This is a genomic window from Catenulispora subtropica (assembly GCF_039531675.1).
Classification (GTDB): domain Bacteria; phylum Actinomycetota; class Actinomycetes; order Streptomycetales; family Catenulisporaceae; genus Catenulispora; species Catenulispora subtropica.
In genome coordinates this window covers 1-57671 of the sequence record NZ_BAAAQM010000049.1, presented here as the reverse complement: position 1 = coordinate 57671, position 57671 = coordinate 1, and the positions used below count along the sequence as shown (strand labels likewise).

At 69.9% G+C, this 57671-nt stretch carries 48 protein-coding genes and 3 pseudogenes (1 of these 51 running past the window's edge); 27 read left to right on the top strand and 24 right to left on the bottom strand.

The genetic code is table 11. The annotated features are described in order from the left end of the window. From ABD466_RS32915 to ABD466_RS32880, 8 genes are all read left to right on the top strand, one after another. Positions 1–440, top strand: partial view of an alpha/beta hydrolase gene (locus ABD466_RS32915; RefSeq protein ID WP_344661131.1) — the 3' portion only. The gene continues 358 nt to the left of window position 1, outside the view; the window shows 440 of its 798 coding nt (coding positions 359–798); the start codon falls outside the window, past its left edge; its stop codon occupies positions 438–440. Positions 441–442: 2 nt separating this feature from the next. Further along, the gene (locus tag ABD466_RS32910; protein WP_344661130.1) at positions 443–1231 is read left to right on the top strand and encodes an SDR family NAD(P)-dependent oxidoreductase; all 789 of its coding nucleotides are present in this window, start codon (positions 443–445) and stop codon (positions 1229–1231) included. 29 nt (positions 1232–1260) lie between these two features. Continuing rightward, positions 1261–2271: an alpha/beta fold hydrolase gene (locus ABD466_RS32905; RefSeq protein ID WP_344661129.1), complete on the top strand. Its 1011-nt coding sequence runs from the start codon at positions 1261–1263 to the stop codon at positions 2269–2271. Continuing rightward, a complete protein-coding gene (locus tag ABD466_RS32900) occupies positions 2268–2747 on the top strand; it encodes a cupin domain-containing protein (protein WP_344661128.1) in 480 nt (159 codons plus the stop codon). The genes ABD466_RS32905 and ABD466_RS32900 overlap by 4 nt, the downstream gene beginning before the upstream one ends. Before the next feature lie 18 nt (positions 2748–2765). Continuing rightward, complete coding sequence (locus tag ABD466_RS32895; protein WP_344661127.1) at positions 2766–3641, top strand: alpha/beta fold hydrolase; 876 nt, start codon at positions 2766–2768, stop codon at positions 3639–3641. A gap of 92 nt (positions 3642–3733) precedes the next feature. Beyond that, positions 3734–4351: an NAD(P)H:quinone oxidoreductase gene (gene wrbA, locus ABD466_RS32890; RefSeq protein ID WP_344661126.1), complete on the top strand. Its 618-nt coding sequence runs from the start codon at positions 3734–3736 to the stop codon at positions 4349–4351. 21 nt (positions 4352–4372) lie between these two features. After that, the gene (locus tag ABD466_RS32885) at positions 4373–5059 is read left to right on the top strand and encodes a DUF1275 family protein (RefSeq protein ID WP_344661125.1); all 687 of its coding nucleotides are present in this window, start codon (positions 4373–4375) and stop codon (positions 5057–5059) included. 19 nt (positions 5060–5078) lie between these two features. Beyond that, complete coding sequence (locus ABD466_RS32880) at positions 5079–5354, top strand: WhiB family transcriptional regulator (protein WP_344661124.1); 276 nt, start codon at positions 5079–5081, stop codon at positions 5352–5354. Here ABD466_RS32880 and ABD466_RS32875 read toward each other — a convergent pair. Then, positions 5308–8112: a helix-turn-helix transcriptional regulator gene (locus ABD466_RS32875; protein ID WP_344661123.1), complete on the bottom strand. Its 2805-nt coding sequence runs from the start codon at positions 8110–8112 to the stop codon at positions 5308–5310. The genes ABD466_RS32880 and ABD466_RS32875 overlap by 47 nt on opposite strands. Before the next feature lie 242 nt (positions 8113–8354). On the opposite strand from ABD466_RS32875, the gene ABD466_RS32870 reads away from it, so the two are divergent. Further along, positions 8355–9188, top strand: a complete 834-nt coding sequence (locus ABD466_RS32870; protein WP_344661122.1) for an alpha/beta fold hydrolase — start codon at positions 8355–8357, stop codon at positions 9186–9188. A gap of 224 nt (positions 9189–9412) precedes the next feature. On the opposite strand, the gene ABD466_RS32865 is transcribed toward ABD466_RS32870, so the two are convergent. From ABD466_RS32865 to ABD466_RS32845, 5 genes are all read right to left on the bottom strand, one after another. Then, complete coding sequence (locus ABD466_RS32865; RefSeq protein ID WP_344661121.1) at positions 9413–12259, bottom strand: helix-turn-helix transcriptional regulator; 2847 nt, start codon at positions 12257–12259, stop codon at positions 9413–9415. A 49-nt stretch (positions 12260–12308) separates the two neighbouring features. Then, entirely contained in the window at positions 12309–12626 is a 318-nt protein-coding gene (locus ABD466_RS32860; protein ID WP_344661120.1) for a hypothetical protein, read from the bottom strand. 309 nt (positions 12627–12935) lie between these two features. Then, on the bottom strand, positions 12936–13073 hold the full coding sequence (locus ABD466_RS32855) for a hypothetical protein (RefSeq protein ID WP_344661119.1): 138 nt from the start codon (positions 13071–13073) through the stop codon (positions 12936–12938). 107 nt (positions 13074–13180) lie between these two features. Beyond that, a complete protein-coding gene (locus ABD466_RS32850) occupies positions 13181–16027 on the bottom strand; it encodes a helix-turn-helix transcriptional regulator (RefSeq protein WP_344661118.1) in 2847 nt (948 codons plus the stop codon). Positions 16028–16079: 52 nt separating this feature from the next. Then, positions 16080–22661 carry an RHS repeat-associated core domain-containing protein gene (locus ABD466_RS32845; protein WP_344661117.1) on the bottom strand — a complete coding sequence of 2194 codons (6582 nt, stop codon included), beginning with the start codon at positions 22659–22661 and terminating at the stop codon, positions 16080–16082. A 355-nt stretch (positions 22662–23016) separates the two neighbouring features. On the opposite strand from ABD466_RS32845, the gene ABD466_RS32840 reads away from it, so the two are divergent. After that, complete coding sequence (locus tag ABD466_RS32840; protein ID WP_344661116.1) at positions 23017–23514, top strand: class I SAM-dependent methyltransferase; 498 nt, start codon at positions 23017–23019, stop codon at positions 23512–23514. Between the two features lie 936 nt (positions 23515–24450). Here the strand turns inward: ABD466_RS32840 and ABD466_RS32835 are convergent. Further along, on the bottom strand, positions 24451–26343 hold the full coding sequence (locus ABD466_RS32835) for a sensor histidine kinase (RefSeq protein WP_344661115.1): 1893 nt from the start codon (positions 26341–26343) through the stop codon (positions 24451–24453). Positions 26344–26626: 283 nt separating this feature from the next. Here ABD466_RS32835 and ABD466_RS32830 point away from each other — a divergent pair, with 283 nt between their 5' ends. Then, on the top strand, positions 26627–26776 hold the full coding sequence (locus ABD466_RS32830; protein ID WP_344661114.1) for a hypothetical protein: 150 nt from the start codon (positions 26627–26629) through the stop codon (positions 26774–26776). Here the strand turns inward: ABD466_RS32830 and ABD466_RS32825 are convergent, their stop codons facing one another. Continuing rightward, complete coding sequence (locus ABD466_RS32825; protein ID WP_344661113.1) at positions 26777–27391, bottom strand: ABC transporter ATP-binding protein; 615 nt, start codon at positions 27389–27391, stop codon at positions 26777–26779. It lies immediately after the preceding gene. A 413-nt stretch (positions 27392–27804) separates the two neighbouring features. On the opposite strand from ABD466_RS32825, the gene ABD466_RS32820 reads away from it, so the two are divergent. Next, entirely contained in the window at positions 27805–28128 is a 324-nt protein-coding gene (locus tag ABD466_RS32820) for an ester cyclase (protein WP_344661112.1), read from the top strand. Positions 28129–28752: 624 nt separating this feature from the next. On the opposite strand, the pseudogene ABD466_RS44540 reads toward ABD466_RS32820, so the two are convergent. Further along, positions 28753–29071: pseudogene (locus tag ABD466_RS44540) on the bottom strand (transposase); the annotation flags it as partial. A 156-nt stretch (positions 29072–29227) separates the two neighbouring features. Further along, the gene (locus ABD466_RS32810; protein ID WP_344661110.1) at positions 29228–30163 is read right to left on the bottom strand and encodes a sensor histidine kinase; all 936 of its coding nucleotides are present in this window, start codon (positions 30161–30163) and stop codon (positions 29228–29230) included. Between the two features lie 259 nt (positions 30164–30422). On the opposite strand from ABD466_RS32810, the gene ABD466_RS32805 reads away from it, so the two are divergent. Further along, entirely contained in the window at positions 30423–30632 is a 210-nt protein-coding gene (locus ABD466_RS32805; RefSeq protein ID WP_344661109.1) for a hypothetical protein, read from the top strand. Positions 30633–30728: 96 nt separating this feature from the next. On the opposite strand, the gene ABD466_RS32800 is transcribed toward ABD466_RS32805, so the two are convergent. Both ABD466_RS32800 and ABD466_RS32795 read right to left on the bottom strand, forming a co-directional pair. Beyond that, positions 30729–31889, bottom strand: coding sequence for an alpha/beta hydrolase (locus tag ABD466_RS32800; RefSeq protein WP_344661108.1), 1161 nt, complete (start codon positions 31887–31889; stop codon positions 30729–30731). Between the two features lie 26 nt (positions 31890–31915). Continuing rightward, positions 31916–32536, bottom strand: a complete 621-nt coding sequence (locus ABD466_RS32795; protein WP_344661107.1) for an isochorismatase family protein — start codon at positions 32534–32536, stop codon at positions 31916–31918. A gap of 146 nt (positions 32537–32682) precedes the next feature. Here ABD466_RS32795 and ABD466_RS32790 point away from each other — a divergent pair, with 146 nt between their 5' ends. From ABD466_RS32790 to ABD466_RS32780, 3 genes are all read left to right on the top strand, one after another. After that, a complete protein-coding gene (locus ABD466_RS32790; RefSeq protein WP_344661106.1) occupies positions 32683–33291 on the top strand; it encodes a response regulator transcription factor in 609 nt (202 codons plus the stop codon). A 104-nt stretch (positions 33292–33395) separates the two neighbouring features. Next, positions 33396–33761 (top strand): hypothetical protein, encoded by a 366-nt coding sequence (locus tag ABD466_RS32785; RefSeq protein ID WP_344661105.1) that lies wholly within the window; start codon positions 33396–33398, stop codon positions 33759–33761. A gap of 122 nt (positions 33762–33883) precedes the next feature. Further along, a complete protein-coding gene (locus ABD466_RS32780) occupies positions 33884–34975 on the top strand; it encodes a helix-turn-helix domain-containing protein (protein WP_344661104.1) in 1092 nt (363 codons plus the stop codon). On the opposite strand, the gene ABD466_RS32775 is transcribed toward ABD466_RS32780, so the two are convergent. After that, positions 34960–35220 (bottom strand): putative antibiotic biosynthesis monooxygenase, encoded by a 261-nt coding sequence (locus ABD466_RS32775; RefSeq protein WP_344661103.1) that lies wholly within the window; start codon positions 35218–35220, stop codon positions 34960–34962. The genes ABD466_RS32780 and ABD466_RS32775 overlap by 16 nt on opposite strands. Positions 35221–35359: 139 nt before the next feature. Here ABD466_RS32775 and ABD466_RS32770 point away from each other — a divergent pair, with 139 nt between their 5' ends. Beyond that, positions 35360–35491, top strand: a complete 132-nt coding sequence (locus ABD466_RS32770) for a calcium-binding protein (protein WP_344661102.1) — start codon at positions 35360–35362, stop codon at positions 35489–35491. Between the two features lie 88 nt (positions 35492–35579). After that, complete coding sequence (locus ABD466_RS32765) at positions 35580–35864, top strand: hypothetical protein (RefSeq protein ID WP_344661101.1); 285 nt, start codon at positions 35580–35582, stop codon at positions 35862–35864. A 9-nt stretch (positions 35865–35873) separates the two neighbouring features. On the opposite strand, the pseudogene ABD466_RS32760 reads toward ABD466_RS32765, so the two are convergent. Next, a pseudogene (locus tag ABD466_RS32760) lies at positions 35874–36092 on the bottom strand (ISKra4 family transposase); the annotation flags it as partial. Between ABD466_RS32760 and ABD466_RS32755 the strand changes: the two are divergent. Continuing rightward, on the top strand, positions 36037–36585 hold the full coding sequence (locus ABD466_RS32755) for a reverse transcriptase domain-containing protein (protein WP_344661100.1): 549 nt from the start codon (positions 36037–36039) through the stop codon (positions 36583–36585). The pseudogene ABD466_RS32760 and the gene ABD466_RS32755 sit on opposite strands and share 56 nt — an antisense overlap. Positions 36586–36805: 220 nt before the next feature. Here the strand turns inward: ABD466_RS32755 and ABD466_RS32750 are convergent, their stop codons facing one another. Continuing rightward, the gene (locus tag ABD466_RS32750; protein ID WP_344661099.1) at positions 36806–37387 is read right to left on the bottom strand and encodes a DUF2269 domain-containing protein; all 582 of its coding nucleotides are present in this window, start codon (positions 37385–37387) and stop codon (positions 36806–36808) included. Further along, positions 37384–38115 (bottom strand): hypothetical protein, encoded by a 732-nt coding sequence (locus tag ABD466_RS32745; RefSeq protein ID WP_344661098.1) that lies wholly within the window; start codon positions 38113–38115, stop codon positions 37384–37386. The genes ABD466_RS32750 and ABD466_RS32745 overlap by 4 nt, the downstream gene beginning before the upstream one ends. A 330-nt stretch (positions 38116–38445) precedes the next feature. Here ABD466_RS32745 and ABD466_RS32740 point away from each other — a divergent pair, with 330 nt between their 5' ends. Continuing rightward, positions 38446–39138, top strand: coding sequence for a hypothetical protein (locus tag ABD466_RS32740; RefSeq protein WP_344661097.1), 693 nt, complete (start codon positions 38446–38448; stop codon positions 39136–39138). A 10-nt stretch (positions 39139–39148) separates the two neighbouring features. On the opposite strand, the gene ABD466_RS32735 is transcribed toward ABD466_RS32740, so the two are convergent. Further along, a complete protein-coding gene (locus tag ABD466_RS32735) occupies positions 39149–42496 on the bottom strand; it encodes an AfsR/SARP family transcriptional regulator (protein ID WP_344661096.1) in 3348 nt (1115 codons plus the stop codon). A gap of 182 nt (positions 42497–42678) precedes the next feature. Here ABD466_RS32735 and ABD466_RS32730 point away from each other — a divergent pair, with 182 nt between their 5' ends. Next, the gene (locus ABD466_RS32730; RefSeq protein WP_344661095.1) at positions 42679–43998 is read left to right on the top strand and encodes a S1 family peptidase; all 1320 of its coding nucleotides are present in this window, start codon (positions 42679–42681) and stop codon (positions 43996–43998) included. A gap of 712 nt (positions 43999–44710) precedes the next feature. Here the strand turns inward: ABD466_RS32730 and ABD466_RS32725 are convergent. After that, positions 44711–45164, bottom strand: a pseudogene (locus tag ABD466_RS32725) (IS630 family transposase); the annotation flags it as partial. Between the two features lie 222 nt (positions 45165–45386). Between ABD466_RS32725 and ABD466_RS32720 the strand changes: the two are divergent. Continuing rightward, positions 45387–46598, top strand: a complete 1212-nt coding sequence (locus ABD466_RS32720; protein ID WP_344661094.1) for a tyrosine-type recombinase/integrase — start codon at positions 45387–45389, stop codon at positions 46596–46598. On the opposite strand, the gene ABD466_RS32715 is transcribed toward ABD466_RS32720, so the two are convergent. Genes ABD466_RS32715 through ABD466_RS32705 form a run of 3 tightly spaced genes read right to left on the bottom strand, consistent with a single transcriptional unit; the run spans position 46523 to position 48613 of the window. Further along, positions 46523–47104, bottom strand: coding sequence for a DUF4240 domain-containing protein (locus tag ABD466_RS32715; RefSeq protein WP_344661093.1), 582 nt, complete (start codon positions 47102–47104; stop codon positions 46523–46525). The two genes, ABD466_RS32720 and ABD466_RS32715, sit on opposite strands and share 76 nt — an antisense overlap. Before the next feature lie 25 nt (positions 47105–47129). Then, a complete protein-coding gene (locus tag ABD466_RS32710) occupies positions 47130–47825 on the bottom strand; it encodes an SMI1/KNR4 family protein (protein WP_344661092.1) in 696 nt (231 codons plus the stop codon). Next, on the bottom strand, positions 47822–48613 hold the full coding sequence (locus tag ABD466_RS32705; protein ID WP_344661091.1) for a hypothetical protein: 792 nt from the start codon (positions 48611–48613) through the stop codon (positions 47822–47824). The genes ABD466_RS32710 and ABD466_RS32705 overlap by 4 nt, the downstream gene beginning before the upstream one ends. A gap of 73 nt (positions 48614–48686) precedes the next feature. Here ABD466_RS32705 and ABD466_RS32700 point away from each other — a divergent pair, with 73 nt between their 5' ends. Together ABD466_RS32700 and ABD466_RS32695 are read left to right on the top strand one after the other, a co-directional pair. Continuing rightward, entirely contained in the window at positions 48687–49616 is a 930-nt protein-coding gene (locus ABD466_RS32700; protein ID WP_344661090.1) for an ADP-ribosylglycohydrolase family protein, read from the top strand. Continuing rightward, a complete protein-coding gene (locus ABD466_RS32695; RefSeq protein WP_344661089.1) occupies positions 49613–50437 on the top strand; it encodes a hypothetical protein in 825 nt (274 codons plus the stop codon). The genes ABD466_RS32700 and ABD466_RS32695 overlap by 4 nt, the downstream gene beginning before the upstream one ends. A gap of 336 nt (positions 50438–50773) precedes the next feature. Here ABD466_RS32695 and ABD466_RS32690 read toward each other — a convergent pair whose 3' ends face one another. Beyond that, complete coding sequence (locus ABD466_RS32690) at positions 50774–52876, bottom strand: PBS lyase (RefSeq protein WP_344661088.1); 2103 nt, start codon at positions 52874–52876, stop codon at positions 50774–50776. A gap of 391 nt (positions 52877–53267) precedes the next feature. On the opposite strand from ABD466_RS32690, the gene ABD466_RS32685 reads away from it, so the two are divergent. Next, the gene (locus ABD466_RS32685; protein WP_344661087.1) at positions 53268–53552 is read left to right on the top strand and encodes a recombinase family protein; all 285 of its coding nucleotides are present in this window, start codon (positions 53268–53270) and stop codon (positions 53550–53552) included. 34 nt (positions 53553–53586) lie between these two features. After that, positions 53587–54288: a recombinase family protein gene (locus tag ABD466_RS32680; protein WP_344661086.1), complete on the top strand. Its 702-nt coding sequence runs from the start codon at positions 53587–53589 to the stop codon at positions 54286–54288. 297 nt (positions 54289–54585) lie between these two features. Here ABD466_RS32680 and ABD466_RS32675 read toward each other — a convergent pair whose 3' ends face one another. After that, entirely contained in the window at positions 54586–55938 is a 1353-nt protein-coding gene (locus ABD466_RS32675) for a PP2C family protein-serine/threonine phosphatase (RefSeq protein WP_344661085.1), read from the bottom strand. After that, positions 55938–56531, bottom strand: a complete 594-nt coding sequence (locus ABD466_RS32670) for a hypothetical protein (protein ID WP_344661084.1) — start codon at positions 56529–56531, stop codon at positions 55938–55940. The genes ABD466_RS32675 and ABD466_RS32670 overlap by 1 nt, the downstream gene beginning before the upstream one ends. Before the next feature lie 495 nt (positions 56532–57026). Between ABD466_RS32670 and ABD466_RS32665 the strand changes: the two genes are divergently transcribed. Then, positions 57027–57530: a DUF5994 family protein gene (locus tag ABD466_RS32665; RefSeq protein WP_344661153.1), complete on the top strand. Its 504-nt coding sequence runs from the start codon at positions 57027–57029 to the stop codon at positions 57528–57530. Positions 57531–57671: the final 141 nt, after the last annotated feature.

The window sequence follows — 57671 nt, the reverse complement described above, 5'->3', positions numbered from 1 at the left end:
CGGCGCTGCGCGCCACCTTGCCGGTCTTCAAGAACCCGGCGAACAAGCACCGTGCCGTGTCGCTGACCGCCGAGCAGTTCCGCTTCGCCTTCGGCAACGCGCTGACCGCTGAGGAATCCGACGCGCTGTACGAGCGCTGGACGATCCCCGCCCCGGGCAAGCCGCTGTTCGAGGCGGCCGCGGCCAACTTCAACCCGCACTCGCCGGCCAAGGTCGACACCGCCAACGCCTCGCGCGGGCCGCTGCTCCTCATGACCGGCGGCAAGGACCACACCGTCCCGGAGGCGGTCACCCGCGCGACGCTCAAGCAGTACCGGCATTCCGAAGCGGTCACCGACATCACCGACTTCCCCGACCGCGGGCACTCGCTGACCATCGACAGCGGTTGGCGCGAGGTGGCCGACACGGCTCTGAACTGGCTGCGGCAGCAGAGCCTGTGACCATGGACATGCACCTGACAGGCAAGACCGCGGTCGTCACCGGTGCGAGTCGTGGCATCGGACTGGCCGTCGCCCGCGCCTTCGTCGCGGAAGGCGCGCGGGTGGTGGCCGGGGCGCGGGAAGTCACCCCTGAAGTGAAGGCGCTCGCCGACGAGGGCGAGGTCCTCGCGGTCGAGGTGGACCTGACCGCGCCGGACGGTCCAGCCGAACTGATCGCGGCCACCGTCCTCGCCTTCGGCGGCCTGGACATCCTGGTCAACAACGTCGGGGCCGTCCGGCCGCGGGTCGACGGCTTCCTGGCCGTGACCGACGACGACTGGTCCGCGACGCTGGCGGTCAACTTCCTGGCCGCCGTGCGCACCACCCGGGCCGCGCTACCGCACCTGATGGAGCGGGGCACGGGGGCCGTCGTCACCGTCAGCTCCGTCAACGCCTTCCTGCCCGACCCGCTCGTCATCGACTACAGCGCCGCCAAGGCCGCGCTGTCCAACTTCTGCAAGTCGTTGTCCAAGCAGGTCGGCCCGCACGGTGTCCGCGTCAACACCGTCAGCCCCGGACCGGTCAGCACCGGTCTGTGGCTGGCCGACGAGGGCGTGGCGGCGACCGTCGCGCGAGCCACCGGCGCCACCGCCCGGGACATCGCGCAGCGAGCCGCCGGTGACGCCGTCACCGGCCGGTTCACCCGTCCCGAGGAGGTCGCCGACCTCGTCTTGTACTTGGCGAGCGATCGAGCCGCCAACATCACCGGGTCCGACGTCGTCATCGACGGCGGCCTGGTCAGCACCCTGTAAGGCACATCCCTCAACACCTGGAGACGCTTGTGAAGCACCTTCATGCCGTTTTCCGGCCGGGCGTGATGCTCGGCCTCGCCGTGGCCTCGGCGTTCGGGCTCGCGGCCAGCACGATCACGACCGGGACCGCGCAGGCCGCGACGACGTCATCCGCTGCCGCTTCGGCCGCCGAACAGCTGCCGTCCGGGTTCAGCGAACACAAGGTCGCGGTCGGCGGGATCGGCATCGACTACGTGATCGGCGGCCACGGCCCGACCCTCGTCCTGTTGCACGGATACCCGCAGACCTGGTACGAGTGGCGCGACATCCTCCCGACGCTCGCCCAGCACTACACCGTCATCGCGCCCGACCTGCCCGGCGCGGGCCGCAGCGACGCCCCGGCCACCGGCTACGACAAGAAGGACCTCGCGGCCGACATCCACGGGCTGCTCGCCGAGATCGGGCACGACAAGGACATCCGGCTGGTCGGCCACGACATCGGCACGATGGTGGCCTACTCCTACGCGGCCGCCTATCCGCGGGACGTCACCAAGCTGGTGCTCAGCGAGGCACCGATCCCCGACTCGAGCATCTACTCCTTCCCTTCGCTCACCGCCGACGGCCCGGGCGCCTGGCACTTCGGGTTCTTCGCCCTCACCAACAACCTCCCCGAGAACCTCATCACGGGGCGGGAATCGCTGTGGGTGGACAAGTTCATCGACGACCTCGAAGTCGTCAAGGGCGCCGTCACACCGGACGACGTCGCGGTGTTCGCCGGCTACCTGAAGGACCCCGCGCACCTGGAGGCGAGCTTCCAGTGGTTCCGGACCCTGCCGCAGGACATGGCGAACGACGCCGAGTACCAGAAGACCAAGCTCACCATGCCGGTGCTCGCGATCGGAGCCTCCGGCAGCCTCGGCAGCTTCGTGCCCGACCAGGTCAGCCAGTACGCGACCGACGTCACCGGCGTCGTCGTCCCGAACTGCGGCCACTGGATGTACGAAGAACGCCCCGCAGAGATGGCCCACATCCTTCTCACCTTCCTGAAGGGAAACAAATGATTCCGCCCTTCCCCAAAGACACGGCTCCGCAAAGCGACTCCGAACCCTTCTGGTTCCTGGGCGGCCGAAGCCGGATCCTCGTCCCCGGCAGCACGACCAACGGCGCGCTGAGCGTCATGGAGTTCCTGGACACGGCCGGCCACGCGCCCCCCAGCCACGTCCACGAGGACGAGGACGAGGTCTGGATCGTCCTGGACGGCGAGGTCTCCTTCTTCGTCGCCGACAAGCGCCTCGATCTGCACGCCGGCCAGATCGCCCACGGGCCGCGCGGGGTTCCGCACAGCTACCTCGTCCGCTCGGAGACCGCCCGGCTGGCCGTCGCCTTCGCGCCGTCCTGCATCGAGGAGTGGTTCAGCGCCAACGGCACCCCCGCCACGCCGCTCGACGAGGTGCCCGCCGCCTTCGACATCGGGAGCATCGTCGCCTCCGCAGAACCCTTCCACCTGCGCGTCGCCGGCCCGCCGCCGACCGCCTGACCCGAGAAAGGCTCCACCATGCTCGAAAACCCGCCATCCGCGGCGCACCCGGGCCGCTGGGCCCGTAAGCGGGTCGCGATACCGGCCGTCCTCGCCGTCGCGGCCCTCGTCGCCCCGGCCGTCGCCTCGGCTTCGGCCGCACCGGACCCCCATCCGGCCGCCGCCGCGGCGACGCGACACGGCCCCAAGCCCACGGTCGTCCTCGTCCACGGCGCGTTCGCCGACTCCTCCAGCTGGAACGGCGTCATCGCCCGCCTGGAGCGCGACGGCTACCCGGTCATCGCGGCGGCCAACCCGCTGCGCGGACTGGACAGCGACTCGGCCTACGTCTCCAGCATCCTGAGCACCATCCCCGGACCGGTGATCCTGGTCGGGCACTCCTATGGCGGCGCGGTCATCACCAACGCGGCCGTCGGGCACGCGAACGTCAAAGCCCTGGTCTACATCGCCGCGTTCGCTCCGGACCAAGGCGAGAGCGCGCTCGGGCTGACCGGGCTGAACCCCGGCAGCCAGCTCGGCGCGGCGCTGGTCGTCCGGCCGTACGCCGTCACCGGCGGCGGCGGCGCGGACGGCTACGTTGACCAGACCAAGTTCCGCGAGGTCTTCGCCGCGGACGTTCCGGCGCCCACCGCCGATCTGATGGCGGCCGAACAGCGCCCGGTGGCGCTGGCCGCCCTCCAGGGCGCCAGCGGCGTTCCGGCCTGGAAGACCGTGCCGTCCTGGTACCTGGTCGCCGGGGCGGATCAGGCGATCCCGGCCGCGACCGAGAAGTTCATGGCCGAGCGCGCCGATGCGCACACGGTCGTCATCCCGAACGCCTCCCACGCGGTCATGGTGTCCCACCCCGACAAGACCGAGGACCTCATCGTCGCGGCGGCTGACGCGACCGGCTGACGTGTTCGACCGGCACCACGGCGGGGTCGCGTCGCCGATCGGCGACGCGACCCCGCGCCATGATCCGTCACCCATCGAAAGGACCGCAGTTCATGGAAACACCCGTCAACGTCGCCGTCATCTACTACTCGGCCACCGGCAGCGTCTTCCAGCTGGCCAAGGCCGCGGCTACCGAGGCCGAGAAGGCCGGCGCCCACGTACGGCTGCGCAAGGTCCGCGAACTGGCGCCCGAGGAGGCGATCGCCACCAACCAGGGCTGGTCCGACCATGTCGCGACCACCCAGCACATCGGCGAAGCCGCTCTGGGCGATCTGGAGTGGGCCGATGTGATCCTGTTGGGCTCGCCGACCCGGTTCGGACTGCCGGCCGCGCAGCTCAAGCAGTTCATCGACACCACGGGACCGCTCTGGGGCCAGGGCCGACTCGTCGACAAGGTCGGCTCCTCGTTCACGTCCACCGCCACCGCGCACGGCGGCCAGGAGTCCACCATCCTCGCGATGAACAACACCTTCTACCACTGGGGCTGCGTCATCGTCCCGCCCGGCTACGCCGACCCGATCCAGTTCCAGGCGGGCAATCCGTACGGCGCCAGCCACATCTCGAACAACGGTGCGGTCCCGCCCGGCGCGACGGAGCTGGCCGCCGTCGAGTTCCAGACCCGCCGCGCCGTCCAGATCGCCGAAGCGCTCCGGCGCGGCCGCTACAGCTGACTGTCGGGACTTGGAGCACTGATGAATGAGACCCGCGACCACGGTCCGCTGCCCGTTCTGCTGCTCAGCCTGACCGTGATGACAGGACTGGTCGACGCCTTCAGCTATCTGGTCCTCGGCCACGTCTTCGTCGCCAACATGACCGGCAACGTGCTCTTCGCAGGCTTCGCCCTCACCGGCACGGGTGGCATCGGCGGCATCTCCTGGCCCGCGACGCTGCTCGCGGTGGCGGCGTTCGCCATCGGTGCGGCGTTCGGCGGGCGATGGGGACTGACACGCAAGCCGCACCGGGGCCGCCTGCTCGCCGAGGCCGTCATCGCTCAGGTCGTCCTCATGACCGCGGCCGCGTTCGTCGCGACCGTGGCGGCTGTGGGAGACACCCCGGTCCGTTTGGCCCTGATCGCTCTGCTCGCCGTCGCCATGGGCATCCAGAACGCGATCGTTCGACGGCTGGCCGTCCCCGACCTGACCACCACGGTCCTCACCTTGACGGTGACAGGCTTGTTCGCCGACACGATGGCCCCCGAGGTACGGCTGCGCCGCATCGCCGGCGTCGTGGCCATGTTCGCCGGTGCCGCGGGCGGCGGCGCGCTTCTGCGCTGGGCGACGGTGTCCGCACCGCTGTGGGCGGCCGCCGCACTTCTCATGGCCCTGGCGTCATCCTCGCTTGTCCTGGCTCGCCGTACGTCGGCGACCACATGGCGTTGAGAAAGGGAGGTTCAATCACATGAAGCCGGCAAGGGTGCGGCCGATCGCCGCGCTATGGGAGTGGCAGGCGTCCGCAGCCTGTCGTGGCCTGGCAAGCGACCGGTTCTTCTCCCCGCAAGGGGAGCGGGGAGCGGCGCGAGCGGAACGGGAGAGGTCGGCTCGCGAAATCTGTGAGGGCTGCGTCGTCCGCGACGAGTGCGCCCGGTTCGCAGTGGAATCCGGCGAGCAGCACGGAGTCTGGGGAGGTGTCACCGGCCGCGAGCGTGAGGCTCAGCGACAGCGGTCTCGCTCATGACAGACCGCAACTGCCGCCGAGACGTGACGTCCAACTTCCGGAACACCTTGTTGAGGTGGTACTCGACGGTCGACTGGGTGATGAACAAGCGCGTCGCGATCTCGGCGTTCGTCGCCCCCTCGGCCGCCAGTCTCGCGATCCGCCGTTCCTGCGGTGTCAGATCATGCTCGGTCTGCTCAGCCCGCTTCCTGGCGTGCTCGCCGGTGGCCAGCAGCTCGACCCGGGCGCGTTCGGCGAAGACCGCCGCGCCCATCTCCACGAACATCTCGTACGCGGTCCGCAACTCGGCCCGGGCGTCGGCGCGGCGCCTGCGCCGACGCAGCCACTCGCCCCGAAGCAGGTGGGTCCGCGCCAGCTCCGTCCGCACCCGCGTACGGCCGAGCAGGAGCACGGATTCCGCGAAGAAGGCCTCGGCGTGGTCGTCGTCGGCCATCAGGGCCCTGCTGCGGGCCAGCAGCCCCAGCGCCCAGGGCGTGCCGGCCAGCGGTGCCCGCTCCTCCAACCGTCGCAGGGCGTCCTTCGCCGTGCGGTGGTCGCCGCTGCGCACAGCGGCCTCGACGAGGTCCGGCAGCACCCGCGGCACCGCCCCCGCGTTGTCGTTGTCGAAGGCCACGCGCGCACAGGCCACGGCTTCGGCGTAGCGCCCAAGGCTGATCTCCAGCACGGTCAGGCAGTGCCGCGCCCAGTCTCCGAGTCCGCCGTGCGCATGGCGTGTCACCAGGTCGCGGACCAGCTCGTCCGCGGCAGCCCGGGCCTGCGCCTCTTGGCCGCTCCACGCCATGAGCTCGACCCGGTAGGCCGAGCCGGGCGAGCGCTGACCGATGACGGCCGCCAGGTTCTCGGCCTCGTCCAGGCAGGCCGTGGCCGCGGCGAACCGGCCGGCCCGCAGCTCCCACGAAGAGCGGGCCACCAGCGTGAACCGCAGCGCGCCCCACGCGCCGATGCGGCGCTCGTGCGCCTCGGCGAGCAGGGCCGCCTCGTGCCCGCCGACGTCGTCCCAGATCTCCTCGGCGGCGTAAAAGGCCAGTGTCGCCGGGCGTACGCCCTGTTCGATCACGTCGCGGCTCCGGCCCGTCGCCGCCAGCGCCTCCCGGAGCACCGGCACCGCCTGCGGGTAGTCGCCGTCCATGCGCAGCGCGAACCCCCGAAGCAGGAGATCGGCGCTGGTCGACTCGGCAGACCGCACGGCCGGCGAGGACAGGACCGCCGCGCTGAACCTCTTCGGCGCGACCGGATCGTGCTCGCCGCACAGCGCCGCGAGAAGCGCTTCCATCAGGATCGACCGGGCCAGGGCGGGATCGGCGTCGGCGACGATCTCGGCGGCGGCCAGCAGCCGCACCAGGACGCCGGTCATCCGTTCGAAGTAGATGTCGGTCGTCGCCCCGGTGTGCAGCGCCCGGGCCCGCAGCACCGGATCGCCCGCGGCCAGAAACGGTTCGGCCTGCTCGAGCAGGGCCTGCGTGGTGGCCGAGTCCCCGAGCAGCAGATGGGCACGGGCAGCCTCCACGAGCCGGAGCGCCCGGCCGGTGACCGACAGCTGCGCCGCCTTGGCCAGCAGCGCGGCCCGCTCGGCGTAGCCGCCCCGGACACGCGCCAGCTCCGAGGCCGCATCGAGTTCACCGGCCACCTCGTCGTCGAGCCCGATCGTCGCCTCGGCGCGGTGCCAGGCCCGGAGTTTGGGGCTGCGGACCGGATCGCTGGCCGCGGCGAGCGCCGCGTGGACACGACGGCGTTCGGCGGCGCCGGCCCCGCGGTATACGGCCGACCGGATCAGCGGATGGCGGAACTCGACATGCCGGCCACGGGTGATGACGCCCGCTGATATCGCCGCGTCGGTGGCGTCGGCGGGCACGCCGAGGTCACCCGCGGCGCGCCACAGGAGCACCGTGTCCTGCGGCGGTGCGGTCGACAACAGGACAAGGAAGGTCCGGGTATCGTCGGGAAGCCCTTGGATCACCCGGCCGAAGTAGTGTTCCAGGCTGGTTCCCACCGGGAGCGGCTCAAGCAGCGGCGCGGTCCCGGCGAGGTGGGCCGGGCTGAGCGCGTCCGCGCTCTCGATCAGCGCCAGTGGGTTGCCGCCGGTATCGGCGACGATGCGCGCCGCCACGCCCGGATCCAGCCGTCCGGCGACGTTCCGCCCCAGCAGTTCGTGCGCGTCGGCGTCGCTCAGGCCGCCGACCGGCAGCACGGTGAACCCTTCGAAGGCCCACGGTCCCGGCTGGTCGTCGCGGTCGGCGAGGACCAGGCCGATCGCGTCGGCGCCGAGGCGGCGGCCGACGAACGCCAGCGCGTCACGGGACTCGCGGTCGAGCCAGTGTGCGTCGTCGACCAGGCACAGCAGCGGCCGCGACGAGGCCGCGCCGGACAGCAGCGTCAGAGCCGCCATGCCGACGAGGTGGCGGTCGGCCGGCGGGCCGGCGCGCATTCCGAACGTCGAGGCGAGGGCCTCGCGTTGCGGAGCCGGCAGCGTACCGAGCTCGTCCAGGAACGGACGCAGCAAGCCGTGCAGGGCCGCGAAGCCCAGGCGTGCCTCGGACTCGACCCCCGCGGCGCGGACGACGCGCAGGCCGGTCTCCATCTCGGCCAGGTGGTCCAGCAGCCTGGTCTTGCCGATGCCGGTCTCGCCGACCAGCACCAGCGCCGTGCTCCTGCCGTCGCGGACACCGGCCGACAGATCAGTCAACACCCGCAGTTCTTCGTGCCGGCCGGTGAGGGGAACCCGGCGGGATGGGGCTCCGGCCGGAATGTGCTCAGCCATCCCCTCCAGCGAACCAATGAGAACCCTTGAAGCGCCCTAGGGTCGGACCCTAGTCCGGGCGTTCAGACGGCTACGGCTGACCGGGCCGCAGCGTCTCATCGAGCTGCCGGCGGGATGATCGATATCACCTCGCGCAGGCGCAGCATCGGTTGTTCCCTGGGGTGTTTCCCCGGTGCGAACAGGGAGCGCACGACGCAAGGCTGGTGAGGCCGGCATTCGCCGGTCCACTGGAGGAGGCTGAGATGTCGTACGTCAAGGTGGGCACCGAGAACGGTGCCGACATCAACATCTACTACGAGGATCACGGGCAAGGACAGCCGGTCGTACTCATTCACGGATATCCGTTGGACGGGCACTCGTGGGAGCGGCAGCACCGGGTCCTGCTCCAGGCTGGGTACCGCGTCATCACCTACGACCGACGCGGCTTCGGCCGGTCCAGCCAACCCGCCGTCGGGTACGACTACGACACCTTCGCCGCCGACCTCGCGGCGCTGCTCGACCACCTCGACCTGACCGGAGTCCTCCTGGTCGGCTTCTCGATGGGAACCGGTGAAGTCACCCGCTACCTCAGCGCATACGGGTCGGATCGGGTGCGCAAGGCCGCGCTGCTCGGCGTGGTGCCGCCATTCCTGCTGAAGACCGACGACAACCCGCAGGGCGTCGACGCCCAGGTGTTCGAGGGCATCAAGGCCGCCATCGTCGCCGATCGGTACACCTACTTCGAGGGCTTCTTCAACAACTTCTACAACGTGGACAAGCTGGCCCCCGAGCGGATCAGCGAGCGGGCGTGGCAGGCCAGTTTCAACGTCGCCGTCGGCGCTTCGCCGTTCGCCACCTATGCCTGTGTCGACACGTGGCTGACCGATTTCCGTGACGACCTGCCGAAGATCGACGTGCCCGTACTGGTCGTGCACGGCACCGAGGACCGGATCCTGCCGATCGAAGCCACCGCCGATCGGCTGCCCGCGCTCATCGAAGACGTCCGGTTGGTGCGGATCGACGGCGGGCCGCACAACATCGCCTGGACCCACCCTGACGAAGTGAACGAAGCCTTGCTCGGGTTTCTCAACGAGTAGGCGAGGAGCATGAGAACCACACTGCTGTCACTCGGAGACCGAACGCGCTAGGGTCGCCGGTCGACGGTACGCTGCGGCCTCGAAGAACCTCGTGGGGGAGTGCCCCTGAGGTCCTTCGAGGCCCAGTCGCCTGCGACGCTCCGAACCCGATGTCGTCCTCCAGGAATCAGTGCGGGCAGATGTCGTCCTCCAGGAATCAGTGCGGGCAACCCGCCGGATCCCCCTTACTGCCGCGCCCGGAGCGACTCGGCGAGCTGGCGTCGCGAGGAGATGCCCAGCTTGGCGTAGATGTTGGACAGGTGGTACTCCACGGCCTTCTGACTAACATAGAGTTCTGCGGCTGCTTCCCTGTTGGTCCGGCCGTCGGCGATGAGGTATGCCACCGACATCTCGCGTTCCGTCAGGGCCAGGACACGGTTCGGCGACTCCGCCGGAGCCGCCAAGCCCATCGCCGACAGGTCTGCCTCGCAGCGTTCGAGGAACGGCGTCGCGCGGAGCGCGCTGAACCGGGCGTGAGCGGATCGCAGCCATTGAGCGGCCTCCCGCCGGGGGGCGGTTCGGGTGACTGCGAGCAGCCGTCCGTAGGACTGCTCGAGCATGGCTCGATAGAGCGGGACCGAATCGCCGGAGGTGACCCGGGTCTGCGAGGACCCGGGGATCCGCGGGCTCTGCGAAACGACCTGCTCGTAGATCTTCAGAGCGTCGCGCGGTCGGCCCTGGACTTCGGCGAGCCGGCCGGCGAGCCGGGCCGTGACGACCTCGAGGTAGCCGGTGCCGTCGAACCCCCCGCGGAGCTCGTCGAGCGCGCGGATCGCCTCATCCAGCCGACCCGTGCCGGTGAGCGCCTCGACCAGCAGCGACTGCCGCCACAGCCAGAAAGCCTTGTACCGCATGCGGACCGCGGTACCGGATCCGGCGGATTCGTCGAGACCGGTCTCGAGCGCTCGCAGCATCGCCGCGTGGTCGCCGCGCGCCTGGGCGACCGTGGCGCCGGCCAGCTCGAAGTAGACGGCTTCGGCGGGCGAGCCGAGCATCCGCACGAGGTGGGCCAGCGTGTCGAGGTGACGCTGGGATACGTCCCACTGGCCACTCCCGGAGTGGACGCACACCGCCGCGAACTCGGCGGCGGCGTCGCCCAGCACGTTGCCCTGCACCGCGACGATCGCCAGCGCCTGGTCGGCGGCGGAGCGGCTCGCCGTCCAGTCACCGGAGAGATAGTCGGCCAGAGCCAGCAGCGACAGAGAGAAGGGGGAGAGCCGCGACCCGGCACCCTGCTGGTCACGCCGCGCCACCATGGTGAGGTCGAGCCGGGCGGCATCCAGGTCCCCGAGGAACAATCGCATGACGCCGCGCGTCGCCAGGCTGTCCAGCTGGTGGTTCGTCGCGGTGGCGGCGTCAACGGGCAGATGCGCCAGATCCAGCAACGCCGCACGCGGCCCCCGATCCCACATCCGTCCAGTGGCCAGGACGGCCCGGGTGAAATCGGTCGTGGCCGGGTCGAGATCGCCGACGGCGAGTGTCTGGGTGGCGACCTCGGCGGTCTCGGCCCCGCGCACGTGCCGCATCATCAGAACGGTCAGAAACGTCCCGGCCAGGACCACGAGCCAGCCCGAACCGGGATCGGCGCGCGCCTGCTCCCAGGCCGCGGTGAGTCGCGCCTCGGCTTCGGCCAGGCGGTTGTCGAGCATGTCCAAGCCCCCGAGGACGCAACTGCGCAGAGCTCCCGGCGTACAGTCCTCGACCTCCGCCCGCAGCTTCGCCGCCGCGACCGGCTGCATGGTGATCAGCGACTGAGCGCAGGCGGTCAGCAGCCGCCGCTCACGGTCCTCACGGCTGTCGGACAGCGCCGAGGCCCACACCAGGCGGGTCGCGGCCAAGGCGTTCCGTCCGCCGCCCGCTTCCTCCATCGCCGACTGCTCCAGCTCGGCCGCGAGCGTGGTGTCGGCGCTGGCGGCGGCGGCCACGCGGTGGGCCCACGCGGCGGCCGGGCCCACCAGGGCGACGGCGCCGGCATGCAACACGCGGCGCCGCTCGGGGTCGATGGCGTCGTAGACCGCGTCCCGCTGCAGCGCGTGGACGAGCGCGACAGGACTCTGCGATTCGTTGGGCCACCACACGGCGAGCCCCGCCGCCAGCGCCGGCCCCAGTGCTCGCGCGGGATCGGCGAGGCGGGCGAGCCGCGCGACGGTCGCCAGTGGCAGGCGGGCGTCCAGGACGGACATGGCTTCCAGCAGTGCCATCGACTCCGGGGGCAGCCGGTCCATCTGCTCCCTGATGCCGACGAGCAGAGACCGGGGCACCGGCCAGCGGTCCAGCGCGTCGTCCCGTAGCGTCGCCGCCGGAATCTCCGACAACACCGTTCGCACGTACAACGGATGGCCGTTCGCATAGGCGCGCAGCCGGCTCAACAGCGAAGCCGTCGGCGGCGCACCGGTCAGGCCTTTGACGAGGTCGGCGACCTCAGTATCTTCGAGCCCTGTCATCTTCAAGCGCACGGCGCGCTCCAGAGAGCGGACGAGCCGGTCCAGCTCTGCGGCGTTGTCCTGGTCCGCGCGCGTCACCAGTACGGTCAGCACACGGTCGGCCCACAGCCGGCGTAGGACGAAACCCAGCGTCTGCATCGACAGCGTGTCGGCCCACTGCACGTCGTCCACGATGAGCGCGACCGGTCCCTCGGACTCCTGGAGCGCGCCGAGCAGAAGCAGCAGCTGACCGCCGGCGGCGTGCGGCGGCACGCCGACGGCGATCCCGTCGGCCAGCAGGGGGAACTGCTCCAGCACCGCGTGGTCCACTCGCCGGGTCAGCTGCCCGCACACCCCGCCGGGGAACTCCGTCTCGGACTGGTCCCCGGTCGCCCACAGGATCTTGAAGTCCGGCAGCGTCGCGGCGACCTGCCGCAGCAGCGCGCTCTTACCGATACCCGCCTCGCCCTCGACCACCGCGAGCCAGGAGTCCCCCGCCCGCACGCGATCGGCGCACTCGGCGAGCCGCCGACGCTCGTCGGCGCGACCGACGAAGACAGAGCCCCCGTCCAGGGCATCAGGATTCGATATCAACATGCCGTCGCTCATGCTGGGCGGACTCCGGTTCGCGTCGAGGTGTTGCCGGTCGGACTGTGGTCTATCCCTGATACGACCGACACGCCCCCATGGTGTACCACCAGCGGGCGCTCGAGGTCTGGAACCGCCCCCGCCAGCGTTGAAGGACTTTCCCATGATCCACGTCACCGATCGCAGTCAATCTTTCTGGTTCGTCGGCGGCCAGTCCAGAGTCCCCGGCGAGCCCCTGGTCGTTCTGGCGATCGACAAGGTCGCCGGCGAGGGCTGGGACGCCGACTTGGACACGTTGTTCCTGCTCGCCCGCGTCGGCGACAACCACCAGCTCCACACGCTGCTTGCCGATCGCCTGATAGGTCCGGGACGCCTCGACGGCGAGCACCCCAGCGACACCTGGGTCGCGGTTGCCTCCACCGCACACCCCACACCGCCCGGAAACGACCCCATCCACCGCCGGTTCCGACTCTTCGACGGAACCGGCGCCCCACCGCGAGGGTCCCCTGGGCCAGTGCAGAGCCTCATACGGCGATTCGCTCCGGATACGGGATGGCGGCAGGCCGTCGCGCTCGGTGCGCGGGCGGAACCTGCCGCGCGCGTCGGTCAGGAAGTCTGGATCAGCCGCCGACGCAGCAAGTCCGCCTGCGGCGGCACCTGCTCGCCGAATCGGTCGTGGACCCGAGCGAGCAGCACGTCAGCGGGCGGCGCCGACCTGGGTGAGCCGGGTCTCCGAATGTCCGGGCAGGGAGCACATGCGCACCTGCTGGCCGTAGCGCTCGCTCCATTCGGCTGTCACCAGCACGTCCAGGATCTGCGGCGCGGCCGTCGCCAAGGTTTCAGCAGCTCCCGCGCCGCCCCTGTCACCAGCTCCAGCCGGGTCAGCTCCCGCGCGGCGGACAACACGTGACCTTGACCGCTGAGAATTCCCGACAGAGTCTCTCATTGGGCGAGGGCGGCGGACAGGCTCGTGCGCGTCGAGATGCCGAGCTTGCGGAACACGCTGCTGAGATGCAGTTCCACGGTTTTCGGGGTCACGAACAGCTGCTGGGCTATCTGACGATTGGTCGCATGCTGGGCGGCCAGTTCCGCGATGCGCCGTTCGCTGGGGGTGAGGGCGTGCGGCCCGGTTTGGACCACACGGCGGGGCCTGGCTCCGCTGGCGATTAGTTCAGTGCGCGCGTAGGCCGCGAGTGGCGCGGCACCGCAGTGCGTGGCGAGCTCCAGTGCCTGGCGCAGCGGATGCCGCGCCGCGCCGCCGCTTCCCGACCGGCGCAGCGCAGCGCCGAGGTCCGCCAGGGCGTACGCGTGCTCCAGGCGGGCCGATGAGTCTTCGAGTACTGCCACGGCCTCACTGAGAAGGTCAAGACCTTCGGCGTTGCCGTAGAGCAGTCCCGATGTCCGGAGCGCTCGGCCGAGGGCTCGTGGCCGGCCCCAGCGTCGAGCCAGATCCAGGCCTTCCTCGGCAATCTCGTGGGCGTCGCCGGTTCGATTCAGGGCGTGCAGGGCGAGGGCGGCCTCGCTGCGCCAGGACCCCATCGCCGGGTTGGTGAAACCGAAGGCTGCCCAAGCCCGGCCAGCGGTGGCGGCGGCATCCACGGCACCCTGATTGTCGCCGCGCAGTCGCCGGAGGCGGGCGTGGGCGTCGAGGGCGAAGTAGGCGGGTCCTACCGGGTGGCCGGTCACGGTTACGCCGATGGAGCGCAGGGTCTCCTCGGCTTCGTCCAGGTCCCCCTGTTCCATCAGAACGGCGGCGAGATAGGCATCCCCGAACAGATCGTTCAAATCGAGGCCCGCGAGATGGGCGAGGCGGCGAGCCTCCCGCGCGTCGTGTTCGGCTTCGGCGAGCTGGCCACGCCAGAGCCAGCCCAATGACTGGAAGGTGTAGGCGGGCGCGAGGCTATGGATCGAGCCGGTCTGCCGAGCGTTCGTCACGGCGTTGCCCATGCTGACCATCGCGGCGTCGTCGTCTGCTGCCAGCAGCGCGAGCCAGCCGCACAGGAGCGCGCCTTCGCCGTTGGCTTCCTCGACGACCGATCCGTCGGCCAGCGCGAGTCGGGCCCGATCCGTGGCGGAGGGATCGCCGCCGGCCATGTCGAAACAGGCGATAGCGCAATCAAGGAGACGGCCGCCGATGCTGTCGTGGGCGGGCAGCTCGCGCAGTGCCGGTACACCGCGCAGGATGGACTCGGGAACCGGGGCGATCCAGGTTGCGTCCAGAAGTCCGGCGTACAGCCGGCGTCGGCGGTCCTCCTGGTCCGGCGGCAGGTGTGCCAGAGCGTCGGAGAGCACGGAGATGCCCCGATCGGGCTCGAGAAGCCACAGATAGGCGGTGCCGAGCAGGATGGCCAGGTCGGCGGCCGCACCACGGTCGGTAGTCCGGTCGTACACCTGCTGCAGCAGGTCGGCAGAACCTTGATGGTCCACGAGGAACGCGGCACGGCCGGCCTCTTCGAGCACTGCGAGGCGTGATGTGTCGTCCGGCGGTTCCTGCAGTGCGCGTCGCAGATACGTGTAGGCGCCATCAGGACATCCCCGGCGGACGGCCTCGGCGGCGGCGGACCTGAGAAGCGACACAACCTCCTGCGATGCATTCGCCGGGACGTGCAGCAGGTGGGCGGCGATGCGTTCGACGCCGGCTCCGCTCGCGGCCAGCAGCTTGGCCGCCCGGGCATGCGCGGTGCCCGAGCCGACGACATCCATCGACTCGTACACGGCGGCGCGCACCAGCGGATGGACGAACTCCAGACTCAGGACGCCGCCGACCTTGGTGATGGAGAGGATCTCGAGCCGCTCCAGTTCCGCGGCGCTTTCCAGGGCCTGGGGGCCGTCGAGGAAGGACGCTCCGGCGGCCGTCCCGAGGTCGATCCGATCGCCGAGCACCGCGACCGCCTGAGCCAGCGCCACGCCGGAGGCCGACACTCTGGCCATGCGCAGCGCGACCAGTCGGCCGACGGCCCGCGACCCGAGGTCGAGCACCCGACCGGCAGCGGCCGCGTCGGGAGCGATGCCCTCGGCGATCAGGGTACGTACCAACTCACGCAGGAGCAGCGGATTGCCCGCGGTCGCCCGGTGACAGGTGGAGGCGAACAGCGGATCGACGGGCCCCGTCAACGAACCGCTCAGGAACTGAGCCGTCGCCGACGCGCTGAAAGCCTTCGGGCGCAGGATCACGGTCGCAGGGTCGGCGAGGATCTGGTCCGCCAGCGCGTCCGTTCCGACCCGCACGGATCTTCGGCCCGCGACGACCAGCAGGCGCAGCCCGTCGAACCGGGACGACAGGAAGACCAGAAAACGGAGCGAGGGGGTGTCGCACCACTGGAGGTCGTCGATCAGGAGAGCCAGATCCCTTCTACGGCACAGGTTGGACACCAGCCAGTAGAGGCCGTGCAGAACCACGAAGTCCCCGGCCGGCGGCTCTTCCGACGCCTCGCGCTCGAACACCGATGCCGTCCGGGCGGCCGCTCCGGCCAGGAGCACCTCCCGTTCGCGGGCGTCGGCCGAGGCCAGCGCGGTCTCGAACAGCTGACGGACCACGCCGAACGCGAAGGCCTGCTCCAGCTCCGAGCACCGCGCTGTCAGCACCCTCATTCCGGCCAGGTCGGCCGCCGTCGCGGACTCCTGGAGGATCCGGGACTTGCCGACTCCGGCGGGGCCTTCGACGACCAGCACAGACCCCTCGCCGCGGCCGGCCGCGGCCACCGATCCCGCGATCGCTTCGAGTTCGGCGTCCCGCTCCAACAGTCCTCGATGATCGATCATAACGCTGAGTCTGTCTTGGATGCTCACGGCCGACAAGCGAGCGCCGGCCGGCACCGGACGGTGCCGCCCGGCGACCACCTCATGGAACCTGCGGCACCGTGCCGGGCACCACCTTCACGAAGCGGCTCGCGGGCACCGGACCGCGAATCACGAACTCGTGGCCTGCGATCTCGGAGACCCGCAGCCCCTGTGTCTCGAATCCGATGGCCCACTCGGTGTACTTCTCTTTGCCCGCGTCGCCCGGCCACAGGATCAGGGCCAGCAGGCTCGGGTCGGTAATGGATCCGGGTTCGATGTTGGTCGCGTAGACCCCGGGTCCGGAACCGCCGTTCCCCGGGGTGATCACCCCCGAGGCGACGATGGCGTCCTTTCCCTCCTGGGACGTGTAGTGATAGAGCACCTGCGACTCACACGCGTCCTGCTGCGGTTCCAACGGAAGCATCATCGACGCGGTACTGAGAGCCGCGGGCGCGAGTTCCGGCTGCAACACTGACAGCAGTATCAGTGCCCCGACAGCTACCAGTTTGTAAGCCTGCTCGCTCTTCTGCTCCTGACATTTCTCGGGGTCGTAGGACGGTGAGACAGGCGGCCCCGCGGAGGTGAATCCCGCGGCCTCCGCCGGAGCGACCGTCGACTCGACCGGCTCCTGGCCGCCGACGTCGTCGGAGATGGTCGACGGGCTCGTGTTGTCGGACGTGTCGGACAGACCGGCGTCGCCGGGTGTGTTGTGCAGGCCGGTGGCGTCGGAGTACTGCCCTTGCGCGCCTCCCTGGAAAGTGCGCGGTGCGTTGTCGGCGGACGAGCGGGCCTCGTCCCCTGCGACGCGATAGTTGTAGTCGAACGTCGCGTTCTGCCAATCGCTCTCGTGCCAGGGCATGTAGTCGCCCATGGCGTCGCCGCCGAAGCCGTCCGTGGACCAGTCGCCGCGCAGCCCCGTGGGATCCGCGTAATTCAGCGGACTGCTGTGGACGTAGGCGTACGCGCTGGATCCTGGGGCCTGGAGCGGGTCTACGGAGAGGAAGGCGTGTTGCCGGGCGTCGTAGACGCGTCCCTTCATATTGACCAAGGCGGCCGGAAAGTCCGTCTCCTGGCCCGTGAACTGGTGGGTGACGTCTCCTGTCGCGCCGGACACCGGTGCGCCGGTGGCCGTGACGGGACTACCGAACGGGTCGGTGAACAGGGTCGCGGTGACGGATCCGGTCGAGCCGGCGACCGCGGTCGTGGAGCCGATCTGGTCGGTCAGGGTGTATTCGACGGTGACGCCCGCGCCGTTGGAGACCGCCTGCCCGATCGGCCCGTCGGAACCGGTGAGGTAGAAGACGTCGACGTAGCCCGTTCCCGCGCCCGTCGTCACGGTCCGGTGCTCGTAGGCGCCGGGCACGTAGACCGTCTTGACGGTCGTGGAGCCGCCTCCGAAGGGGTTGGCCGTGACGGCGGTCTCCTCGGCCTTGTTGCCGAACGCGTCGTAGGCGTAGGTGGTCGTGGTGAGCCGGTCGACCACCTTCTTGGGCAGATCGAACGCCGTGTAGGTGACGCCGGTCCGACCGTCGCCGGAGGTTTGGCGCCCGCCGGGATCGTAGGCGTCGGTCTGGGCCGGCTGCCCAGCCGTCGTGATCGAGGTGAGGGTGTTGGGCTGGTCGCCGTTGGCCTGGCCGTAGCCCAGGGTCGAGACGGTGACGCCGCCCACCGTGACGGACGTCAGGTCGCCGACGGAGTCGTAGCCGTATCCGGTGGTCGACTGCGGGTTGTTTCCGGCGGTCAAGGCCCAGGTCCTCAGCTCGCCCAGCGGATCGTAGGTGTAGCTCTCGGCACGGCTGTGGACCGCATCGGTTCGGCTGGATATCAGCCCATTGTCGTAGTAGCCGTAGGTGAGGTTCTGCAGAACGGTGTTGTTGGGGCCGGTCACGGTGGTGTTGTGCAGGCGGCCGGTCGGGCTGTCATAGGTGTCGTGCACTGTCATCGCTCCGACGCCGCTGCCGTAGACCGCGGTGTCCAGGGCCTGGTCGGGCTGACGCGCGATGACCGTCCACAGCGCCGCGGGGCTCTTACCTCCGGTGATGTCGGACAGCGACACCAGGGCCCCGAAGCCGTTGTACGCGTTCTGGACGGTGTAGCGGTCGCCTGCGGCGTCGACCGTCCCGGGGTAGGCCAGCGTGGCCGGACGTCCGGAGGCGTCGTAGGTGAGGTCGGTGGAATAGGTCGGGTTCGCCGCGCTGGAGGTGTCGGTGTAGGACGTGCCGGTGGCCCGGCCCGCGGTGTCGTACCGGTAGGCGGTGGCGATCTTGTCGGGCGAAAGGGTCGCCGCGAGCCGGCCGATGCCGTTCGCCGCGGTGTCGTACGTGAACGTCGAGACCCCGTCGTCGGCGCTTCCGGTGACGGTGCGGACCGTGTTGCGGCCCTCGTCGTCGTAGCCGAAGACGGTCGACACCCCGGTGGCGGCATGGGTCTCGACTCGTACCGCGCCGGTGCCGAAGTAGGAGCGGGTCGTGAGGCCCTTGTTCGGATCGGCGTCCTGGATCTGCCGGCCGGCGGCGTCGTAGGCGTAGGTCGTCACGTCGCCGGCGTCATCTGTGGTCTGATATGTCAGGCCGAACGGCGCGTAGGTGTAGGTCGTGGTGTCGGTGCGGACGGGGTTGACCGAGGTGTCCCTGACCGACCGGGTGACCAGCTGCCCGTCGGTGTCGACGGTCGAGTCCGTCTCCGCGCCGGTGGGATCGAGGTACTTGCTGGAGAAGAAGGTGTAGCTGCCAGTGCTCGTCGCGCCTCCGGGAAAGGTGGTGGACAACAGCCTGTTGAGACTGTCGTAGGCGTACGCCGTCGTGCCTCCGGGAGCCGGGGCGGTGCGGGACACCACTCGACCCAGGACGTCGTAGCTGGTAGTGGCAGTGTTCAGCGCGCCGTTGAAGCCGCCCACCGCGGTGCTGATGGTGCGGCCCAGAGCGTCGCTGGACGTCTGCGCGATCCGCGGCATCTGTCCCGGCGGGGCCGTACTCGATGTGACCACTGTGCCGTTGACGCCTCCGGCGGCGTCGCTCCGGTTGGTATAGGAGAGGCCGATGGCCGCGTCGCCGTCGTGCGTGGTGGTCACCGGCCGGCCCAGATCGTCGTAGACGACCGAGCCGCGGACGCCGTTGGCGTCCTCGCTGGCGACGATCGCACCGGTCGACGGCCACGCCGCCGTCCAGGTCGACGGGTCCAGCGCCGGTGTGCTGTGATCGCTCCAGGTCTGATACGGGAAGATGTCCTCGGCGGGCTGGCCGGGGAACGCCGGGCCGTCGTCGATGTGGGTGACCTGGTCGGGAAGACCGGGCGCGCTGACGGTCACCTGATCGACGACTCCGAGTGCGTCCCTGCCGTAGGTGGTGGTCTTCTGCACGTCCGGGCTGTAGAGGTTCGGGTTGCCCGGCGGGTTCTCGAACAGCCAGGTGGTGTCGAGGCGGCCCGCGGCGTCGTAGTGGTTGTCCACGACCCGGGTCACCGGGGGCAGAGCGGCTCCGGGCAGTGCGGGTGCGGTCGCGGTGGTGGACTGCTCGGTCGCCAGGCCGGTCAGCCAGTCGCCGATCCGCTGGGCGGACAGGTCGTACTGCGTGGTCGTGGACTCCTCGGATCCGCCGACGACGGCGGTGTCGGACGCGACGAGGTTGCCGAAGTCGTCGTACGAGGTGGTGCGGTCGGTGCGTCGGGCACCGACCACGGGTGTGACGATGCCGCCGATGTGCGTCGTGGCGGTGGTGCCGACCAGCGAGCCCCAGGTAATGGTGACCTGCTGCTCCCACTCCTTGGTGGAGGAGACGAAGGGGAAGATCCCGTATGTCTCGTCGGTGCCGCCCGCGTTCAGGTGGCGGACTTGGTCGGTATAGGAGGTCTGCGTGACGCGTGCCGCCGCCGTCGACACTCGGTCCGTCGCCTGGTTCGCGGTCAGGATCGGCACCGCGGTGGTCACGCTGTCGGCCCGTTCGACTCCGGGATAGAAGTCGCCGTCGACCACGGTGCGGTGCGGGAAGGTGGACACCGTCTCCATCGGCCGCTGCGGGTCGAAGACGCGCATGGTGCCGAAGCTCAGGTAGCCGCCGCCGGCCAGGGCGGCGACCGGGTCCTCGAAGGAGTATTGGAGCGTGTAGGGCTTGGGGGCGCCAACCGGGTCGACGAGGTGGTCGCGCGAGTCGACCTGCCGCACCACCACCATGCCCGCGCGGTCGCAGGTCAGCGGCCAGGCGCAGCTGTGGGCGCCCAACGCCTCGGTGTGGTCGGTCCACGCCGTCGAGTACGTGACGGCTTGTGCCGGCCAGTTCGTACCCTGATCCGTGACCGCGGTCAGGCGGTCGGTGTAGGCGGCGGTCTGGGTGAGCAGGATCTCGTGGCCGCCGGAGACGCGGACGACTCCGGGGCGGCCGGTGCCGTCGAAGTTGCCGACCTGGGAGGTGGCACGTCCGGTGGAGAGGTCTTTCGGGTCGTAGGTTCCGCCGTCGGTGGCGATGTCCCCGGAGGTGAAGGTGCCGTCGCCGCGGGACATCAGCACCGTGGTCGCGGAGTCCGTGAAGGCGACCAGGTCGTCGCGCCCGTCGCCGGCCAGGTCGACCGCCCGCACGTCGACGTACTGGTCGTGCGGGACGTCCGGCGCGTGCGGATCCAGTGCCAGGCCGTCGCCGGTGTTCCACAGCAGCGCCGGCGGATAGCTCCACTGGCCGGTCGCGTCCCTGGTGACCGGCAGCAGCAGGTAGTCGGCCAGGCCGTCGCCGTTGAAGTCCCCTGAGATGATCCGGTACTTGTTGGGGTTGTACTGGGCGCCGCAGGCGCCGCAGGGTTCGGTCCCGGCGCTCATCGGCATCACGTGGTGCCAGGTGACGCCGTTGGCGTCGGTGTGCGAGCCGACCGTCAGGCCGGGCTGGCCATTGGCGTCCATGGTGAGCACGTAGTCGTCCTGACCGTTGCCCGTGCACATTTGGCCGATCAGCGAGGCCTTGCCCTCGCCGGTGGGGTCGGCGACCCGAGGTGTGGCGCACGGGGCGAAGGTCGAGTTGAGGGCTGTGCCGTACTTCCCGCCGGTGTTGGGACGCACTGTCAGGGTGTTGCCCGGGCCGTCGTTGGTGATGTAGTCCATGCGGCCGTCGCCGAACATGTCCGCCATCGTCGTCATCGCCGTGCCGGCGATGGTGATCTGCGGGTCGGTGAAGTTCCCGGCGGCGGCATCCCAGGTCATGATCTTGTCGTTGGAGCCGTCGTAGCGCACCGAGTAGGCTGCGGTGCCGTCGCCCTTCAGGTCCATCGGCCGGCTGTCGAGCAGATCGGCCTTCGCCGGCCAAGGCCCCGGGTCGGTCAGCGTCGTGCTCTTCGCCAGCGGGGACACCGCCCCGGTGGCCGGGTTCCGGGTGGCCAGCTGGGCCACGATCGGACCGGACGCGTCGTCGTCGCCGCCTCGGGTGAACACCGCGTCGTCGGCGCCGTCCCCGTTGAGGTCGGCCACCTGGAGCGCGGGGGGCCGGGTCTTGCCGAACTGCAGCGATACCGGACCGAGATCGGTGGAGTTGAACGCCGGCACGGTGCCGGCCTGCGACGCGTCCCAGCTGAACTTCTTGGCCCGCAGGCAGCCGCCGGGCGCCGGGGCGCACTTGGCTACTGATATCAGAAGGCTGCGAAAGTCGACGCTCGTGTCGTACTGGAGGCTGTACGACCATACCAACGCGGTGGCGGCGGGGTTCGGTGCGTACATGCTGATCGTCTTCAGCCGCTGCGAGAGCGGGTGCTGCACACCGCCCTGGTAGTAGGTCACGGTCGTGGGCTGGCCCTGGTACGTGAACTGCACGTAGCGCGCCGCGGCCGTGCTCGGCCCGTTGGACGTATACGAGATCTTCGAAGGCTGATACTCGCCGCCCGCCGTGTTGTACTCGTACTTGATCTGGTTTCCGGAGCGGTCCGTCTCGGTGTCCAACAGCCAGACCGGCCGGGTGGAGGTGGCTGTGATGTCCCCCTCGGCCGGCGCCCCAGGGCCGAGAGACACTCCGGTGCCCCAGCGGTGCGCGTCGACCGGCAGGTAGGTGTCGATGTGCCCGCTCTTGGTCTTGACGGTGAAGGAGTCCGGGCCCAGCGCGACGTTGGCCTGAGTGACCTGGGAGAGGACCTGATCGAATCCGTCGGTGCGGGCGCGGTACTCGGCGAACAGCTGAGGCGGCCCTCCCGGTATCGCGCCGAGCTGCACCAACCGCTGCCCGTCGAGGCAGAATGCGTCGGAGGTGTCGAAATGCACCCCCGCGCTCACCCCATCGACCGCCAGTGTCTTGGGACACCGGGTGATCTCCGACATCGCCCCCGACAGGCGCCAGCCCATCCCGACCATGCCGTCGCCGCCGACGCTGGAATAGTCAAGCGACAAGGTCGGCTGCATGCCCGCGCGGCCCGGCGGGACGTCCAACGGGATCTGATAGGCGAACGCCCCGGACGGCGTAACCGTCGACGTGCCCGCCATATAGCCGGTCGCCCCGAAGCTGGCGACCACCGGCACCCCCGGAATCGCCAAGGCCTTGGGCAGCGCTGGCTGACCGGACGCGGCAGCCACCTGAGCGGCGGACACCCCCAACGCCGACACCGTCGATGCCACCAAGGCCACGGCCAGCAGCCGCGACAGCAACCGCCTCCCCGGCGGGAGACAACTGACTAAACGCATGGAAATCACCTTCAGGGACGAGACCGGAGCACTCCGATGACAACCCAACATCCCTGCCCGCACCGCCTCGCGTCGTCAGGGCACCCCCCTAGACGAACCCCCAAACATTGAGCCCTCTTCGTCTGCGCCCTCGCGAGTAACGCTCCGCAGCACCTCGGCCTGCGGCACCTCGCGCGGCCAGATCGGCGCAAACGGCGAAGCAGATTTGTGTCGCACCTTCGGGGGAACCTATGCCTACTACCTGACGGGCGATCAGGCAGTCGGCCCACCCAGGGGATGTTCGCCAGCGCCGCATCAGACCGCTGGCGACGAACTGCCGAGGGGATGTGATACAAGGCACGACCAGCGCCTGGGGATGGGTGAGAAGAGGGCCCCGGTGCCAAAAAGCGGCGCCCTGGCCCACCGGCGCCAGCTGGTGGCCGGGCTGGGCGGCCGGGTGGTGGAGATCGGGGCCGGGCACGGGCCGAACTTCGCCCTCCACCCGCGGGAGGTGGCCGAGGTGCTGGCCGTCGAGCCGGAGGCGACGATGCGGGCGGCCGCGGCGCCGGCCGCGCCGGTCCCGGTCCGGGTGGTGGCCGGGCACGCGGGGTCGATCCCGGTGCCGGACGGCGGCGCGGACGCGATGGTCAGCTCGCTGGTCCTGTGCTCGGTGCTGCCGGACCAGGGCGAGGCCCTGGCGGAGATCGTCCGGGTCCTGCGGCCCGGCGGCGAGCTGCGGTTCTACGAGCACGTCCGGTCGACCGGGGCGGTCGGCGGCCGGCTCCAGGACGCCCTCACCCCGCTCTGGCGCCGCGTCACCGGGAACTGCCACCCCAATCGCGCCACCTTGCAGCCTTCCGCGCCGCCGGTCTGACCCTCACCGACCTCGACGACTTCCCGTTCGGGGGGTGACCGCTGCGATCGCGGTACGTGCTGGGGGCGGTGACGAAGAAGTGAGCGGGGTCGCAAAGGTGCCCCGCGACGCCCCGGTGGAGTCGACGAGCTGACAGCTGTAGTCACCGGAACCGCCGTCCGGCGCGGATCATCGTCCAGCGAACCGTATTCGGCGGCAGCGTCGGGTCCGGTGTGATCGTGTAACTCGCATACAGTGGCGCTTCGGACATGGCCGTTCTCCACTACTCATGGAGTGGACACGGCGCCGCGGTTCACGACGCCGTCAGGGCGGAGACGGCGTGCGACACCGAACACGGCTCAACCCCCCCGGTCGAGAAACGATCAGGACGGGTCCGGCGGCGTCGTCGCCGCGTCTGAGGACCCTGACATGTGATGCGCGCCCCCCGCGCCCGCCGACCGCCGCCCGTAGCGTCGGCGCTCACATCCGAAGCTTACGGTTCGGTGCCTGCCGTCCCCCTCGCGCCGTATACACCGTTCAACTTACAGTCCCACACTAGGACGGGCGTCCGGCCCGGCTGTGGCCGCGCTGGTCGCCCTGCCCCGGCCCCTTCACCGCGGCCGTACTAGGGTCGGACCACCGCCGTCCACGGAACCGTGCGGCTCCCCCCGGCGACCGGCCACCCGGCGTTCGACGACGTCCGCCGGCCGTGGAAGCCACGCGACCGCCCGGAACGTGCTTGTCGTCGTCGAGTGTCACGACCTGTTCTTCGCCATGTCCAAAGGCAGGTACTACGCCGTCGTCACCGCCACGACCGTGACGCCGCCTCATCGGAGCTTCGCAGGATCGCCGCGTGTCGTCACCGTCACTCATCGTGACAAGTTCGACCGGAGTTGCAGTCGCGGTTACTCGCTCGATACACGCACCGCCGCGCGTTCATCGACCAGAGGACGCAGATCAAACCGGTGTCATCGCGGGCAGCGGAAGCTCCACGGACAGCCGGAACCGTTCCTCCACATGGGAGACGTCGAACTCTCCTCCGGCTTCCAGCACCCGCAAGGAGATGTTCTTCAGGCCGCGGCCCGGGTTTTCGGAGCCGTCTCCCACCCCATCGTTCTCGACGCTGAAGAACGCCCGCTTCCCTTGCGTGGAAACAGTGATGCGGACCTTCTCGGCCTGTGAGTGCCGCAGGATGTTGGTCACGGACTCGCGCAGGATCACCGCGAGCACCGAGCCGGCCTCACGCGGGACCGGATCGACGTGGACGTCCACGGAAGCGCCAGCCTCTACCAGCACCTTCTCTGCGCTCAGAAGCTCCTGGCCGAGATCCGCCTCCACCCCTCCGTCGAGGCATGCCCCGGCCGCCGCAGCGGCGTCGCGTACGTGGGTCCTCACCTCTTCCAGATGACGTCCGGCCCGCTCCGGGTCGGCGGTCAGCAGCCGACTGGCCAGCTCGGCCTTCAACACGATGGCGGTGATGCCGAAGCCCAGCAGGTCGTGCACATCGCGGGCGACCCGCGAGCGCTCGTGCAGCGCGGCCAAGGTGACGACGCGGCGCCGCGTGCTCAGCAGCATGCCCTCGAACTGGACCAGCCGCACCATGCCGTTGGTGTTCACGGCGATGGCCGTGGCCGCCGCGAGCACGTAGACCTTGTCGGCGACGGTGGCGCCGGGCGGCGGTGCGAAGATCATGGAGCACGCCACCGTCGAGACGATGAGCGTGAGCAGGAACCACCAGGAGGCCAGGATCTGGGTCCGCACGACCAGTGCGCCTGCGGTCACCGCGGCGAATACCAGCCAGGCCGACAGCGGCGGGTCGATGAGCAGCATGACCGCGACCATGGCGGCGGGGACGAGCAGGAGACCGCCGGTGATCACCGCTAGGAGCAGCTTCGCCAAGCGGGGCCCCGGCATGTCCTGGCCCCGATGGCGGCGCAACGCGGCGACCGCAGCGAGGATGATGGCCGAAAACCCGACGACGGTCAGCGCGGTCGTGTCCCCGTCGACGGCGTCGGCGACAGCCTGCGCGCAGTAGTTCACGAGCAACAGACCCAGCACCGCCACCGCCATCAACTGCGTGGAATCGTCCCCGGTCCGGACCGTCGGCTCCTTCGCCAACGGTCCGTCCGCTGCCGAGCGCACCGACTTCTGGATCTGACGAGCGACGCGAACGGCACCGGCGGCGTCCTCCCGAGCCGCCGCCGGGCTGACGGGGAGATGGCGGAGCGCACTGTCGACGTAGCTTTCGACCACCAGCAGCCGGCGGCCGAAGGCCAGGCGCAGCGACCGCTCCGCCCTCGAGCGCTCCTCGGCCACGGCCAGCCGCGCCAGCTCCCGGCGCTCGGCGTGCAGGGCCTGGATCACCTGCGTCAGGGTGGCCAGGCACCAGAACTGGCCGGCGTTGTCGATCGTCGCCGTAAGGGGGTAGAGGTACATCGCGGTTGTCGACAGGTGCAGCACGGTCACCGTCAGCACCAGGTCCAGGACCGCGATCCCGGCCGTCAGCACCAGTCCAGCCACCGGCCCGGCGACCAGCATCAAGGCCCCGCCCAGCAGCCCGGCGTTCCCCGGCATCCAGTCCTGCCCGAAGAACACGAAGGGCGCGTAAGTCAGGACGACTTGGACCGCCACCACGAGCCATCCGGCCCGCGTCCCGCGCAGGCGCCCTCCCCACACGATGAACAAGCTCTGCACCGCGAAGGAGGCCCAGACCAGTGCCATCGGCCCGAGACCCCAGGCCGCCCCGCCGCTCCCGAGCATCCCCATCCGTACGACGACGAGGACCGCCAGCCATCCGGCGACGATCAGTCGTACGGCTCCAAGCCCAGGGGCGTCATCGGTATTCGTCATGACCTCTCCCCACCGCGCTTTCACCTGAGCGGGTAGAGGTTCTCACATCCACGCAGGTGTACCAACCACAGTGTGGTCACGATTGCTGAAGTAGCTCAGTGGTTACCATTCCGGCCTTGGCCGGCACAGTCTTTCGTCCAGTCCGCTGCGTAGGTTCCCGCAGACTCAGAACGGCAGCTTCACCCCTTTCCGCCGGCGATCAGCAGGCCGGCGCCCTCACGGATCGCCGCGGCCGGGCTGACGTTGCTGGTCGCAACGGATAGCACGTTCTGAGAAGCAGCGTGTGAGCCCGGCGTGGCGCTGCCCGCGCGTCGTGAAACGAGCAATCTCCAAACACCGCGCCAAGGGACCGATCGACCGAGCCAACTACCAAGCAGGCATCGACATCGCCATCCTCACCGCCGAACGCTTGACGAACACCCACCAGCCGTGACTACGACCGTCTCCGAGTGATGCGCCAGGCGGGGACCACCGCTGCTGTTACCGCCACTGCGGTGCACAGTGCGACCGCCTGGGCGATCTGTCCGTACGGAACCACGACTGCGGGCCTGCCCACCAGCCGTCGTAGCGCGGTCGCCTGTGTCGCCGCGGCAGCGGTGCCGGCCATAGCGGCGAGCAGGGTGCCCGGGCAGGCGCGGGCGGCCAGACCGAAGTCGGCGAGCACCCCATCGACCTCGGAAGGCTCCGGCCGGCGCTTCGCCAGCCGCAGCGGAAACTCGACGTTCTGCCGCGCGGTCAGCGTGGGCAGCAAGTTGAAGGACTGGAAGACGAAACCGACCCGCTCCCGCCGCAGCTTGGTCAGCGCCGTCTCCGACAGGCCGGCCGGATCCGCCCCGGCCAGCCGCACCCGGCCCTTGTCGACCCGGTCGAGCCCGGCCGCACACTGCAGCAGGGTCGACTTGCCGGAGCCGGACGGCCCCATGATCGCCGTGAAGGATCCTTCCGGGAACGCCAAGCTCACCCCGTCCAATGCCGCGACCCGGCTCTCACCGGCCCCGTACACCCGGCGCACCCCGATCAGCGCGACGACCGCGCCGTCCTGCTCCATACCGAACACCCCCCGAACTGAATGATCAATGGCCGGGGTCAGTAATATCAGCGACCACCCCTGATCAACCACTTGGCTCAGAAGGCCGGTTTGACCGGCCGTCCGGCCGTCGTCAGCTGAGAGCTGATCCGCTGGTCGCCGACGCAGAGCGGCTGCTGGGAACGAGAAGAACAGGGCTCCGTGAAGTGATCTCTGCACCACGCTTCGCCCCGGTGTCCGGGCCTCGGCTGTCAGCCCGTCGGTGCCGTCGCCGTCATGGAACCGCAGCTCAGAGGCCGAAATCAGGCTGGAGTACGACGACGCCAGTGGCGCGAAAGGTCCGCATCCTGGCATCTGGCGCCCCACCTGTGCGTGCCGCGGCGGCCATAGCGTTGCCAGTCACAACCGATAGCACGTTCTGAAAGGCGGCCCGCATGCTCGGCCACCATGACCATGATCGCGATGGGTCGCGCCTGCCGCACGGCCGCGAGGACACCGGCATCTTCTGGCGGGACTTCTTCGACGCCGTGCCGGATGCCGAGGTAGTCGTCGAAGGACTGGCCGTCGACGGTGACGACGTCCTCGGGCAGGTGGCGGTACGCGGCACGCACACCGGCGACACCCTGGGCTTCCCAGGCACCGGACGGCCGGTGCTGCTGCACGAAGCCGACATCTGGCAGGTCAGCGACAGCATCCTCGCCGGGCACTGGCACGAGCTGCGCGAAACCACGCTCTTCCGCCAGCTCTGGCAGCGCTGAACCCTCGGGCCGTCTTCGCTATCTGGCGGGATCCTACCTGGGTCGGTGTGCGGTGAGGTGGTAGTTGCCGTGGGTGTCGGGTCCGGTGGTGAGGGTTCCGCCGAGGGTGTGGATGCGCCAGGCGAGGTTGGTCAGTCCGGATCCGGTGGTGGCGGGATGGGGTGCGGGGTGTGCCGTCGTTGGTGAGGGTCAGGGTGATGCCGGCAGGTTGTGCGTCCGGTCCTGTGTCCGGTTCTGTGTCCGGTCCTGTGTCCGGTTTTGTTTCCGTGTCTGTCGGTTCTGTGGTGATGGTGATGGTGCAGGTGGGGGCGCGGCTGTGGCGCAGGATGTTGGCGACGCCTTCGCGCAGTACGGTGGCCAGGGCGGTTTCGGTTTTGGCGGGCAGGGCCGGCAGGGGTTGGGCGGTGGTGACGGTGGTGCGGATGCGGGCGGCTTGCAGGACTCTGCGGGCGGCGTCGCATTCCTCGGTCAGGGACAGCTGGCGGTAGTCGCTGGCCAGGGTGCGCACGTCGGTGAGGGCTTGGCGGGAGGTGGCCAGGACTCCTCGGCCTCGGCGCTGGCGCGTTCGGGCTGGGTGGGGATGAGACGGCGCACGAACTCGGTTCTCAGGATGACCGCGGACAGGCTGATCGTGGAGTCGATCGACACATACCAGTCGGTCAGCCCGGCCGCGTCAGCGATGGCCTGGAGCTTGGTGAGGACGGCGGTCCAGGTGCCGTCGCCGGACCAGGTGCGGAACAGACCGTAGGCGTTCTGCCAGGGGCCGTAGCGCTCGGGGATCTCCCGCCAGGGCGCCCCGATCCGGGTGCGCCACCGGATGGCGCGTTGATGAGCTGGCGTTTCGTCCATTTCGGGGGTCGTCCGGGCTTCCGGCCGATCGGCAGCAGCGGTTGCAGCACCCCCACTGGGCATCGGTCAGATCACCGCGGACGACAGCAGATATCGTGTCCCTGCCGGGTTGTGACGATAGGGGTCCCGGCGCGGCGCTACGAAGGTGCACGATTCATCGGCGGCACCGAGGCGAGGCAGGGGACATTGAGCGTGTCGGTGAACACCCGGCTCTCGACCATCGCCTCCCGCAGGAGCCGCATGTCCCATGTCATCGCATCCTGCGATGCCGCCTGGGCAGCTCGGCGGTCAGCTGGAAGCGGTCCGGAGGTAGATGGCCGGCCGTGAGGCGGCCCCGGGTGCGGGTGCGGAGGTTGGCCAGTCCCGAGCCGGTGGCGGAGCCGGTGACGGGAACGTCGGTGGGCAGTGGCGGCGCGCCGTCGTTGAGGACTCGCAGCGTCACGCGGTCGTCGGTGGCGGTGACGGTGACGCGGCACCAGCCGGCGGCGCTGTGTCGCAGGACGTTGACTACGGCTTCTCGGAGCACCGCGGACAGTACGCGATCGGTTTCCCGATCGAGCGCGGTTCCGGGACCGATGACGGTGGCCCTGATGCCGGCCGCGTCCAAAACGACCGCCGAGACGTCGAGTTCTTCGTTCAGGTGCAGATCCAGGGGGCCGTCGGTGAACGTTCGGAGCTCGGACAGAACGCGGCCGGCGAGCTCGGGCAGCCGCTCCAGCTCCGCGGGCAGGCGGCCGGAGCCGGCGTGGAGCAACCGAAGGCACAGCTCGCCTTGCACCACGATCGCCGCGAGGTCGAAGGACAGCAGGTCGTGCAGATCACGTGCCACGCGAGCGCGTTCGCGGGCCTGGGCCCGCCGGCGCAGATCCACCAGGGTTCTGATGCCGACGACGACGGCCGCCGGTGATTTGGACGACGTCGTCGCCCTGGCCGGCGCGGGCTCCCCGATGACCCGGGAGGCCGTGCGGACGGTCAGCGCGGCGTGTCGGGCGATCACGGTCAGCCGGGTCAGCCGGGCCGCGAGCTCCTCGGGCTGCCAGAACCCGACAGTGCGCAGCTCGCGGCACATCGCGCAGATGTTGTGCCCGATCGCCGTGCGCAGTTCGGCGGCAAGGCGCCGCCGCTCCCGGCGCGCTGCCGGCGCTGTGGCCCAGCCGGCCAGCAGGGCCGCTGATCGCGCTGCCATGCCGTGCACGGGACGCCACCTTTCCGGAGCGGCCTGCGCCTTCAGGTGACGCCATCCGCCGCCCCATCGGGAAATGCCAACACGGCGGCCGTCGAGTGCATTCCATGCTGCCCGCCCGACAACAAGGCACTGATTTCCAGCTATGCGCAGTATCCACGAATCCGGGTGTGTCCGCCCTGGGGAGGGGTGGCCGCGGCGTGTGAAGCCGGCTGGGCCGGCCGGGCGCCTGAGCTGGGCGCCGAGGAGCGCGCTGCTGGACATGGCATCCGCCGCGGTCTCAGCGGTTCGCAAAGCGAAGACCGAGGCCAAGGTCTCGATGCGCGCCGACGTGGCCGTCGCCGTCATCGCAGGTCCGGCATCGTTCACGGAGGCTGTCCGAGAGTTCGAGGCTGATCTGAAGGCGGCCGGCCACATCGGTGAGGTCACCTACGCCGTGGACGACGATATCTCGGTCACCGTCCAGCTCTGAAAGCTGAAAGGAGCCGGCGGCGCCCGCCGGCTCCTTTCCACCACCTGTCGGCCTCGACTCTCAGCTCACCGCCGAGCCATCCCGCCGTCCAAGCCCTCAGCCCCTGGGCAAGAACTCCTCCAGCGCCCCAGCCACCAGCGCAGGCTGCTCCAAGCTCTGCATATGCGGCGTACCCGCCAGCACCCGGAACGCCGAGCCCGGTATCCGGTCGGCGATCCCGCGCATGATCTCCGGCGTGCAGGACGTGTCCACCTCCCCGGCCAGCACCAGCGTCGGCGCATCGAAGTCGGCGAGCCGGCCCTGGACATCCAGGCCGATGAAGGCTCGCCAAGCCGAGGCCCAGTCGACCGCCTGCCCGCGCAGGACGCGTTCCCGCGCGTAGCGGACGTTCCAGGCGTTGAGCGCCAGCGCGGGCGCGGTGAACCAGCGGGTCAGCGACGGCACCACCTGCGCCGCCATCCCGTCGACCTCGCCGGAGCGGGCCCGCCCCTCGAACGCCTCGAACGGGTAGTCCGTGGTCGCCAGCAACGCCAGGGAGGCGAATCGTCGAGGGTGGGCCACTGCCGCGGTCTGGGCGATGCCGCCGCCGTAGGACAGACCCACGACATGGGCCTGCTCCAGGCCGAGGGCATCCATGACGCCGATCAGGTCCTCGGCCGTGTCGGCCATCGTGAACGGCGACGGCGACCCCGCGGCCGTACCGTGGCCGCGGATGTCGTAGGCGTAGACGCGACGGCCGGGGCCGAGCAGGTCCATCACCTCCTCCCACATCCGCCAGTCCAGGCCCAGGGCGTGGAGCAGGAGCACCGGCGGCCCGGACTCGCCCCGCTGCGCGACCACCGTGGTGTGGTCGCGCAGCCGTACCCGCTGAAGCGGAGCCGGCCTCGGCAGACCCTGCGCGGTGAGCACCTCGTCGATGACGTCGGCCGCGTTGAGGGCTCGCGGGAAGCCCGCGTAGACGGACAGATGCTCGGCCAGGGCGAGCAGCTCGGAGGCTGCCATCCCGTTGTGCAGGGCGGCGCGGACATGGGAGGCGAGTCGGCGGTCGGCCCCGCCGAGCGTGGCCAGGATCGCCAGCGTCGCCAGTTCGCGGTCGGCCCGGCCGAGCTCGGCGCGCGCCAGGGGGCCGCCGTACGCGTCGGCCAGGAGCGTCTCGTGGAGGTGCGGCGCACGGGTCCGCAGCTCGGCCTGCGACACGTCGGGGTCGGCACCGATCAACGCCCGGTATTCCAGACGGCCTCGGTCCTCGCGGTTCATAGCGGTTCCTTCTTCCCCGGCCGGTGTCAGGCCTGCTTGCCGTAGGCCTCGAGCAGCTGGAAGTTGAGGACGGCGAAGTCCATGCCGAGCGCCCCGTAGACCGCGTGCGCCTTCGGGCTGTCGTTGTCGGCCAGCATCTCCACCACCACCGAGGAGTAGTCGACGGTGATCACGCCGGCCTGCTGCATGCGCAGGACGCCGGTGGCGCGCTTGGTGTCGTTGAAGGTGCCGGAGGCGTCGACGACCCCGTACACGTCGTAGCCGGCCCCGGTGGCCGCGATCGCGGGCAGCGCCAGGCAAACCTCGGTGGAGACACCGGCCGCGATGAGCTTGCGGCGGCCGGTGGCCTCGACCGCCGCGACCACCCGCGGGTCGTCCCAGGCGTTGATCGCGGAGCGCTCGATGACCTCCACACCGTCCGGCAGCACCGCCGCCAGCTCCGGTACGATCGGCCCGAACATCGCCTCGGCGGTGGTGGTGGCCACCACCGGCACCCCGAGTTCGCGCACGGCGCGCACCAGCGCCACCACGTTGTTCTTGAGCTGCGCGACGGTGTAGTCGCGGACGGCGGCGAACAGCCCCACCTGGTGGTCGGCCAGCAGCAGGACGGCGTTGTCGGCGGTGAGTTTCTCAGTGAACTTTGTCATGATCCCGACGCTAGGGCCGCGCCGGGCGGCCACCGGGGGCCGGCACGCGCCACGGAGGGGACCGTTCGCGCCAACGGCGTTATGATCTTCGGGCCGGGGGGGCAGCGGCCCCGGTGGAGTCGGTTCGGGGGAGGGGGTAACGCCACATGGTGAGGATCTTGCTGGCCGAGGACGCCCACGTGGTGCGGGGCGCGCTGGTCGCCCTGCTGGACCTGGAACCGGACTTCACCGTCGTCGCCGACGTGCACGACGGCTACTCCATCGTCCCCGCGGCTCTGGCGCACAAGCCGGACGTCGCGGTCCTGGATGTCGGCCTGCCCGGCCTGGACGGCGTCAGCGCGGCCCGCCGCCTCGGCGAGGCCCTCCCCTCCTGCCGCATCCTGATCCTGACCAGCCTGGGCTCACCGGCCACCCTGCGCCGGGCCATGAACGCCAACGTCCACGGCTTCCTGCTGAAAGACGCCCCGGTCGACGACCTGATCAAGGGGGTGCGCACGGTGGCCGCCGGCTTCCGCTTCATCGACCCGGAGCTGGCCGCCGCCGCCTGGGCCGGCCGCGAAAGCCCGCTGAGCCCCCGCGAGGCCGAGATCCTCGGCCTGGTGGCCGGCGGCGGCACCACCGCCGAGATCGCCGCCGAGTTGTTCCTGAACGTCGGTACCGTCCGCAACTACCTGAACGGCGCGGTCACCAAGACCGGCGGCCGCAGCCGCATCGACGCCATCCGGATCGCGCGGGACAACGGCTGGCTGCCCTGAGCCCTGGGCGGAGGGGCCGAAAGCCCGGCGGGTGAGAAACACATATCGATCATCAGTGTTGCTCCATGGCCGGGACACCGACCGCGGGCGAAGGATTGATGCCCGTGAACGACACCCACCTGCGATACCGCCCCGCGATGAACCCGACCGCCGGGGCCCGGGCCGCCGCCCGCATCCGGACCGGACTATCCCGGGCTGTCAGGGCCTGGGCCGCCGCCCGGAACGCGACCGGCACCGTCCCGGCCGCCCCGACCCGGACCGCGGCCAAGCCCCGAGCCACCTTCCCGGACGCCCTGGACCTCGCCGTCGCCGTCGCCGGCCCGCCGCGCCGCGGCACGGCGATACGCGTCTACTACGTCTACTACGTCATCCGCTCCCGCGCGGTGGGCCGGGCCCTCGCCCTGGCCACCGCGACCGCCGCCCTGGCCACCGCGACCGCCGCCCTGGCCCGGCCGGCGGCCCGCCGATGACCGGGCTGACGCCTGGACCGGATATGAGGAACACATATGGATCGTCTGAGTTCCCGCGTGTCCGCCGCGCCGGTCGCGGACCAAGATCGATGGCGGCACTCGGACGAGGAGCGGACCGGACTGTGCGCACGCTCTATTCTTCATCCGGCCCGGGCATCCGGCGGCCGGCGCCGGTCGCCGGCCCGGCTTCCGTCGCCGGCACGGTGGCGGCGCCCCTGGTCCGCCCTCTGCTGGCCGCGGTCTCGCCGATCGGAGGGGAGCGGACGAGGCTGGGCCGGCTGCCGGGCCTGAACCCGTCGGCGCTCGCCGACGACCTGACGCGGATCCCGAGCGTGTCGGTCGTCCCGGTGTGGGAGGCGCTGACGTCCGTCGAGGACGGCCGCGCCATCACCGCGGCCGTCCTCGACGGACTGCCGATGGGCGCGCTGGGCGTCTGGGACCAGCTGTTCGCCGCGGGGCGGACCCTGCTGGACGGTCTGCGCGACGCCCTGGACCTGTGGTGCGTCGTCGGCGATCCGGCGGTCACCAGCTTCGAGGTGGTCGCCGACGGCGCCCTGGTCACGGTGCGCCATCTCGCCTCCGCCGCCGATCCCGGCGTCGCCGCCCTCCGGACCCGGTGCACGCTCGGACTGCTGGGCCGGCGGCTGGCCGCGGCGGGCCGGACGGCGGTGACGCCGGTCCGCGCGGCGTTCGTCCAGCCCGCGCCCCGGCGCCACCGGGGCCCGGAGGGGCCGACAGGATCGGCCGCGCTGGCCGAGCTGTTCGGGACCGCGAACCTCGACTTCGGCGCGGGTGCGGACACGGTCACGTTTCTGGCCGCCGACCTCACACGGCCGCTGCCGGATCACCGCCCCGGCCTGTCGGAGATGCTGCGCGAGTACGCCACGATGCGACTCCAGGCATCCCGCCCGGTGGCGAGCTGGCTGGACCTGTTCCGCGCCCATCTGGAGGCCGGAGTGAACCAGGGCGCGCCGTCGCTCGCCGCCCTGGCCCGGGCCATGGCATCCAGCCCGCGCACCGTGCAACGCCGCCTCGGCGAGCACGGGACCACTTGGCGCGCAGAGGTCGATCTGGCCCGCGCCGCCCACGCGGCACAGCTGCGCGAATCAGACCTCACCATGCGCTCGATGGCCGCGCGGATGGGCTACAGCGACGGCCGTGCCCTGCGCCGGGCTATGCGCCGCTGGCACGAGGCACCTCAGCGCGGAGCGTGACGGCGCCGCCAGGCGCGAGTCAGCCGGGCGTCCGCCTCCAGCAGCCGCGGCACCAGGACGTAGCCGGTGGCCGGCACCACCATCAGGGTGATGACGAGCATCCGCACCGCCACCGGCCACGGCTTGACGAAGGGCCCGACCAGCAGGTTGGCCACGGTGATGCTCGGATAGACCGCGAGCCACTGCAGGAACACCCGCCGGTGCACCGACGGCGCCTCGACGGCTGGAACCGGCGACGTCCTCACCTCCGACCCATGAGACAGCTGCCTGACATTCGAGTTCGCACTCACAATCATCACGCTATTACCGCCCACCCTCCACCCCGAGGGGTCGAAGACGTCACCCGGCGGACCGAACGCGCCACAACGGGGCCGGAACCGGCCCATGGAAGGATCTCTTCTCTCGGACAGTCTCGCCGTGCCGCTGGCCCAGCTCGACGTCGTCCACGCCGAGGACGAGGCCACCATCGAGGCGGTAGCGGACTGGCACTACTGGGACGAGCGTTACGAGTTCTGAACCGCACAGGAGTGCCGACGCGCGACGTACCGGTAGCGCTTGCGCGGTTCGGCAGCCTCATCGAGGCCGCTGTGGGGATCATGGGAGCATGGACGACTGGGCCCGGGCCGATCCCACCGAGCTACGGATCCGGCTGGACATGGCACTGGAGCACAACGCCATGCTCGTCGCCGAAATCGCGGAGCTTCGAGGGCGTCTGCATCCCACCGAGTCGGCACCGCCGTCGCCGTCCGGCCACAGCCTGGCGCGAGCCGCTGCTATGCCGTCTGTCGACAGGCCTGAGCTGGACGCCGAGCAGCCGCGAGTCGACGCATCGGCGCCGATCGAGACGAAAACCGCGTTGTTCCGATTGGGTGCAGATGAAGTTGAGTGAGTTCGCCGGTCAGGCTGTGAGTTGGCATCTCTGCTGGTAGCGAGCTGTGTGGTGACGTTGGTGTTCTTGTGTGACGTGGTAGCGCCAGCAGCCTTCGAAGTCTCCGTTGCTGATCAGGGCCCGGAGTTTAAGGACGGCTTCGGCTCCGGTTAGTGACCAGCAGGCTCCGGCGATGTCCAGGCGGTCGGCGATCAGGTGGCGGGCTGCGCCTTCGACGATGCCGGTGGCGAAGCGGTGGCTGGCCGCTCCCATCCGGCAGCCGGACGGGACCTTGCAGGCCCGGGACCGGGGAACCCCGCAGGGATCTTCGGTTTCGCCGGTGCTGGCGAATCTGTTCATGCACTACGCGTTCGATGCGTGGCTGTCCCGCAAGTTCCCGACAGTCGCGTTCGAACGCTACGCCGATGACGCGGTGGTGCACTGTGTGACGGAGTACCAGGCCCGCAAGGTCCTGGCCGCTCTGCACGATCGGATGACCAGTGTCGGGCTGGAACTGCACCCGGACAAAACGCGGGTCGTGTACTGCAAGGACAGCAGGCGGCGTGGCTCGTTCGAGCACGTGGCGTTCACGTTCCTGGGGTTCACTTTCCGTCCGCGTGATGCCGTGACCGGTCGGAGCGGGGTGCATTTCACCGCGTTACTTCCGGCGGTTGGCAGGGACGCCCTGAAGAAGATGGGCGCGACGGTTGTCACGTACGGATCTGTGGGAGCCCGGGGCTGAAATGCCCCGGGCTACCCGACCCGACGGAGTTCACCTTCCAGCAGCATCAAGCCCTCGGTCTCGATACATCACGAGAGGACGTCGCCACTCTGATCACCTTGTTCGGCGGTGCGCTGTTCGCCCTTGTCACTGGTCAAGCCGGGCCGGTGACTCCGGCGACGACGCAGGCACTGGCGCGCCAGTCGGTCGCAGGGACCGGATAGCGATCCGTCGGCCGCCGTCATGAGTCGCCTCCGGGAGCGGGGTTTGGCGATTGTGGCCGTGTCCTGCGGGTGCGCGGCAGGCGGCGGCCCCATGGCTTGAACACCGACAGCAGCACGTTGGCGAGGTAGACGAGCAACGCGATGGCCGGGACGATGACCGCGTTCCAGCGGATGAAGCCGATGTGCATCTGTGAGATCGGGCCGACCGGGTGGACGCGGGCGATGTCCGCGGCGTCGTGCAGGCGGGCGGTGAGGGCGAAGATCGACGCTCCGGCCGCCGCCAGGGTGAGCCAGAACTTGGCCGACACCCAGTAGTACCGGAACAGGCCCCAGGTGGTACCGAGCCCCAGCGTGATTCCGCTCAGCAGCGACAGCAGGCTCAGCGGGATGACCAGCGCGTCGCCGAGCATTCCCATTGCTCGATAGGCGGCGCGCAGCGTGTCCGCGTCGTTCGTCAACAGGGCGGCCACTCCCAAGGTGAGCAGGCACAGCATCAGAGCCAGCCAGCTCACCGAGCTGATGATGTGCACCATGACGGTGGTCTTGCGAATCGTCGGGCTCAGTCGCGCGGGCCGCCGCTGGGCAGCCGACCCCGTCACGACGGGATTCCCTCTCGGACGACCAGCGAAAGCCCGCGAAGTCCGTCATCCGCGTCCTTCCGCCCGGCCGTGGCCCGCAGGCAGACCGTGATCACCCAGATGGCAGACAGCAACCGCCACAGCGGTTCCACCCGGACCAGTGGCGGCGCGGCGATAGAGACCACCGAGAGCAGCATCAGAGGCGCCACCACGGCGCCGAACCGCCACACCCACCGCGGGGTCCGGTCATCGCCACGCGCACCCCGCGAGACGAACCACAGCAGCCCGGCCAGGCCGAACAGATGGACCGGTCCGCCGAAGGCGAGGGTCAGGCGCCCGACGAACACCAACGTCCCATTGCTCGCACTGCCAGCGATCCCCAACAACACCAGCGAGAGCACACTCGAAACAGCAAAGCCGAAGGTTGCCAGCCAGGTCGCACGTTCCGCCCGCTGGCCTCCGCCCACCGCAGCGGATGCCCCTCGCCCAAACCACAACAGCCCGACAGCGGCGACCAGCTGCAACACGGCGCTCACGGTCACCGCCGTACCGCTCCCGCCGTAGTACCCCCGAAGCTCGGGGCCGCTGGCGCCCGGCAAGAAGAGGGAGGTGCTGGCCAACGCGGCCCCCATGACGAGGCTCGCGATGAATCCGGCCACGAACACCGGCCCGCCCAGCCGCCAGCGGGCGCCCGAAGCTTCCCTGCGCAACACCCGCATCACATGCCTCCAGTGATCGATAAGATCCACAAACCACGCCTCCGGCGTGACTGGATCCAGAAGATCAACGTGCGTATGTCTACGTCGTCGTATCTCTGAAGGCTTCGCCACTACTCGCGGTGCAGTACGGTCGATTCCCGCCGTCCCTGCCGGGTCCCACCCATCCTGCCGCCGCACCACGGTTCGAATCCCGATTGGCACGCCGGATCCGCGACGAGATCCCCCCATGCAGGCGCTACTGGACGGAACCCACCCCGCTGCCTGGACCGGCCTGCTCTGGCTCCGTCTCCGCGACGGCTGTGTTCACAGACTCTTCGTTTGCTTGCGCAGATAGACCTCTGTCGACATAGATGTATGCCAATGAAGGAGCTGCCGCTGCTGGATGAGGCCTGCCGCACGCCGCTGGCGAACGAGCCGCTGGCCGAGGTCGAGGCCGCCGGGCTGGCCCAGGTGTTCACACGGCCAGCAGCGATGCCGGTACCAGGACGAAAAGGTTGCCGTGCCGCATGCCAGTCTTCTGCCAGCGGTCCGCGTAACGCTTATAGCGGTGGCGCTCCCATCGTGGACGCGCCGTTCGAGCTCACCGCACGAAGATGGAAGAAGGCGTATATGAAGAAACTTCGCAAGGCCAGCACGGCCCTCAGCACGGGCCTGGCCATCGCCGGGCTTGTCCTCGGATCGGCTGGTTCGGCCTCCGCGGGCGCGTACGGCGACTCCATGGTTCGGGGCCAGTACCTCAATCCGGGCGAACAGCTCCAACGCAGCATTCCCCAGGGGGAGCTCGTGCTGACCATGCAGACGGACGGCAACCTCGTGGAGTACCTCTACGCCAACGGCGGCACCCTGGTCTGTTGGGCGTCCAACACGTACCAGAAGGGCTACAACAACTACGCCGTCTACCAGCTCGACGGCAACTTCGTCGTCTACGACGGAGGCGGCGGCGTTCAGTGGGCCTCGAACACCCAGGGCGGTGGCGGTTCGACGGTCGACATGAACTCGCTGGGTGTGCTCTATGTCGGCACGACCCCGATCAACAACGGCTGCGGCTTCTGACGTCGCGGCGTCAGCCAGCCGACGCGGCCATGGTGCTGGTTCCCTGCACCTGCTCGACCAACCGGTCGAGCAGGGACTCGGCGTCGAGCCGCGCGCCCCGCGCCGTGGCGCGGGTGAACGCCTCGTCGCCCAGCGCTTCACGTGTGGCGGCGAGCAGGCGGGCAGTGTTCGGGCCGCCGCCGGGCCGTTCGCGGTGGAGTGAGGCGGCCGCGCCCACCAGAACTGCGGCGGTCTCGGGATCACCGCCGGCATGGGCCAGGGCGGCCACCGCGACCGCCGCGCCCAACAGCAGGGGGAGGTGTCCGGCGGTGCGCAGCAGGTCCAGGAGCGCAGTCAGCTGGTGCCGGGCGCCGGCCGGATCGTCGTCCTCTATGAGTGCGAAGGAGTACGTCAGGCGGCACCACAGGGCGACGGTGTTCGCGGCCGGTGGCGAGGCGGACGTTGTAGTCGACCGTGCCGGTGCCAGGCGCAGCGTCGCCGCCGGGTAGACGCCGATCGGGTCGTCCGGCGGCAACCCCTCGTCCAGAACGCGGATCACCTCGGCGTAACGTGCCAGGGCGCCCAGTCGGTCGCCCCGGGCGCGCAGGACGTCGGCCTCGACGACGGACAGGGTGACGGAGGTGGCATCGGTCATGTCGGCAGGCCGGCGGTTGCGCGCCCGCTCCAGGCTGGCCTCGGCGGCGCCCAGGTCCGCGTCCCAGTAGTGCAGGTGGGCGATCCAGGCGAAGGCGTTGACCGCCTCCTCCGGGGCCGCCCAGTCGGTGATCAGCTCGTCGGCCTCGCGCAGCAGTTCCGCGGCGGCCGCGGTGCTGTCGGTGCGCACGATGACGGTCGCCAGCGTCAGCAAGGCTCTGATCAGGGTGACGCGGTCGTTCACCCGCCGCAGCACGGCGACCGCGGCCGTCAGATCCGTCGTCGCCCCGGCATAGCGTCCGTCGTTGTACTGGGCGCCGCCGCGCAGCAGAAGCGCGATCCCGGAAAGCCAGGGGTCGGCGGCCGTCACGAGTGCGGCGAGTTCGCGTACGCAGCCGTTGGAGGCGTGGACGGCGGTCGCCAGCGCGAACTGCGGATGCGGGGTGCGTTCCTCAGACAGGGCCTGTTCGTACAACAGCGGGAAGCCGGGACCGTCCTGTGCCATGCGGCTCCAGCGTTCCGGGTCCAGGTGGTCCTGGAGGTCCGCCGCGTAGGCGCAGGCTAGGTAGGCCGAGGTCAGGTCCGGCGGCGGCCCGGCGGGGACGAGGGCCAGGACCCTGCGGCGCCATGCGGTCAGTTCACTGCGGTGCCCGCGCAGCACCAGGTACCAGCTCAGGCTGCCGAACAGCCGCAGCGCGATCCGAGTCTGGCCGTTCGCCAGGGCCCAGTCCAGGGCCGCTGCCATGTTGTCGTGCTCGGCCGTCAGGCGGGACGCCCACCGGGGCTGCCCGGCGCCGCGGAGCTCGGGCTCGGCCTGTTCGGCGAGGCTTGTGAAGTACTCGGCGTGCCGGCGCCCGGCGGCGGTCAGGACGCCGACCGCGTCGGCATCCTCGGCGGCGTAGGCGCGGATCGTCTCCAACATGCGGTAGCGCGACCCGTCCCACTGCACGAACGACTTGTCCACGAGCGCGGCCAGGGTGGCGACCGCGGGCCGTCCGAACACCCCCGCGACAGCCTCGGTGTCTGTGCCGCCGGCGAACACCGCGAGCCCGCGCGCCAGGTCGCGTTCGGCCTCGGTGAGCAGGTCCCAGCTCCAGGCCACAACGGCGCGCAGGCTGCGGTGCCGGGGATCGGCGGCGGGCCGTCCGGCGGCCAGCAGCCCGAACCGCCCGAACCGGTCGGTGAGCCCGGCGGCCAGGTCGGCCGGGCTCATCGAACGCATCCGGGTGGCGGCCAGTTCCAGGGCCAGCGGGATGCCGTCCAGTTCGCGGCAGACCGCGCACACCGCCGCGCAGTTGGCGGCGTCCAGCTGGAAGCCGGGGCGGGCCAGCGCGGCGCGGTCCAGGAACAGCCGGACCGCGGCGGATTCCATGGCCTGCCGCGGGTCGGCGCCGACCCGCGGCAGCGACAGCGCCGGAACCGGCGTCACATGCTCGCCGGGCAGGTCCAGCGGTTCGCGGCTGGTGGCCAGGACTTTGACGCCTGGGCAGCGGACGACGATCTCCTGCACCACAGGCGCGATCGCGGACAGCAGGTGTTCGCAGTTGTCGACGACCAGGAGCAGGCGGCGGTCGGCCAGGACTTCGGCGACCGCCCTCGGTCCGGCGGTCGCGGACGACTCCCCGTGGGGGTCCTTCGCGCCGTGCCGGTCTTGCTCGCAGTGCCTGCCGGGCCTGCCTGGCCTACCGGGTCCGTCCTCCCGGATGCCGAGCGCGGCCAGCACCGTGCTGCCGACCCGCGCCGGATCGGTCACCGCGGCGAGCTCGACCAGCCAGACCCCGTCGGGGAAGCCGCCGGTGAGCCGGGCCGAGGCCGCCACGGCAAGGCGCGTTTTGCCTGTCCCGCCTGCTCCGGTCAGCGTCACCAGCTGGGTGTCCTCCAGCAAGGTGCTGACGGCGCCGGTTTCGGCGTCGCGGCCGATGAACGAGCTGCAGGACCGCGGCAGATTGGTCGGCGCGCTGCGGGTCGCCAGTGCCAGGGGCTGCTCCTGACGCAGCACTTCGGTGTATGCCGCCGCGAGTTCGCCGGACGGCCCGACGCCGAGTTCGGCGGCCAGCAACTCCCGGGCGCGCTGGAACACGGTGAGCGCCTCGGAGCGGCGGCCGGCCGCGGCCAGGGCCGCGACCAGCCGGGCGGTCAACGACTCGCGCAGCGGGTGCGCCGCCACCTCGGTGATCAGCGAGCCGATCGACGCCGCGGCGCGCCCCAGGCGCAGCCGGCAGTCGGCGAGCATTTCCACGGCGCCCAAGCGCGCTTCGTCCAGGTCGACGGCCGCAGCTCCCACCACCGGGAAGTCGCGCAGCTCGGGCAGCGCCGCCGGGCCGGACCACTCCTGCAACGCCTGGGCCAACAGCTCGGCGGCGTCGCCGGCGCCCTGCTCGGACCCGTCCGCGGCGAGCCGGCACGCCTGGGCGACACGGGCGGTGAACCGATGGGCGTCGACGGCGTCGGCGGCGACGGCCAGGCTGTATCCGCCGGGACGGGTCAGGACGACGTCCGGCCCGCAGGCCGCACGCAGCCGCTTCACCAGCGTCTGCAATGCGTTCGCGGTGTTCGTGGGCGGCTGCTCGCCCCACACGGCATCGATGAGCCGGGTCGCGGGGACGGTGTGGCCGGCCTGGAGCGCGAGCAGCGCTGTCAGGGCCCGCACCCGCGGGCCGCCGATCTCGGCGGCGGTGCCGTCGCCCCGGCGCGCCGAGAGCGGGCCCAGCAGTGCTATGCGCATGGATGGTCCTTGTCTATGGAGACATTCTCGGGACCCGGGTGCTTCTTGGTCAACTACGGCCGGACATTTCCCGGCGGCCGGGTCGGTCACGACCGACGAGAGGCTGTGAACCGTTCCCGGGACGCCACTTCCACGCCGTGGCTGACAGTTTTCTGCCAGCGGTGCCCGAAACGCTGATGGGCATGACACAACGCAGATACCTGGCGATCGGCATCAGCGCATTGGCCGTGGCCACGAGCGCCATGGGATTCAGCGGCTCCGTGGCGCACGCCGCGTCCCGAACGCTGGACACCCATGGCATCACGGTCCTGATGTCCCGGCCCGCGCCCGCCGCCGTGCTGACCGCCGACCAGTCCGCGGCGCTGGACGCCGCCGAGCTGCAGAGCGAGAACGACCCGTCCGACTTCTCGTTCCCCTACGTCGACCGCAAGACCGGCACCGTGGTGGTGACCTCGGCGACGGCCTCCGGGCGCAGCAGGATGGCTGCCCTGGCATCCCGGCCGCTGCCGTCGCGCGGTGAGGCTGATCCCAAGGGCGGGCTGCCCAAGCGGGCCACCCCCGCGGTGCCCCGCCGAGTAGCCGATGTCGGCCACAGCCGGGCGTACCTTCAGCGGATCATGGACGAGGCCATCGGGGTCGGCCCCCTGGCCACGGTCGGGGCCGACTACCCGGACCCGGAGCAAGGCAAGGTGGTGCTGGAGGTGACCGCGCTGTCCCAGGCCCACCTTGACGACTTGGCCAAGCGTTACGATCCCGCGGCGCTGGAGATAGTCGTGGCGCCGCGGGCGATCAGCTCGACGCAGGGCCGCTGGAACGACTCCTCCCCGTTCCGGGGCGGCGATGCGGTCCGTGCTCCCAACGGGAGCTGCACCGGCGGGTTTCCCTGGCATTCCTGGGACGGATCGGCATGGCACGACTACCTGCTGACCGCGGGGCACTGCGGGCCCAGGGGCGGCACGGTGCAGGTCGACTCGGACTACGCGACCATGGGCAGCATGCAGGGCCTCCAGTCCAGTTGGACGGCGGGCACGGGCTCGTGGCAGCTGCCGAACATGTCGTACTTCACCGGTGACATAGGCCTGATCCACATTGAGAACGGGCAGAACGCTGTCCCGCAGATCTACGTGGGCGACTACGTGTCGTCCAACGTCGCGACGGTGAAGCAGATGTGGACGCAGCGTCCGAGCGTCGGCGATCAGTACTGCACCGGAGGTGCCTACAGCGGCGAGCTGTGCGGCTGGGTCACGACCGCAGCACGCAGCAACTGGACCTACAGCGACGGCACGGTGGCGCGCAACGTCTCCTGGGGTACCCGAGGCGGTGCCTGCACCCAGGCGGGCGACTCAGGCGGTACGGTCTACACCGTGCGGTCCGACGGCGGCATCGCGGCAAAGGGGATCCACGACGGAGGCGGCACGTACTCGAACGGCACCTGCGTCGAGATCTACAGCGACATCTTCGATGCTTACTACGCCTACCCGGGCAATCTCCAGACCTGGTAAAGCCCGGCACCGGCTGCGGGCCTCCGCACAGCAGGGAGTGGGAGCCAATCCACACCTCGCACGAGGAGGCCCGTCGCCACACCGGGCGGGTCACGAGTCTCGCGCGGTCAGTCGCACCCGCTGGGACCGGAGCCACCGGCACGAGTTCGAGGTGCCGCGGCTGAAGAAACGGTTCACCGAGCACCGGTACACCGACGGCGTTCCCCCGGGCCATCCCTGGTCCACCGTCATGCCGGAGGTTCAAGATCCCTGAACCAAAGGGTCGACGTTCCGTCAGACTATTTATGATCATAAACGCAAGCTTCCTGGTCAAGGGCTTGCCCAGGGGCCCTGCTGCGGTGTGCCGTCAGGGGCTTCGCCGAGTTCATCGCATGCGGTCGAAGGTTCCTTTGGTGGTGCCGTCGCTGTCGTCGTCGCTGCGCCAGGGAGCCAAGACCTCGGCGATGCGCTCGGGAGTTGCTTCGGAATATTCATGCCAGTGGGCGTCGTGGCCGCGTGGACGGCCAAGACGTTGGGAACGTTGTTCACCGCGTCGTCTTGCTCGCCGGGTTCGGAGAATACTGGCCAAGCCGTCGCGATGGCGGCGATCTCGTCGCGGGTGAAGCCCATGAGGGTGTGGAACTCCCGGTCAGGAAGAACGGCCCGGCCACCGCTGCGTCCAGGCACTGCTTGATGATCGTCAGGTCTTCTCCTGACATCCGGTCGACTGCGTTCATGCCCGGATGACCTCACCGGCGTCATTCGTCGCGGTGGAAGGGAGCCCGGTTCCGGCCAGGGCACCGTCGATGAGCCAGGGCCGGTATTGGATCTCGCGCAGGCATTGGCGGACGGTGCGGATCAGGTGTGCGGGGTCGGTGAACGCGGTGTTGGCGGTTTCGGCGCGGACCAGGACCCAGATGCCCTCGGCCGGATTCAGATCCGGGGCGTAGCTGGGCAGTTGGTAGACCGTCAGCCAATCCCGCTCGGCGATGAACTTCTTCATCCCCGCAGTCAGATGGGATCAGCCAGGAGCGTTCGCCGGGTTTGTAGCAGGCCAGCGCCGCGACCGACAGTGGGCGGCGAGACCGTACGCGGACCCGGACGACCGGGGTGTGCCCGCGTTTTGGCCAGGTGCGGGCGATCGGCGGCGTCATCGAGAACTCGGCCTCGTCTTCGAACACCAGCCATGTCAAGGGACGTTGGGTTCTGGCTCTGGCGCGAGTTCAGTGACGGAGCCAAATGGATCTTCGTTTGGCTCAGCAGGACGCGCTTGCGCAGCAGATCAGGCTTCGCTCGTCCGAACATCTGACGTTTCAACATCTTAGAAGTTACGTGGGATCACGCTGAGGGCGGATCGTTCCGTCCTCGGCGTCACTGCGTCCGCGGGAGCTTCGTTGTCATCGAGCGTGGTGTTCGTCGAGAAGTGGCCGGTTCTGACCCGGCATGAGAAGGCGGCCGAGTGGCTGCAGGTGTGGTGTGATCCCGGGCGTGCCGCCCGGACGATCGACGCCTACGGTCGCGGTCTGTCGGAGTTCCTGCTCGTGTGCGAGTGGGAGGGGTGCGACCCTCTGATGGCCGGCCGGGCTGATGTCGCGTTGTTCGTCAGGGAGCTGACCGAGCGTCCGCATCGTCGCGGGGCGAACGTGGTGTCGATCGACTCCGGCGCAGGGTTGTCGAACGCCACGGTCCAGCAGCGCCTGGTGCCGGTGCGCCTGTTCTTCGACTTCCTGGTCGAGGCAGGGCTGCGCGATTCGAACCCGGTGGGCCGCGGCCGGCTCGTGCCAGGGCGGCATCACGGCGGATCCAAGCGCGGTCTGGTGCCCCGGTTCACCAAGCTGCCGTGGATCCCGGATGAGCAGCAGTGGTCGGCGCTGCTCGCGGTCGCCGCCGACGAGCCGATCCGCAACAGGTTGATGCTCGCCCTGGCCTACGATGCGGCGCTTCGGCGGGAGGAGTTGTGCTCGCTGCGCACCGACGATGTGGATCCGGGTGTCAAGGTGCGACAGACGCGCCTATACGCATACCCAGCAGTACAAGCGCTCGCCGCGTGCGGCTGCGGTCCGGGCGAGTTCCGCGAGCTGTGTCAGCAGGTGTGCGACCTGCTCCGGATCGATGGTCCGCCACTGGGCCTGGTCCTGGACCCATCGTCGTGCGGCGTCGGCCAGCGCGTCATCGGTCGCGTGCTCCAGCGCTTCACGGGTCCCGTCACTGATCCAGATGACCAGGCGTTCGCCGCCGTCGCGCTCCGCGATCAAGTGATAGTCAGCGTCGAGGTCATGACCGGTGAGCAGGGCCGTGAGGGCCCCGAGATCCGCCACGGGATCGAAGCCTTTCGTGGACACGACGTGGAACCCGCGATCAGACAGGAGGACCTGGGGTTTCAGGAACTCCCGTGCGCGATCCATGCCGTACTTCGCGACGAGGTCCTTGAACGGCATCGGGAGCTGACGCCCGGTCCCCGGGCCTCCCGGCTGGTCGATGGTCGCGGCGGCGGACTCGTCGGACAGCGCGGCGAAGTAGTCGTAAACAACGCCCATGACGAGCCTCAATCTTCTGCGGATTCGTGGAGCAGTCCGGCCAGCCGGGGAAGGCGGCGAGCAGTCTCGGCCGGGTCGTGGTAGGCGCTGTCGCGACCGGTGGGTCGCGGGTCTGAGCGGGTCCGGTAACCGCGGGAGTTCAGCGCCTGCTCGATCTCCGCGTCCGGGCCCAGCAGCCGCTGGTAGGCGTAGTGCGGGACGTAGTTGAGCGACTCCCACTGTGGGGACTCGTCCCGGTTCCAGTCCCGACGCGGGACGCTCGCGAGACGGCGTACGTGCGGGAGCTCGGAGAGCAGGTCGGGTTCGGCGACGACCCGCTCGAAGGTCTCGCGGCCCAGCCCGATCAGCCAGGGCTGGAAGTAGAAGAAGGCGTCGCCGGAGCAGGTGCCGCCCATGATGAGGTTCGCCGCGCCCCACATCACCCACTGGTCTGCCTGGCGGCGCGTCTGGTCCAGCAGGATCGCGAAGTCGACGATTGCCGGTGCGCGGAGCTGGGCCAGCGTCGTCTGCAGCCAGCGCGTCCGGCCGAACTCGTCGGCGTGCTTCTGCCCGGAGCGCTCGATCAGTGTCCAGAAGGCGTCGATGTTCACGATGGGCACGGTCTTCCGACGCCGGTCACCGGTTGACCCAGCCGACGAGGTGTTTCTCGCGGACTGCGTCCAGAGCCGGCGTGGTTCGAGCCCTGACGGTCAGCCACCAGTCGCCGAGCGCGTGCAGAAGGACGTCGTCTCCGAGGTACCAGCTCGACTCATGCCGCGCGGGCAGGACGGAAGGCAGCCGGTGGAAGGCTGCCAGCACGCTGTCGTCCAGCTCCGTTGCGTCGGACAGTCCGTCGCCGTTGTAGATGGCTGTCTCGGACATCACCAGGTCGATGAGCGCGACCGAGAGCCTGTCGGTCCAGGGCTCCCAGCACTCCTGGGACTTGTCCGCGAGATCAGGGCGCATCACAGTCGCCGGGTCGTCATTCCCCAGGTCGGACAGCAGGATTCCCCAGTGTGCCGCTCCCTGATTCTCGGCTTGGTAGACCAGTGCATCCTCATAGACGTGCAGTTCGCTCGGCGTCAGGAGTTCGTCCTGGTTGCGTGTGAGGTCGACGCGGCGGCCGAACAGCGTGTACGCCTCGCGCAGCGCCGCCGGGAGCTTCAGTCCGAGACGTTCCTCGGCGGCGTCGAGTTCGGCAGCCTCGTAGCCGTCGCTGGTTTCCAGGGCGCTGCGCCAGTCGGCGGCGAACGAGCCGATGAACCGCCATGCGGCCGGGCGGCCCGCCAGTGCGTCGAGGAGGCGGGAGGACATGTCGGAGGTGGTGGTCACGGTCGTACCGTAGTGGTCGCTTCCGACGAGCCGGGATCCGTGTTCCGCTGCGCCTCGGTGAGGGCGAGCAGGTGGAGGCCGTAGCGGTCCTGAGCGTTGAAGCCGCCCAGATCCAGCCGTTCCGGCGACTGCTGGAGCAGCCATGTGCTGACCGACGCGGCGATATCGGGGCCTTCGCCGCCGAAGCTGACGTCGAGTCGGCCGTCGAGCAGCTCGGGCATCCAGGACTGCCACAGGTCACGCAGCTGGAGAGCCGCAGCACGATCTTGATGTGTGTCCCAGCGGTCGAGCCAAGGCTGAACGCCACCGGTGAGCGGCACGACAAACCCCAGGACCGTGACGGCGGATCCCTGCGACATCCCGGCGAGCGCAGCGTGCCACCACGCGTGGCAGACGTCCTCCAGTGCCGCTGTCTCCCGGGGAGGCCAGTCGCGCCAGCCAGCCTCGTTGAACTTGCGGGCCATCAGCGACTCGTCCTTGTGGAGCGTTCCGCGGGTCATCTCGCGCAGGATCCGCGGAGTGAGCCGACGCCAGAGCCGGCTGTCGGCGTCCATCGTGGTGCCCCACTTGCCCAGGGCCCGGGAAAACAGCCACTCCGGAATGTCGTCGACCGGGCCGCCGATGGTCCGCAGGTGCTCCGCGTCGAAGCAGTGCGTGCAGCCGTCGACCGGGCCGATGCTGTCGGTGCGAGGCCCGAACGCCCGGTCCGCCTCGGCCAATGCCGCGCTGAGCCGCTCACTCGGTGCCATCGGCGTTGTGGATCGGGGCGGACGGGTCACGTCGGTCATCGTGCCGCACCCGGTGATCGATCCGTCAATAATTCCGGCGCAGGCCAGCTGAGAGCCCCGGTAGCCTGGCGGCGTGGATCGGACTCAGCGCGCGGTAGGAGCGGTTGTCGGCTCGGCGGTAGGCGATGCGCTGGGCGGGCCGTTCGAGTTCGGCCCGGCCGGTGCGTTCTCCGCCCGGTTCCCAGCCTCCGCAGCGAACGACGAGATGCGCGGTGGCGGCGGTTGGGACCCCGGCGAGGCCACCGACGACACGCAGATGGCCGTGATGGTCGCCGATTCGCTGCTGGAGTGCGACGGCTTCGACCCGCCGGACATGTTCGCCCGCTTCCAGCGCTGGGCCGCCTCCGACCCCAAGGACATCGGTATCCAGACCGAAGCCGTCCTGACCGGCGGTGACCCATGGGATCTGGCCGCCGGCATCCACTTCCAAGTCACCGGGCACGCCGCTGGCAACGGCTCGCTCATGCGGGCCGCGACTTCCGCGGTCTACTTCGCATCCGACGGCAGCGAGGCGACGATGGACGCCGCGCGCCGGATCGCAGCCCTCACCCACGGCGACCGCGCGGCCTGGGAAGGCACCGCGGTCTTCCACGAACTGATCCGGGTGGCTCTGACCGGCGGCGACTCGCTTGCCGCGCTGCCCGGCACGATCGCGCGCATCGACGCCGCGCACCGCGATCGCTACGCCGTGGTCCTGGACACCGCGTGGCATCCGGATCAGGCCACTGAGTTCAACGGTGCTGTCTGGCCTTGCCTCGGTTCGGCGGTCTGGGCGGTGCGCGTCACCGAGAGGTTCGAGGACGCGATCCGTGCCGCCATCGACCTCGGCGGCGACACGGACACCGTCGCCGCGGTCACCGGCGGCCTGGCCGGAGCCGTCTACGGCTTCGAGGCGATCCCGGCGCGCTGGACCGAGCGACTGCACGTCCCGATGCCCGGCTCCGGCGGACGCTTGCTCAGACTGCCCGAGCTGCTCGACCTTGCGCACCGCCTCGACCGATGAACCTCTCAGATGCCGCCGGCGGGGATCGGGTGAGGATGTGCCTCACGTGCGAGATCGTCCGCTGGGTCGCCGATGAACCGCAGCCCGGCATCGTCGAGGCCCGCGTCACTGACGCCGACGGCCGACAGTGGTCGTTCCTCGACAAAGTCGCGATCTTCGACATGACGGGAACCGTCGGCCCCGGATCGAGCTATCCGCAGCCCGGCCTGATCAGATGCGAGGCCCTCGACGACGTCTCCGGCCATGTGGCGCCCACGGAGATGTTCGTCACGACTCTTCGCCCCGACGCAGTGGAAGCCGAGCACGGTCAGTCCACATTCCGCGTCGAACTTGCGCAACTCTCCTGGAGGGGCGAGCTCGACAGCACGGCGGAACTGGACAGCCTCGCGCCTGAGGACCTGGTCGGTGCACGACTACTCAAGGTCCTCGTCGCATGGCACGTCGTCGACGGAGCCAAGTCTCCTACGCCGGTGGACCTGTGGCTCGTCCTCGAGCCTGTGGGCCTGGTCCGAGTTGATGTCGCATCCGACTGGCGGCTGAGGCTTGATCGCCAACAGGTCTACAGCCCGTACGACATGCAGGACTGGGGACGGATGGAGATCGGCACGCCGGGCGACGGGTTCCCGCTGTCTGATCACGTCGGCAGCCGGATTCTGCGCTCCGAAGCCGACTACGAGCCCACATTCGGACAGTGCATGGGGCTGACAATCCGGTTCGGCTCCGGCGCGGTTCGCCTGCGCAGCTGGGGCGGCGATCTTCTCATCGAGGCAATCAGAACGACCGCTGATCACGTGCCCGATCTCCAGGCCGGTGGTGAGTGAGCAGCTTCCCAACCCACCTGCGACGCCTGAGTGATCCGGCGCTGCCGCCGTATCGCCGACTGAGCAACCTGCGTTCGTGCATCCTGCACTTCGCTCCCTACGGCTTCCGCTCCACCTACGTCTACCTGACCAAGAGGCCCGCCGCATCGAGGGGCTTCGATCCGGGATCTGGGAGTGACGGCACATGGGCGACGACGGCCGCCCGAACCCAATCTGGCCTGGCTGGACGAATCCCTGACCGCTCCGAGGCCAGCGGCGGTAGCGTTCCGGCCACCGCGCCGAAACAGAAATTGAATCACTCGTTGAGGCCGGCGTCGCGCATGGTCGACGCCACTATCAACGGGACGATTCCTTCCTGTCCTGAGCTGGCCAAGAAATTTGTTCGATCGCTCCCGCGCAAGTGTGCAGCAGCTTCTCATCGCTGGGAATGTTGCTGTTGGACCAGACCCCTTGGCGGAGGGTGTAGCGTCGCGGATCGGCGAGTTCGGCGCGAAGCAACGGCAAGAAGCCCTCGGCCTGGGCCCTGAGGCTGGCGACACACTCGGCTGTGCCGGTGCGTGTGTGGAGGTTCTCCTGCCAGGCATCTGTCAGGATCGGCAGGAGATTGCCGGCCGTTCCAGTAATCCGGATAAGTGCCGAAGCAGCGCGAACCCGCGTCCACAAGTCATCCGCGCCAGTCAGGGCCTGGATGCTGTCGGTCAACGGCGTGGCGATCGCCCCAGCGGTACCGGCGGTGTTCGCGGCCAGACCTGCCTTGCCCGGATCGGTGGCGTCGAGGCGCGGTCGCAGGTCGGACAGGAAGTCGTCTGCGTTCTGCGTGATCGTCCAGGCGGTCTCGATGGCGAGCAGCGCGACGTGCACGTCGGAATGCCCGGCGAGTTGGCGCACCTGCGGCATGGCCGACTGCGCCGCCGTTCCGCATGCTTTGAGAGCGTGCAGTGCGCTTTGTATCACCCATCGATTCTCATGCTCGCGAGCGGCAGCGAGGATGCGGATCGTATCGGGAACCGCCTCGGTCGTGCCGAGTTGCCGAACAGCGGAGAGCAGCTTGTTCACGTGGTTCTGCCCGTCGCGGTCGATCTCGGCGGGTACGGCTGCGAGCTGCTCGAGGAGGCCGGGCTCGAACTTGTGCCGGTAGTCGCGGAACTGCCCGAGCGTCTGGACGAGCATCGACGCTTCGCCGCCGTCGGCCAGTGCCGCCGCTATTCCCGGCACCGCGCGCGAATCACCCAGACGGGCAAGCGCCAGCAGCATCATCCGGTACGGGTCCTGGACCTTCCGGTCCGTGTCGCACCAGGCAGCGGGACCCAGGGCGAGCACCTGCGAGGCCAGGGCGTCGGCGGCCGGGGCTGCCAGGTCGTAGGAGTCCTGCAGCGCCAGAGCCGCCATATAGCGGACAGGATGCTCGGGCGCATCCAGCTGGCCGCCGATGAGCCGGACCAGACCCTCGAACGGTCCGCGCCAGCGGCCGATCAGCTGACTGCCCATGCGCAGCGCGTCCACCCGAGGTCCCGGATCCGGATGCTGGAGCTGATCCGCGACCAGCGCGATCCGGTCGGCCACGCGCTCGGCCAGAGCATCGTGCAGCACTCGCACCAGATCTGAGGTCCAGGCGTCCGCTCGACCCTCGCGCTCCGGGGCGAACATCACGCGAACCGCCCCGACCAGCGTCGGGGTCGCCGGACGGTCATCAGCAGGCGCGGCCGTGTAACCGTGGTGGACGCTGATCTCCGAGAGGAGACCGATGGCTCGTCCGGTCAGATCGTCGACGGCACGGTCCGGCGCCGAACGGGCCAGGTGGACGAGCGCGGCCAGCCGGGTCCCCGGGTCGGTGTCGTCGCCGACGATGCCCAACAGCCAATCGGCGACGCGGTCGGCTGTGTCCGGCGCGCGGACCGCGATATCCGCCGCCGCCGTGATCAAGGCGATCCGGCACTCCACCACTGGCTCCTCCGCGAGGCGCTGCTCGATCAGAAGCACAGCGTCCAGTGCCTCGACAGCGAAGTAGGCCAACGCGGCTGCCGCTGCTGCGCGGACCTGTGCATCCGCGTCGGTCAACCAAAGTACGAACTCATCCGTCCGCGAACGGATGAACCCCTCGGCGTCTCGGTACGGCGTCCGCCAGGCCGCGTCGTCGCCGCCGTGCAGCCGTCCCGATCCGTCGAGCGACTCGCCGAAGCTTGCGAACAGCTCGGCCACCGCACCGCGTCCAGGCGATGTCGGGTTTGCGACCAGCTCGAACAAGAACGGCAGACATGCCACAGTCGAGTCGTAGATGTCGCCCTGGTGATGGACGGCTCCATGGAAGTCGTCCAATGCGATCTCACGCGTATCCGGATCCTCGGATGCAAGCCCTAGCAAGATCTGCGGAACGCCCTCCGCGGCTCCGTAGGCGTGAGTCAGCGAGGCCCAGTCGGTGTCGAACAAGCCGGCGAACATGGCGTGCACTATGCACCAAGGCGGCGACAGTGTTCCCAGTCGTGCCGTGCGTGACCGTCGGCTACCGAACTCGCAGGCGGAGGACCTTCGGTCATTCATGACGCCGTCACGGATTACGCCAGGGAATCGCCGCCCGGCGCTGTCGGCTCACCTGCTTGCGGAAGCTGTACCGGTACAGGACACCAGCAGTGAGGACCTCTCAGGCCGCTGACCAGTGATGATGGTGAAACGCATGTCTTCTTGGCGATCAAACGACGAGGCGTCCGCGCTGTTCCCGTTGACGCCCACGGCACTGGCGACCGCGATGATGAACTCACCGACGACAATCGCTGGAGCCGCGGCGGAATGCTCGGACTTGGTCAGCTGGTCCCGGGGACGATCCCGACGACGGATGCCAGCCGAGCTGACCGGCTTGCGGTTCGCGTTCTACTGGCGCGTGTCGACCGAGGACCACCAGGACCCTGCCAGCTCGCGGCAGTGGCAGCTGGACCGGGCCTCGGCGACGATCAGCGGGGCCGGCCGGATCGTGGACGAGTACTCCGATGTGGGTCGCAGCCGCAGTGTCGCCTGGTCGAACCGGCCCGGCACCGCAGTGCTGCTCGCCGCCGTGCGCGATCCGGGCCGCGCCTTCGACGCCGTGGTGATCGGTTCCGCACGAGCGGGCGTTCTACGGTAACCAGTTCTCCCACGTCGGGCCAGTACTGGCTGGGGTGCAGCTGTGGCTGCCGGAGGTCGGCGGCGCCCTGGACGCGGCGCTCGACGATCAGGACGAGCTGATGACGCTGCTGGGGATCCTGGCCAAGCGCGAGGTCGTCCGGGCCCGGGCACGGGCGAAGAGCTCGATGAGCGCCCAAGTCCGCACCCAGGGCCGGTGGGTCGGCGGCCGTGTGCCATACGGCTACCTGCTGTCCGATGCCGGGCCGCATCCGAACAAGGCCGACGCACACTGGGGCTGGCGCCCGCACCGGCTGGACGCGAATCCGGACACCGGGCCGATCGTCGGCTGGATCTTCGAGGCGCGGCTCGCTGGGCACAGCGTCGCCCGGATCACGCGCGCTCTGAACGACGTTGGCATCGGCTGTCCGTCCGCGGCCGACCGGGCATCCAACCCGCACCGGTCCGGCGATGCCTGGGGCGTGCGCACGGTGCAGGAAATCCTCGCCAACCCGGTCTACACCGGACATATGGTGTGGAACCGCGTCCAGACCATCCGGGCCCTGGTCGACCTGGACAACCCCGGGCTGGGCGAGCGCGAGACGGTGCGCTGGAACAGCCCCGAGGAGTGGGTGATCTCCGGGTCGTGCATCCGGCGCTGGTGTCGGAGGCGGACTTCGTCGCAGTGCAGGGCCTGCGCGCGGTACGCGAAGATGCCCGGCACAAGTACGCGCTCGCCGGCCTGCTGCGCTGCGTGATCTGCGACCGGGCGTTCGAAGGGCACTGGGTCCACAACACACCCGGCTACCGCTGCCGACACGGACACACCAGCGCCCGCAACACCGATCCGGATCGGCAGAAGAACGCCTACCTGGGTGTAGGCCGGGTTCTGGTGGCGATGACCACGGCTTCCCCCAACACCCGCGTGCCTGCCGCGAAGCGGGTGCGGATCGGCGGGACCGTCCAGGGCGTTCCGCACTCGGCAGTGGGCTGCGCCCCGTCAGGCGAGGCCCGAGTGGATCCGGCTCCCGGGCTTCAGCGCCTCCGGTGCTGTCTCAAGCATGCGAAGTGGGTGGATCACTGGCGAGGGGGATGCGCAGGGCGAGGATGGCCATGTCGTCGTGGCCGTCGCCGGGGTGGTGGGTGATGAGCGCGTCGATGAGGCCTTGCAGGGGGGCGGTGGCGTGGTCGGTGGCGAGTTCGGCCAGTGCGGTCAGACCCTCGTCGAGGCTGTGGGCTGGGTGTTCGATCAGTCCGTCGGTGTAGAAGACCACAGTGGAGCCGCCGGGCAGCGGGCGGGTGTGGTCCGGGCGGCGTTGTCCGGTGGACACGCCCAGCGGGAGTCCGGGTTCGGCCTGTAGGTATTCGGCCTGGTGGCCGGGGGTGATCAGGAGCGGAGGCAGGTGGCCGGCGGTGCTCCAGTGCAGGGTGTAGCCGCCGTCGCCGGGTTCGATGCGAGCCAGGCAGACGGTGGCCACCGGCAGGTCGGTGACGGCGAGAAGGGTACGGTCCAGTTGCTGCAGGACGGCGCTGGGCGGGGTGAGGCGGTCGAACAGCACGGCGCGCAGCATGCTGCGGGTTTGCGCCATCGCTGCGGCCGCGTGAAGATCGTGGCCGACGACGTCGCCGATGACGATGGCGCAGGCGTCATCGGGTAGCCAGATGGCGTCATACCAGTCCCCGCCGAGCCGGTCGGGGGTGGTGGCCGGAACGTAGACGGCGGCACAGGTGAAGGGGCGCAGGTCGGGCAGGGTGGGTAGCAGCAGTCGCTGGAAGGTTTCGGCGCTGGCGTGGAGTCTGCGGAGCAGGTTGGCGTTTTCGATGGCGACGCCGGCGGCGCCGGCCAGAGTGAGGACGATGTCCTGGTCTTCGTGGTCGAAGGGTTGCCCGTCGTTGCGCCCGGACAGGTAGAGATCGCCGTAGACGGTCCCTCGGACGGTGATGGCCACCCCTAGCAGGGTGCGCAATTGCGGGTGGCCGGGTGGGAACCCGACCGAGGCGGGGTGGGCGCCGATGTCATCGATGCGCAGCGGCTGCGGATGCTGGATCAGGTGGCCCAGGACGCCGCGGCCGACGGGGAAGCCGACGTCGGAGATGTCAGCCCGCTCGGCGTCGGACAGGCCGGCGGTGATGAAATCTTTCAGGCGCTCGCCGGAGTCGTCCAGCACCCCTAGCGCCCCGTAGCGGGCGCCGACCAACTCCATGGCCGTGGTGACGATTCGGTGCAGCACTGCGGACAGCTCCGTCTCGCCGCTGATCGCCAGCACGGCGCCCAGCAGGCCTTTGAGCCGGTCCCTGGCGGCGGCGAGCTCGTGCAGCCTGGTGGCGATCTGCTCCAGTTCGGCTTCCACATGCGCGAACGGGTCGGGAATGCGATCGTGGTCCGGGTCGTCGTCGGGTCCGGTCATCAAGCGCGCCCGACGATGCGGGGCTGGTTCCCGGCGGCTGCGAGCCGGTTGGATCCGGTGCCGGTTTCGATGATGCCCTTATATGTCAGACGTTCAGTGACTGCCCTACAGAGCCGGGGATCGGCGAACCGGGCCGGCACCGAGTAGTGACACTGGCCAACCACGACCCGGCCGTCCCCGCGGAGCATCGGGTGCAGCGTGGTGCCGCAGTCGAAATCCTGGGCCGGCAGCGGCGCCAGCTGCTCGGACTCGACGGCGAGGTCGAAGCCGATGGTGCGTGCACGGCCGTGCACGCACCGGCCGTCCTCGGCCTCATCGACCACAGCCGGACGCATCAGCGCGACCGTGCCGTCCAGATGCCGCCGACCGCCCTTCACCTCGGCCACGATCTCCGGCCGGCACCACGCCACGTAGTCCCGCACACTGGACCAGGCCGCAGCGAAACCATGCTCGGCGGGCAGGCGCCGGCAGATCCGCTCAATCGTGTGCTTCTGCTTGCGCGGCGCGATCAGATCCTCCCGCAGCATCGCATCGAGGTGCCCCTTGACCGGCGTGAGCGTCCCATCCCGATGCGCCTCGCGGCGGATCACCACGAACAGCTCCTCCCGCGTCAACAAGCTCTTCAAACCGGGCCTCCGTCACGACCGCGAACAAAGCGATCAACACGGTGACACCAGACCCACCCGCCAGACCCCGATTGCGCCGAACACCGGCGTGTCGCCACCTGACGGAACCCGCCAGCGACAGGCGGATCGCCCGGGGCCCGCGGCAGCTGGCCACCTCGACGTGCCATCAGGCTGATCGCCGACCCCGCACCGGTGACGAAAGGTCGCCGACGCCATCCAGATCCGTGCATCTTGTGGACTGGAAGATGTCCGTGGCAGTGAGTCCCATACCCCGACCCGAACGCCGGCTCCGGCAGGTCGGGACTGAGGAAGAAGGGCTCCGGCATGCCTGACGCCGTCCGTGCGGTCCGTCACAAAACCCATCATGGCCCAGCCCGCATACGCTGCCGGGTCCCCACGCGCGGCGTAAGGTGTGTGGCAGGAGAGGGAAGCCTGCCACCGGCCGAGAACAGGCAATCCGTCATGGCGAACTCCACAAGACACGACATCCCCGACCCGTCACCCCACGCCCGGGGCGAGTTGCCGACCGCGGTGCACACGGCTGTGGCGCCGGGGACTGCGATCTTGCGCCTGGAAACGATCGGGCCTCGCGGGGGCGTCCTGGACGGGGCCTGGTGGCCGCGCTCACGGCATATCGCGTCCGAGCTTCCGACCCTGGTCAGCGCCTTGACCCGGCACATCGGCCCGATCACCCGCGTCGGGCTCGACGCGACTGCCTGGGAAGATCTCCCCACCCGCTTGGTCGTCGACGACCGCGTGGTGCACATCGACTCCTACCCGGTCGGCGACGACACCATCCTGGTCACTCGGGGTGAACGGGATCTCTTCTCGCTGCTGGTGGTACCGCCGGACGCGGACCCGGAAGCGGCGAAGGCAGCCATCGCGCAGGCCGTCCGGATGGACAACGTGTCCGAGGCCCAGCAAATTCTCATCGACACCGGAGCCGGTCCGCAGGGATCGGCCTGACCTTCCCCAGACCGTGCCGTGTTGGGGGCTCTTCACATCGTCGCCGATGCCGCTCACAGCCTCGGAGCTGCCAGGCTCCGCCAACAGGCCGGTCACAGACCGGCGAGGGCTTCGGCGACGCCGGCGTAGCAGTGCAGGACC

Bases quoted from the DNA above. Each gene is read 5' to 3' on its own strand.
- ABD466_RS32910 (WP_344661130.1), top strand. From the start codon at position 443: ATGGACATGCACCTGACAGGCAAGACCGCGGTCGTCACCGGTGCGAGT.
- ABD466_RS32900 (WP_344661128.1), top strand. From the start codon at position 2,268: ATGATTCCGCCCTTCCCCAAAGACACGGCTCCGCAAAGCGACTCCGAA.
- ABD466_RS32895 (WP_344661127.1), top strand. From the start codon at position 2,766: ATGCTCGAAAACCCGCCATCCGCGGCGCACCCGGGCCGCTGGGCCCGT.
- wrbA (WP_344661126.1), top strand. From the start codon at position 3,734: ATGGAAACACCCGTCAACGTCGCCGTCATCTACTACTCGGCCACCGGC.
- ABD466_RS32885 (WP_344661125.1), top strand. From the start codon at position 4,373: ATGAATGAGACCCGCGACCACGGTCCGCTGCCCGTTCTGCTGCTCAGC.
- ABD466_RS32880 (WP_344661124.1), top strand. From the start codon at position 5,079: ATGAAGCCGGCAAGGGTGCGGCCGATCGCCGCGCTATGGGAGTGGCAG.
- ABD466_RS32875 (WP_344661123.1), bottom strand. From the start codon at position 8,112: ATGGCTGAGCACATTCCGGCCGGAGCCCCATCCCGCCGGGTTCCCCTC.
- ABD466_RS32870 (WP_344661122.1), top strand. From the start codon at position 8,355: ATGTCGTACGTCAAGGTGGGCACCGAGAACGGTGCCGACATCAACATC.
- ABD466_RS32865 (WP_344661121.1), bottom strand. From the start codon at position 12,259: ATGAGCGACGGCATGTTGATATCGAATCCTGATGCCCTGGACGGGGGC.
- ABD466_RS32845 (WP_344661117.1), bottom strand. From the start codon at position 22,661: ATGCGTTTAGTCAGTTGTCTCCCGCCGGGGAGGCGGTTGCTGTCGCGG.
- ABD466_RS32840 (WP_344661116.1), top strand. From the start codon at position 23,017: ATGGGTGAGAAGAGGGCCCCGGTGCCAAAAAGCGGCGCCCTGGCCCAC.
- ABD466_RS32835 (WP_344661115.1), bottom strand. From the start codon at position 26,343: ATGACGAATACCGATGACGCCCCTGGGCTTGGAGCCGTACGACTGATC.
- ABD466_RS32825 (WP_344661113.1), bottom strand. From the start codon at position 27,391: ATGGAGCAGGACGGCGCGGTCGTCGCGCTGATCGGGGTGCGCCGGGTG.
- ABD466_RS32820 (WP_344661112.1), top strand. From the start codon at position 27,805: ATGCTCGGCCACCATGACCATGATCGCGATGGGTCGCGCCTGCCGCAC.
- ABD466_RS32810 (WP_344661110.1), bottom strand. From the start codon at position 30,163: ATGGCAGCGCGATCAGCGGCCCTGCTGGCCGGCTGGGCCACAGCGCCG.
- ABD466_RS32805 (WP_344661109.1), top strand. From the start codon at position 30,423: ATGGCATCCGCCGCGGTCTCAGCGGTTCGCAAAGCGAAGACCGAGGCC.
- ABD466_RS32800 (WP_344661108.1), bottom strand. From the start codon at position 31,889: ATGAACCGCGAGGACCGAGGCCGTCTGGAATACCGGGCGTTGATCGGT.
- ABD466_RS32795 (WP_344661107.1), bottom strand. From the start codon at position 32,536: ATGACAAAGTTCACTGAGAAACTCACCGCCGACAACGCCGTCCTGCTG.
- ABD466_RS32790 (WP_344661106.1), top strand. From the start codon at position 32,683: ATGGTGAGGATCTTGCTGGCCGAGGACGCCCACGTGGTGCGGGGCGCG.
- ABD466_RS32770 (WP_344661102.1), top strand. From the start codon at position 35,360: ATGGAAGGATCTCTTCTCTCGGACAGTCTCGCCGTGCCGCTGGCCCAG.
- ABD466_RS32765 (WP_344661101.1), top strand. From the start codon at position 35,580: ATGGACGACTGGGCCCGGGCCGATCCCACCGAGCTACGGATCCGGCTG.
- ABD466_RS32755 (WP_344661100.1), top strand. From the start codon at position 36,037: ATGTCCAGGCGGTCGGCGATCAGGTGGCGGGCTGCGCCTTCGACGATG.
- ABD466_RS32740 (WP_344661097.1), top strand. From the start codon at position 38,446: ATGAAGGAGCTGCCGCTGCTGGATGAGGCCTGCCGCACGCCGCTGGCG.
- ABD466_RS32735 (WP_344661096.1), bottom strand. From the start codon at position 42,496: ATGCGCATAGCACTGCTGGGCCCGCTCTCGGCGCGCCGGGGCGACGGC.
- ABD466_RS32730 (WP_344661095.1), top strand. From the start codon at position 42,679: ATGACACAACGCAGATACCTGGCGATCGGCATCAGCGCATTGGCCGTG.
- ABD466_RS32705 (WP_344661091.1), bottom strand. From the start codon at position 48,613: ATGACCGACGTGACCCGTCCGCCCCGATCCACAACGCCGATGGCACCG.
- ABD466_RS32695 (WP_344661089.1), top strand. From the start codon at position 49,613: ATGAACCTCTCAGATGCCGCCGGCGGGGATCGGGTGAGGATGTGCCTC.
- ABD466_RS32690 (WP_344661088.1), bottom strand. From the start codon at position 52,876: ATGTTCGCCGGCTTGTTCGACACCGACTGGGCCTCGCTGACTCACGCC.
- ABD466_RS32685 (WP_344661087.1), top strand. From the start codon at position 53,268: ATGCCAGCCGAGCTGACCGGCTTGCGGTTCGCGTTCTACTGGCGCGTG.
- ABD466_RS32675 (WP_344661085.1), bottom strand. From the start codon at position 55,938: ATGACCGGACCCGACGACGACCCGGACCACGATCGCATTCCCGACCCG.
- ABD466_RS32665 (WP_344661153.1), top strand. From the start codon at position 57,027: ATGGCGAACTCCACAAGACACGACATCCCCGACCCGTCACCCCACGCC.